Annotated in this window: 59 protein-coding genes, 1 tRNA gene and 1 other RNA gene (1 of these 61 running past the window's edge); 26 read left to right on the top strand and 35 right to left on the bottom strand. The window is 65.4% G+C overall.

The annotated features are described in order from the left end of the window. The 14 genes from WDA27_09205 to WDA27_09140 all read left to right on the top strand — a co-directional run. On the top strand, positions 1-403 hold the 3' portion of the coding sequence (locus WDA27_09205; protein ID MFA5891111.1) for a hemolysin III family protein. 266 nt of this gene lie to the left of the window's left edge; 403 of the gene's 669 nt are visible here — the last part of the coding sequence; its start codon lies beyond the left edge, outside the window; it ends in the stop codon at positions 401-403. Positions 404-473: 70 nt separating this feature from the next. After that, the gene (locus tag WDA27_09200) at positions 474-1364 is read left to right on the top strand and encodes a YCF48-related protein (GenBank protein MFA5891110.1); all 891 of its coding nucleotides are present in this window, start codon (positions 474-476) and stop codon (positions 1362-1364) included. Then, positions 1337-2617: an MFS transporter gene (locus WDA27_09195; protein ID MFA5891109.1), complete on the top strand. Its 1281-nt coding sequence runs from the start codon at positions 1337-1339 to the stop codon at positions 2615-2617. The genes WDA27_09200 and WDA27_09195 overlap by 28 nt, the downstream gene beginning before the upstream one ends. Before the next feature lie 78 nt (positions 2618-2695). Further along, positions 2696-4060, top strand: a complete 1365-nt coding sequence (locus WDA27_09190; GenBank protein MFA5891108.1) for a thiolase domain-containing protein — start codon at positions 2696-2698, stop codon at positions 4058-4060. Between the two features lie 2 nt (positions 4061-4062). Continuing rightward, positions 4063-4611, top strand: coding sequence for an OB-fold domain-containing protein (locus tag WDA27_09185; protein ID MFA5891107.1), 549 nt, complete (start codon positions 4063-4065; stop codon positions 4609-4611). Positions 4612-4784: 173 nt separating this feature from the next. Beyond that, positions 4785-5519: a class I SAM-dependent methyltransferase gene (locus WDA27_09180; protein ID MFA5891106.1), complete on the top strand. Its 735-nt coding sequence runs from the start codon at positions 4785-4787 to the stop codon at positions 5517-5519. Positions 5520-5603: 84 nt separating this feature from the next. Continuing rightward, positions 5604-6668, top strand: a complete 1065-nt coding sequence (locus tag WDA27_09175) for a mechanosensitive ion channel family protein (GenBank protein MFA5891105.1) — start codon at positions 5604-5606, stop codon at positions 6666-6668. Positions 6669-6772: 104 nt separating this feature from the next. Further along, complete coding sequence (locus WDA27_09170; GenBank protein MFA5891104.1) at positions 6773-7906, top strand: 4Fe-4S dicluster domain-containing protein; 1134 nt, start codon at positions 6773-6775, stop codon at positions 7904-7906. After that, positions 7903-8367 (top strand): cyclic nucleotide-binding domain-containing protein, encoded by a 465-nt coding sequence (locus WDA27_09165; GenBank protein MFA5891103.1) that lies wholly within the window; start codon positions 7903-7905, stop codon positions 8365-8367. The genes WDA27_09170 and WDA27_09165 overlap by 4 nt, the downstream gene beginning before the upstream one ends. Positions 8368-8371: 4 nt before the next feature. After that, positions 8372-9208 (top strand): FAD/NAD(P)-binding protein, encoded by an 837-nt coding sequence (locus tag WDA27_09160; protein MFA5891102.1) that lies wholly within the window; start codon positions 8372-8374, stop codon positions 9206-9208. After that, the gene (locus WDA27_09155) at positions 9205-9993 is read left to right on the top strand and encodes an oxidoreductase (protein MFA5891101.1); all 789 of its coding nucleotides are present in this window, start codon (positions 9205-9207) and stop codon (positions 9991-9993) included. The genes WDA27_09160 and WDA27_09155 overlap by 4 nt, the downstream gene beginning before the upstream one ends. Beyond that, complete coding sequence (locus WDA27_09150) at positions 9971-11278, top strand: Ni/Fe hydrogenase subunit alpha (protein MFA5891100.1); 1308 nt, start codon at positions 9971-9973, stop codon at positions 11276-11278. Before WDA27_09155 ends, WDA27_09150 begins: the two co-directional genes overlap by 23 nt. After that, positions 11275-11736, top strand: a complete 462-nt coding sequence (locus tag WDA27_09145; GenBank protein ID MFA5891099.1) for a hydrogenase maturation protease — start codon at positions 11275-11277, stop codon at positions 11734-11736. The genes WDA27_09150 and WDA27_09145 overlap by 4 nt, the downstream gene beginning before the upstream one ends. Continuing rightward, positions 11737-13758, top strand: coding sequence for an aminodeoxychorismate synthase component I (locus tag WDA27_09140; protein MFA5891098.1), 2022 nt, complete (start codon positions 11737-11739; stop codon positions 13756-13758). Here the strand turns inward: WDA27_09140 and WDA27_09135 are convergent. After that, complete coding sequence (locus WDA27_09135; GenBank protein MFA5891097.1) at positions 13755-14216, bottom strand: hypothetical protein; 462 nt, start codon at positions 14214-14216, stop codon at positions 13755-13757. The two genes, WDA27_09140 and WDA27_09135, sit on opposite strands and share 4 nt — an antisense overlap. A 131-nt stretch (positions 14217-14347) precedes the next feature. On the opposite strand from WDA27_09135, the gene WDA27_09130 reads away from it, so the two are divergent. Together WDA27_09130 and WDA27_09125 are read left to right on the top strand one after the other, a co-directional pair. Then, a complete protein-coding gene (locus tag WDA27_09130; GenBank protein ID MFA5891096.1) occupies positions 14348-15850 on the top strand; it encodes a TldD/PmbA family protein in 1503 nt (500 codons plus the stop codon). Then, complete coding sequence (locus WDA27_09125; GenBank protein MFA5891095.1) at positions 15847-17211, top strand: metallopeptidase TldD-related protein; 1365 nt, start codon at positions 15847-15849, stop codon at positions 17209-17211. The genes WDA27_09130 and WDA27_09125 overlap by 4 nt, the downstream gene beginning before the upstream one ends. On the opposite strand, the gene WDA27_09120 is transcribed toward WDA27_09125, so the two are convergent. The 7 genes from WDA27_09120 to WDA27_09090 form a co-directional block, all read right to left on the bottom strand. Next, a complete protein-coding gene (locus WDA27_09120) occupies positions 17208-17588 on the bottom strand; it encodes an arsenate reductase ArsC (protein ID MFA5891094.1) in 381 nt (126 codons plus the stop codon). The two genes, WDA27_09125 and WDA27_09120, sit on opposite strands and share 4 nt — an antisense overlap. Beyond that, a complete protein-coding gene (locus WDA27_09115; protein MFA5891093.1) occupies positions 17585-18634 on the bottom strand; it encodes a TIGR00730 family Rossman fold protein in 1050 nt (349 codons plus the stop codon). The genes WDA27_09120 and WDA27_09115 overlap by 4 nt, the downstream gene beginning before the upstream one ends. Before the next feature lie 43 nt (positions 18635-18677). Continuing rightward, complete coding sequence (locus WDA27_09110; GenBank protein ID MFA5891092.1) at positions 18678-19148, bottom strand: hypothetical protein; 471 nt, start codon at positions 19146-19148, stop codon at positions 18678-18680. Positions 19149-19171: 23 nt separating this feature from the next. Further along, positions 19172-19396, bottom strand: a complete 225-nt coding sequence (locus WDA27_09105; protein MFA5891091.1) for a hypothetical protein — start codon at positions 19394-19396, stop codon at positions 19172-19174. Between the two features lie 23 nt (positions 19397-19419). Further along, on the bottom strand, positions 19420-19752 hold the full coding sequence (locus WDA27_09100) for a hypothetical protein (GenBank protein MFA5891090.1): 333 nt from the start codon (positions 19750-19752) through the stop codon (positions 19420-19422). Between the two features lie 78 nt (positions 19753-19830). Further along, positions 19831-20238, bottom strand: a complete 408-nt coding sequence (locus WDA27_09095; protein MFA5891089.1) for a PIN domain-containing protein — start codon at positions 20236-20238, stop codon at positions 19831-19833. After that, positions 20235-20435 carry a type II toxin-antitoxin system VapB family antitoxin gene (locus tag WDA27_09090; GenBank protein ID MFA5891088.1) on the bottom strand — a complete coding sequence of 67 codons (201 nt, stop codon included), beginning with the start codon at positions 20433-20435 and terminating at the stop codon, positions 20235-20237. Before WDA27_09090 ends, WDA27_09095 begins: the two co-directional genes overlap by 4 nt. Before the next feature lie 93 nt (positions 20436-20528). Between WDA27_09090 and WDA27_09085 the strand changes: the two genes are divergently transcribed. Next, positions 20529-21248 (top strand): HAD hydrolase-like protein, encoded by a 720-nt coding sequence (locus WDA27_09085; protein ID MFA5891087.1) that lies wholly within the window; start codon positions 20529-20531, stop codon positions 21246-21248. After that, a complete protein-coding gene (locus WDA27_09080) occupies positions 21248-21874 on the top strand; it encodes an HAD-IA family hydrolase (protein ID MFA5891086.1) in 627 nt (208 codons plus the stop codon). Before WDA27_09085 ends, WDA27_09080 begins: the two co-directional genes overlap by 1 nt. An 18-nt stretch (positions 21875-21892) precedes the next feature. On the opposite strand, the gene phoU is transcribed toward WDA27_09080, so the two are convergent. From phoU to WDA27_09055, 5 genes are all read right to left on the bottom strand, one after another. Beyond that, entirely contained in the window at positions 21893-22591 is a 699-nt protein-coding gene (phoU, locus tag WDA27_09075; protein ID MFA5891085.1) for a phosphate signaling complex protein PhoU, read from the bottom strand. Beyond that, entirely contained in the window at positions 22588-23415 is an 828-nt protein-coding gene (gene pstB / locus WDA27_09070; GenBank protein MFA5891084.1) for a phosphate ABC transporter ATP-binding protein PstB, read from the bottom strand. Before pstB ends, phoU begins: the two co-directional genes overlap by 4 nt. A gap of 7 nt (positions 23416-23422) precedes the next feature. Further along, positions 23423-24301 (bottom strand): phosphate ABC transporter permease PstA, encoded by an 879-nt coding sequence (pstA, locus tag WDA27_09065; GenBank protein ID MFA5891083.1) that lies wholly within the window; start codon positions 24299-24301, stop codon positions 23423-23425. After that, positions 24298-25158, bottom strand: coding sequence for a phosphate ABC transporter permease subunit PstC (gene pstC / locus WDA27_09060; protein ID MFA5891082.1), 861 nt, complete (start codon positions 25156-25158; stop codon positions 24298-24300). The genes pstA and pstC overlap by 4 nt, the downstream gene beginning before the upstream one ends. Before the next feature lie 78 nt (positions 25159-25236). Then, entirely contained in the window at positions 25237-26193 is a 957-nt protein-coding gene (locus tag WDA27_09055; protein ID MFA5891081.1) for a PstS family phosphate ABC transporter substrate-binding protein, read from the bottom strand. A gap of 116 nt (positions 26194-26309) precedes the next feature. On the opposite strand from WDA27_09055, the gene WDA27_09050 reads away from it, so the two are divergent. The 3 genes from WDA27_09050 (at position 26310) to typA (ending at position 30581) form a co-directional block, all read left to right on the top strand. Continuing rightward, positions 26310-27014: a response regulator transcription factor gene (locus tag WDA27_09050; protein MFA5891080.1), complete on the top strand. Its 705-nt coding sequence runs from the start codon at positions 26310-26312 to the stop codon at positions 27012-27014. After that, positions 27014-28678 carry an ATP-binding protein gene (locus WDA27_09045; protein ID MFA5891079.1) on the top strand — a complete coding sequence of 555 codons (1665 nt, stop codon included), beginning with the start codon at positions 27014-27016 and terminating at the stop codon, positions 28676-28678. Before WDA27_09050 ends, WDA27_09045 begins: the two co-directional genes overlap by 1 nt. Positions 28679-28796: 118 nt before the next feature. Then, a complete protein-coding gene (gene typA, locus WDA27_09040) occupies positions 28797-30581 on the top strand; it encodes a translational GTPase TypA (GenBank protein MFA5891078.1) in 1785 nt (594 codons plus the stop codon). Between the two features lie 39 nt (positions 30582-30620). On the opposite strand, the gene WDA27_09035 is transcribed toward typA, so the two are convergent. From WDA27_09035 to WDA27_09020, 4 genes are all read right to left on the bottom strand, one after another. Then, positions 30621-30968 carry a DUF86 domain-containing protein gene (locus WDA27_09035; GenBank protein MFA5891077.1) on the bottom strand — a complete coding sequence of 116 codons (348 nt, stop codon included), beginning with the start codon at positions 30966-30968 and terminating at the stop codon, positions 30621-30623. Further along, positions 30965-31207, bottom strand: a complete 243-nt coding sequence (locus WDA27_09030; protein MFA5891076.1) for a nucleotidyltransferase family protein — start codon at positions 31205-31207, stop codon at positions 30965-30967. The genes WDA27_09035 and WDA27_09030 overlap by 4 nt, the downstream gene beginning before the upstream one ends. A 165-nt stretch (positions 31208-31372) precedes the next feature. After that, positions 31373-31993, bottom strand: coding sequence for a hypothetical protein (locus WDA27_09025; GenBank protein MFA5891075.1), 621 nt, complete (start codon positions 31991-31993; stop codon positions 31373-31375). A gap of 420 nt (positions 31994-32413) precedes the next feature. Further along, on the bottom strand, positions 32414-34030 hold the full coding sequence (locus WDA27_09020; GenBank protein ID MFA5891074.1) for a CocE/NonD family hydrolase: 1617 nt from the start codon (positions 34028-34030) through the stop codon (positions 32414-32416). An 89-nt stretch (positions 34031-34119) separates the two neighbouring features. On the opposite strand from WDA27_09020, the gene WDA27_09015 reads away from it, so the two are divergent. Further along, complete coding sequence (locus tag WDA27_09015; protein ID MFA5891073.1) at positions 34120-35304, top strand: GNAT family N-acetyltransferase; 1185 nt, start codon at positions 34120-34122, stop codon at positions 35302-35304. A 9-nt stretch (positions 35305-35313) separates the two neighbouring features. Here the strand turns inward: WDA27_09015 and WDA27_09010 are convergent, their stop codons facing one another. The 3 genes from WDA27_09010 to WDA27_09000 are packed head-to-tail and all read right to left on the bottom strand — an operon-like array spanning position 35314 to position 38256. Then, on the bottom strand, positions 35314-36348 hold the full coding sequence (locus tag WDA27_09010; GenBank protein MFA5891072.1) for an aspartate-semialdehyde dehydrogenase: 1035 nt from the start codon (positions 36346-36348) through the stop codon (positions 35314-35316). 19 nt (positions 36349-36367) lie between these two features. After that, a complete protein-coding gene (locus WDA27_09005) occupies positions 36368-37612 on the bottom strand; it encodes an aspartate kinase (GenBank protein ID MFA5891071.1) in 1245 nt (414 codons plus the stop codon). Continuing rightward, complete coding sequence (locus WDA27_09000; GenBank protein MFA5891070.1) at positions 37609-38256, bottom strand: glycerol-3-phosphate acyltransferase; 648 nt, start codon at positions 38254-38256, stop codon at positions 37609-37611. The genes WDA27_09005 and WDA27_09000 overlap by 4 nt, the downstream gene beginning before the upstream one ends. 46 nt (positions 38257-38302) lie before the next feature. On the opposite strand from WDA27_09000, the gene WDA27_08995 reads away from it, so the two are divergent. Continuing rightward, positions 38303-39715 carry an MFS transporter gene (locus WDA27_08995; protein ID MFA5891069.1) on the top strand — a complete coding sequence of 471 codons (1413 nt, stop codon included), beginning with the start codon at positions 38303-38305 and terminating at the stop codon, positions 39713-39715. Here the strand turns inward: WDA27_08995 and WDA27_08990 are convergent. The 3 genes from WDA27_08990 to WDA27_08980 form a co-directional block, all read right to left on the bottom strand. Further along, complete coding sequence (locus tag WDA27_08990) at positions 39712-41346, bottom strand: long-chain fatty acid--CoA ligase (protein MFA5891068.1); 1635 nt, start codon at positions 41344-41346, stop codon at positions 39712-39714. The two genes, WDA27_08995 and WDA27_08990, sit on opposite strands and share 4 nt — an antisense overlap. Before the next feature lie 68 nt (positions 41347-41414). Next, entirely contained in the window at positions 41415-43691 is a 2277-nt protein-coding gene (locus tag WDA27_08985; protein ID MFA5891067.1) for a CehA/McbA family metallohydrolase, read from the bottom strand. An 89-nt stretch (positions 43692-43780) separates the two neighbouring features. After that, on the bottom strand, positions 43781-45649 hold the full coding sequence (locus WDA27_08980) for a DUF2207 domain-containing protein (GenBank protein MFA5891066.1): 1869 nt from the start codon (positions 45647-45649) through the stop codon (positions 43781-43783). 110 nt (positions 45650-45759) lie between these two features. On the opposite strand from WDA27_08980, the gene WDA27_08975 reads away from it, so the two are divergent. Together WDA27_08975 and WDA27_08970 are read left to right on the top strand one after the other, a co-directional pair. Next, entirely contained in the window at positions 45760-46389 is a 630-nt protein-coding gene (locus WDA27_08975) for a MarR family transcriptional regulator (protein ID MFA5891065.1), read from the top strand. Next, positions 46382-46801 carry a hypothetical protein gene (locus WDA27_08970; protein MFA5891064.1) on the top strand — a complete coding sequence of 140 codons (420 nt, stop codon included), beginning with the start codon at positions 46382-46384 and terminating at the stop codon, positions 46799-46801. The genes WDA27_08975 and WDA27_08970 overlap by 8 nt, the downstream gene beginning before the upstream one ends. A gap of 8 nt (positions 46802-46809) precedes the next feature. Here WDA27_08970 and WDA27_08965 read toward each other — a convergent pair whose 3' ends face one another. Both WDA27_08965 and WDA27_08960 read right to left on the bottom strand, forming a co-directional pair. Next, the gene (locus tag WDA27_08965) at positions 46810-47433 is read right to left on the bottom strand and encodes a DUF402 domain-containing protein (GenBank protein MFA5891063.1); all 624 of its coding nucleotides are present in this window, start codon (positions 47431-47433) and stop codon (positions 46810-46812) included. 18 nt (positions 47434-47451) lie between these two features. Next, the gene (locus tag WDA27_08960; protein MFA5891062.1) at positions 47452-48543 is read right to left on the bottom strand and encodes a hypothetical protein; all 1092 of its coding nucleotides are present in this window, start codon (positions 48541-48543) and stop codon (positions 47452-47454) included. A 162-nt stretch (positions 48544-48705) separates the two neighbouring features. On the opposite strand from WDA27_08960, the gene WDA27_08955 reads away from it, so the two are divergent. Then, positions 48706-49110, top strand: a complete 405-nt coding sequence (locus WDA27_08955; GenBank protein ID MFA5891061.1) for a hypothetical protein — start codon at positions 48706-48708, stop codon at positions 49108-49110. Between the two features lie 12 nt (positions 49111-49122). Here the strand turns inward: WDA27_08955 and recR are convergent, their stop codons facing one another. The 10 genes from recR to WDA27_08905 all read right to left on the bottom strand — a co-directional run bounded on the left by recR (position 49123) and on the right by WDA27_08905 (position 57329). Then, a complete protein-coding gene (recR, locus tag WDA27_08950; protein MFA5891060.1) occupies positions 49123-49716 on the bottom strand; it encodes a recombination mediator RecR in 594 nt (197 codons plus the stop codon). A 2-nt stretch (positions 49717-49718) separates the two neighbouring features. Next, on the bottom strand, positions 49719-51416 hold the full coding sequence (dnaX, locus tag WDA27_08945; GenBank protein MFA5891059.1) for a DNA polymerase III subunit gamma/tau: 1698 nt from the start codon (positions 51414-51416) through the stop codon (positions 49719-49721). Between the two features lie 51 nt (positions 51417-51467). Next, positions 51468-51731: signal recognition particle sRNA large type (ffs, locus tag WDA27_08940), an RNA gene on the bottom strand. Positions 51732-51778: 47 nt separating this feature from the next. Beyond that, the gene (locus tag WDA27_08935; protein MFA5891058.1) at positions 51779-53047 is read right to left on the bottom strand and encodes an NlpC/P60 family protein; all 1269 of its coding nucleotides are present in this window, start codon (positions 53045-53047) and stop codon (positions 51779-51781) included. Positions 53048-53510: 463 nt separating this feature from the next. Further along, positions 53511-54215, bottom strand: coding sequence for a DUF3800 domain-containing protein (locus WDA27_08930; protein MFA5891057.1), 705 nt, complete (start codon positions 54213-54215; stop codon positions 53511-53513). 72 nt (positions 54216-54287) lie between these two features. Continuing rightward, complete coding sequence (locus WDA27_08925; protein MFA5891056.1) at positions 54288-54722, bottom strand: restriction endonuclease; 435 nt, start codon at positions 54720-54722, stop codon at positions 54288-54290. A gap of 264 nt (positions 54723-54986) precedes the next feature. Next, positions 54987-55078: transfer RNA gene (locus tag WDA27_08920), tRNA-Ser, on the bottom strand. Between the two features lie 56 nt (positions 55079-55134). Then, positions 55135-55944, bottom strand: coding sequence for a hypothetical protein (locus tag WDA27_08915; GenBank protein ID MFA5891055.1), 810 nt, complete (start codon positions 55942-55944; stop codon positions 55135-55137). Then, the gene (locus WDA27_08910) at positions 55941-56852 is read right to left on the bottom strand and encodes a hypothetical protein (protein ID MFA5891054.1); all 912 of its coding nucleotides are present in this window, start codon (positions 56850-56852) and stop codon (positions 55941-55943) included. The genes WDA27_08915 and WDA27_08910 overlap by 4 nt, the downstream gene beginning before the upstream one ends. A 15-nt stretch (positions 56853-56867) precedes the next feature. Beyond that, entirely contained in the window at positions 56868-57329 is a 462-nt protein-coding gene (locus tag WDA27_08905) for a hypothetical protein (protein MFA5891053.1), read from the bottom strand. Positions 57330-57671: the final 342 nt, after the last annotated feature.

The following is a 57671-nucleotide window of genomic DNA, read 5'->3' as shown; positions in this document are numbered from 1 at the left end:
CTTGATTGCAGGCACCTATACGCCTTTCAGCCTGATCGCACTGCGCGGCGGATGGCGTATCGGGATGATGACGGCGGCATGGGCGGGAGCAACCGTCGGAATAGTGTTGAAGCTGGTGAAGATCGACGGGCTGCGCGCGGTCGCAGGAACGATGTACATCGCCCTTGGCTGGGCCATCGTGCCGGCCATGCCGCAACTCATCCGCGAGCTGCAACCGGCGGCCATTGGCCTGCTGGCGACCGGCGGCGTGCTGTACACGGTCGGGGCCATCATGTTCTTCCGCAAACGTCCCGACCCCAGCCCGCGCGTCTTCGGCTACCACGAGATCTGGCATTCGATGACCCTGGGGGCCAGCGTGTGCCACTACACAGCCGTCCTAATGCTGGTCCGGGCCGCACGCTGAGGTCGGCAATCCGCCTCTGGCCCCAGACCGCGCATCGTGTTAGTTGTTGCTGAACTGCGAAAGGAGATCCATGGCACGTAGCAGGTTCCTCGCTCTGACTCTGCTCGTCGGGTTCGCGCTCGCCGCATGCTCCTCCAACTCCGACGGGGATCCCTCACGTATCGGCTTGAAGGCGCGCGTGTTCGAGCACATCCACGGTCTCGGCGTTGCAGCCGATGGAACGCTGTACGTCGGAACCCACAATGGGCTCGTGAAGAGCGCCGGGGATTCCGACTGGGTGTACGCAAGCAGCGATCGCAACGACTACATGAGCTTCACGATCGAGCCGCAGTCGGGAATGATGTATCGCAGCGGCCACCCACCGACGGGTGGGTCACTCGGCTTCCAGCACTCCGAGGACGGAAACGTGTGGCACAAGATCTCGGACGTGCTCTCACCGCCCGTGGACTGGCACACAATGGGCATCGATTACGCGGAGCCACAAACGCTGTATGGGTGGGACTCGAGCGATCGTGGCCTGTTCGTCACGACCGACGGGGGCAAGAACTGGGAGTTGCTCGGTCTCAAGGTCTTGGGCCAGCCGGTGCTGTCGGTGAGCGGAACGGCCAAGGCCGGCGTCGTCCTGGTTGGAACACCCGCAGGACTCGCGCGCTCGGAGGACCGAGGCGAGTCTTGGGAGGCGGTCATCGAGTCGCTGACGCCGGGGTGGGTCTCCGCCGTCGCGGCCGATCCGAAGAACGCGGACCACCTCATGGTCTTCGGCGAAACCGGTATGCAGGTCTCTGATGACGGCGGGCTGACATGGGCCACCGCGACGAAAGGGCTCCCGGCGGGCGCACAGATGGGTGCAATCGCCATCAGCCCGGCCGACTCGAAGATCGCCTACGCCGCCGGTGAGTCCTCTATCTATAAGACGACCGATGGCGGGGACACGTGGGAGCTGATCCGGTCCGGAGGCTAACCGGAAGGCGCGCGGCGACAGGAGGCGTCCGGGAAATCCTCGCCGACCGCCCCGTACGCGTCGTCATCTTCACCGTCTTCGTAGTGATGGTGGGATTCGGAATCATCGTTCCGGTTCTGCCGCTTTTCGCGCGATCCTTCGGCGTCGGCTACGGCGCCGCCGGGATCATGGTCTCGGCGTTCTCGTTTTCTCGCCTCGCCGCGGACTTCGCTGCCGGGGTGATCGTGGACCGCCGCGGAGAACGAAAGTCCGCTGCCGGCGGTCTGGTCTTCGTTGCCCTGTTCGCGTTCGCCACTTCGCGCGCGCCGAACTTCCCTGTGGCCGTCGCGTTGTGGGGCATCGGGGGTGCCGGGTCCGCGATCGTGTTCGCCGCCTTGTACAGCTACATGCTCAAGGTTGTGCCCAAGCACCGCATGGCGCGCACGCTCGGGATCTTCTACGGCGCATTCAACGTGGGAGTCGTGGCCGGAAGCCCACTGGGCGGAGTAATCGCGCACCGATTCGGACTCGCAAGTCCGCTGTTCGTCTATGCGGTGCTGCTCGTCATAGCAGCCGTGATGTTCATGCGGTTGGTGCCCGATCCTGCGGGGCGCGCGCCGGACGAGAGCGCAACCCCGTCCGCCATCCTTGGCACCCGAGCGACAATCGCGCGCTTGTTACACACTCCCGGCTTCATCACTACGATCGTTGCGAACCTGGCTTACTTGTGGGCAATAGCGGCGGTGTACGACACGCTCGTTCCGCTGTTCGGTCGCGACGTGCTGGGCATGTCGACGCTCGGAATCGGCGGAGTGTTCGCCGTCGCCCTCGCGACAGAGTTCTTTGTGCTGTACCCGGCCGGAGCCGTCGCCGATCACCGCGGTCGCAAGACGGTGATGGTCCCCGCGCTCGCCGCGCTCGCGATCATGACCGTCGCCATCGGCTGGGCGCCCACGCCGATGGTCTTCGTGGGATTGATGGCGCTGCTGGGTATCACTTCCGGTGCGGCCGGCCTTCCCCCGGCTGCGATGCTCTCAGACGTCGTTCCGGAGTCGTCGACGGGAACGGCCGTCGGGGTGTTCCGTTTCTGCGGGGACCTCGGCATGACACTCGGACCACTGGTCGCCGGGTTCGCCGCCAACGCCGTCGGATTCAAGGGAGCGTTCGCACTCGTCGCGATCCCCTCGGTCGTGGCGCTCGCACTCGTCGCCGGAACGCGGGAAACCCTGCGATCGAACGAGTCCACCGAAGGCACGGCATCGCCGAGGGACTGATTCGCGAGAGGCGGCGATCCGCGCCCTGCTTGTAGAATCCCGGCCTGCTTCATTTCGACAACCAGGGGAGGCCTACCGATGCGCCCTGTCTACGCCCTATCGGGTGGAGTATCGAAGTTCGCCAAAGCCAGGCCCGACAAGACGTTCCAGGCGGTCGTGAAAGAGGCCTACGACGCCGCGATCGACGACATCAGCTTGGACTTCGCGACGTTCACATCCATCGTGGACGGCTCTGTCGCTTCGTACTTCTCCGACCACTTCAGCCGCCAGTTGATGGCGGGAATCATGGTTCAGGACTACCTCGGCTTGGTGCCCAAGCCCGGCCACCGCGTTGAAGGCGGCGGCGCAACGGGTGGGTTGAGCTTCCAGGAGGGCTGGAAGTCAGTGGCCTCCGGCCACATGGACGTGTGCGTCGTCTACGGCTTCGAAACAATGAGCCACGTCGAGACGTGGAAAGGCAACGAGTTCATCGCGCTCGCATCCGACGTCTCGTTCGACTACCCCGTCGGCGGCTTCTACTCCGGCTACTACGCAATGATGGTCACGCGCCACATGAAGGAGTTCGGCACGACCGTCGAGCAAATGGCTTCGGTGTCCGTGAAGAACCACCTCAACGCGTACCACAACCCGTACGCGCAGAAGCGGAACCGCTACACGATCGAGGACGTTCGTTCGGCTCCGATGGTTGCGTGGCCACTGACCCGCCTTGACATCTGCGTGATGTCCGACGGCGCCGCGGCAACGATCCTTGCGTCCGAGGAAGGCATGCGCAAGCTCGAGGCTGCAGGAGCCGACATCACCCGGCCGCTGGCGCGCGTCGCCGGTATCGGTCGCGGCACCGACGCGATGCGCATGTCGGACCGGCCGCACGTCGACTACGACGTATTCATGCGCGACTACGCCACCGATCAGGAGCGCGCTTCGGACGAGACGCGCGCTTACTACAAGGGGCTGTGGGAACACGGAACGCGGTACCCCGGCATCCACTCGTTCCGCGCGGGGCGTACAGCGGGGAACATGGCGTACAAGCACGCGGGCATCTCCGACCCGATCAACGAACTCGACTTCGTCGAGCTGCACGACGCCTACACCTCCAGCGAAATCCAGACTTACGAGGACCTCGGTCTGTGTCGCTACGGCGAAGGCGGGCCTTTCGCGGCGTCGGGCAAGGCCTTCATGCCGGGCATCGACTACGGCTTGAAGCTTGCCGACGATCCGGTGTGTCCGGTGAACCCGTCGGGCGGCCTCATCGCGTGCGGACACCCCGTCGGCGCGACCGGACTGATGCAGGCGGTGTTCGCCTTGTGGCAGTTGCAGGGATCGATCGGAACGCACTTTGGTGACCCGACGCTGCAAATCGCGGACGCCAAGCGCGGAGCGATCCACTCCCACGCGGGAACCGGCACGTACGTCACCGTGAGCATTCTGGAGCGAGAGGACTAGCCATGGCCAAGATACCCGACCAGCGCGAGGAGTCCCTGGGCGGATTCATCGTTCACGGGGTTCCATTCCCCGTGGAGACCGACCCCGATGCGCTCGCGTTCCTGAAGCGCATGTCGCCGATCCAGATCGAGCAGGAATACAAGATCACGTATCTGCACTCCTACGGTCAGGACAGCCCGTGGTTCGCCGCGGCGTCGAACCGCAAGCTTCTGGCAACCCAGGAGCCCGACAGCGGTTACACGTATGCGACTCCCCGCGGCAACGACATGTACTCAGGCGCCGAGACTAAGTGGATCGACATCACCGACCGCCCGGCGCGCGTGCACGCCTTCACGGTCTGCCACTTCGGCTCGGAGGAGTTCCTGCCCGAGACGCCGTACATGCTCGCTCTCATCGAGTTCGACGACGTCAACACCTTGTTCCTGACGCGCCTCATCGGCTTGGATCCCGCTGAGGCGACCCTGGACTGGATCGGCATGGAAGTCCGGCCTCGCTTCCAGCGCAACAGCAAGCTGAAGCCGACCGACGTGTATTTCGTCCCAAAGAACTGACCGGTCGCATTCGTCAAGAACCCCCCGGATTCCGGGGGGTTCTTCGATTTCGGCCCCTAATCATCCTCGTCCACCGGCCGCATCAACGCCTGCATCAACGAAAACCGGGATCACGCTATCCCACTGCGAGCGAGTTCTCGCGGTGGGTGGCTCCGGATGTCAGACTGGGGACTATGGACCTGTTGATGTATTCCGAACTCGCGGAATGGTGGCCGCTGCTGAGCGCGCCCGAGGACTACGAAGCCGAGGCCGCCGAGTTTGCCGACGCCATCGAAGCCGCCGCGCGCGCGCCCGTTCACGAGGTCCTCGAACTCGGCAGCGGAGGCGGAAACAACGCATCGCACATGAAGCGGCGCTTCGCCCTGACCCTGGTGGATCTGTCCCCCGCCATGCTCGCGGTAAGCCGCGCGCTGAATCCCGAGTGCGTCCACGTCGAAGGCGACATGCGCGCGATCCGGCTCGGGCGCACCTTTGACGCGGTGTTCGTTCACGACGCCATCGCGTACATGACGACCGAGGACGACCTCGCCGCCGTGTTCGCTACCGCGGCGGCGCACCTCACCGCGAACGGCGTTGCGGTGTTTACCCCCGACCACACCTCCGAGTCGTTCTTGCCGCGCGCCGACTCCGGCGGTCGCGACGGCGATGGTCGCGCAATGCGGTACCTCGAATGGTCGCAAGCGCCGGTCGCCGGACAGACGTGGTTTGTCACGTCCTTCGCGTACCTGCTGAAGGAAGGCGAAGGGCCGGCGCGCGCATTGTTCGAAGAGCACCGGTTGGGGCTGTTCCCGCGCGCCACGTGGCTCGACCTGCTCGATGCCGCAGGCTTTGACGCGCGCGCCGTCGCGCGGCGAACGGGGTTCGAGGGGGTATTCGCCCCGGAGTTCTTCGTCGGCATCCGCCGCTGAGCGCAAGAGGCGCGCGCCGGCCGGGTAGGCTGGACTCCTGAGATGGAACCGGGCCGAATACCGCCCGACCGGAGGAGATAACGGGTGACCGAACTCAGCGTCAATAGCGCAGCCCTCGCTGTCGGATTCCTGGTCGGCAGCATCGTTCTCGGGTGGATCGTGTACCGCATCGTCGCGGCGCGCGTTCGCCACTCGGAAACCGCAACCAGTTGGGGCGGCAACAGCATCATCGTGTCGGCAGTCCACGATGTCGTGCTCACGTGGTTCACCGTCGCCGGAGCGTACGCCGCCGTTCAGGCTCTTCCGCTGCAGTCGAACGTCGCGCACATCGCCGAGCGCATTCTGCTGATCATCGTGATCATCTCGGCAACGCTGGTCGCCGGCCGTTTGGCAGGCGACGCGGTGAAGTTGTATTCGCTGAAGACCGCGGGAGTCATCAGATCCAGCTCGATCTTCGTCAACATCACACGCGTCGTGGTCTTCGTCGTCGGCGCGCTGATCTTGCTGCAGACCCTCGGCATTTCGATCGCGCCGATTCTGACCGCTTTGGGCGTCGGAGGTCTGGCGATCGCGCTCGCTCTACAGGACACTTTCGCCAACCTATTCGCGGGGTTGCACATCATCGCGTCGAAGAAGGTTGCGCCCGGCGACTTCGTCCGGCTCGACTCCGGCGATCAGGGATACGTCCTGGACATCAATTGGCGCAACACGACGCTGCGCCAATTGCCGAACAACGTCGTCATCGTGCCGAACCTGCGCCTGTCTACGGCGATCGTCACGAACTTCTACCAACCCGAACGCCAGACGTCGGCGACACTCGACATCGGGGTCGCCTACGACAGTGACCTCGCCTCCGTGGAGCGCGTCACGATCGATGTCGCGCGCGAGGTCATGCGCGAAGTTCCCGGGGGGGTACCGCAGTTCGATCCGTTCATCCGCTACCACACGTTCGGCGACCACAGCATCAGATTCACAGTCGTCCTGCGCTCGATCGAGTCCTCCAGCGAAGACGCCATCAAGCACGAGTTCGTGAAGCGGTTGCACGAGCGCTACAAGCGAGAAGGCATCGAGATCCCGATCCCGGTCCAAACGGTGCACCTGCGCGACGCCGGCGCGCGCCCGAATCATCCCGTTTCGCCCGGCGAATAACCGGCGCGCCGGTCCTCAACGGGCACGGACGGGACCTTCGACCCTATACGGGGGCTGCGGAGGCGCTAAGGCTGTTGCCGCACACGACCCCAGGGGGGAGATCGGTGACGGAATTCGGCCACCCCGCCGTCCTCGAGCGCGCGGGCTTGGATGCGCTGATCGCCGCGCTGCGCGCGGCTGAATACGTCGTCGTCGGTCCGGTTGTTCGCGACTCCGCCGTGGTCTACGACGAGATCACGTCGGCAGCCGACCTTCCCCAGGGATGGACCGACGAGCAGAACGGCGGCACCTACCGACTTCGCCGGCGCGATGACGGCGCGCTGTTTGGATACGCCGTCGGACCACACTCGTGGAAGCGCTTCCTGTACCCGCCGCACAGCGTGCTGTGGACGGCCGAACGCGACGCCGAGGGGTTCACGATGCGCCCGCCGCCGGAACAAGAAACCCCCGCGTACGCATTCCTCGGCGTTCGGGCATGCGAACTCCGCGCAATCGAAATCCAAGATCGAGTCTTCCTGGGAAACGGCTACGCCGACCCCGCGTACGCCGCGCGCCGCGCGCGCGCATTCATCGTCGCCGTGAACTGCTCGTCTCCTGCCGGCACGTGTTTTTGCGTTTCGATGGAAACCGGACCACGGGCTGAAACAGGCTTCGACTTGGCGCTCACCGAAATCACCGCCGGAGATACGACACGGTTTCTCGTCGAGACCGGGAGCGAGCGCGGCGCGCAGACGCTGGCGTCGGTACCACACGAGACCGCTACGGCCGATGACTCGCGCGCGTCGGACGCCGTCATCGAGCGCGCGTCAAACGCAATGGGGCGCGAGTTGGACACCTTCGACATCCGAGACCTCCTACAGCGAAACGCGGAGTCCAAGACCTGGGACCGGGTCGCGCAGCGGTGTCTGGCGTGCACTAACTGCACCATGGTCTGCCCGACGTGCTTCTGCGGAACGGTCGAGGACGCCACCGATCTGACCGGCAACACCGCGCAGCGCGCGCGGCGCTGGGACTCCTGCTTCACCATGGACTTCTCGCGGCTGCACGGCGGCAGCGTTCGCAGCAGCATCGCCGCGCGCTATCGCCAGTGGATGACCCACAAGCTCTCAACGTGGATCGACCAGTTCGGAAGTTCGGGCTGCGTGGGTTGTGGCCGGTGCATCACTTGGTGCCCGGTCGGCATCGACATCACCGAGGAAGTCCGGGCGATTCGGGATACAGAGGGGAGCAAGAAATGAAGACCCAAACACTCGACAAGTACTTAGCCACACATGAGTTCTTCCAGGGCTTCGACCAGCCGACGCTGGAGTTCATCGCAGGTTGCGCCCAGACTGCGCACTTCGAACCCGGCGAGTACCTGGCGCGCGAGGGCCAGCCCGCAGACCGCTTCTACGTGATCCGCCTCGGCACCGTTGCGCTTGAAGTATTCGCACCGGAGCGCGGGGCCTTGATCCTGGACACACTCGACGAGCACGACGTGCTCGGCGTCTCGTGGATATTCCCCCCGTACCGCTGGCAATTCGACGCGCGCGCCGTTGACCTCGTGCGGGCAATCGCGCTGGACGGCGCCTGCCTGCGCGCCAAGTGCGACGAAGACCCGCATCTGGGGTACGAGTTCATGAAACGCTTCGCCGGCATCATGGCCCGGCGAATGCAGTCGGCACGGCTCCGCTTGCTCGACCTGTATGGGAATGAATGACGCGATGACGGCCCCGCAGGCGGACCCGATGCGGCCCCGCCCCTATCGAGTCGCGCGCGCGCGCCGTGAGGTTCGCGACGTCATGACGCTCGCGATCGAACCGCTCGACGGGAACGGGACGCAGTTTGCCGCGGGGCAGTTCAACATGCTGTACGCATTCGGAATCGGTGAGATCCCGGTCTCGATCAGCGGTGACCCGACGCGCGCCGGTCCTCTGCTGCACACCATCCAGGGGGTCGGCGCGGTCTCGCGCGCGCTGTGCGCGGCAAAGCCCGGCGACGTGATCGGGGTTCGCGGGCCCTTCGGGACGACGTGGGACACCGACCGCGCCGCCGGGGCCGATGTGCTGGTGATCGCCGGAGGCATCGGGCTCGCACCACTACGTCCGGTGATCTACCAATTGCTGGCCCGGCGCGAACGCTATGGGCGCATCTCGGTTTTGGTCGGATCCAGATCTCCCAAGACCCTGCTGTTCGAGCACGACCTGCAAGCCTGGCGCAGCCGCCTGGATCTGGATCTAGAGGTCACCGTAGACCACGCCGATACCGCATGGCGCGGGAACGTCGGAGTAGTCACCGGACTGCTCGCGCGCGCGCCTTTCGATCCTTTGAACACCGTAGCTTTCGTGTGTGGTCCCGAAGTCATGATTCGCGCGACGGCCTCCGAATTGGTAGACCGCGATATCTCGCCCGAGTCCATCCGAGTCTCCCTCGAACGCAACATGAAATGCGCGATCGGACACTGCGGCCACTGCCAACTCGGCGGAGTGTTCGTTTGCGCGGACGGGCCGGTCTTTTCCTATGACGCGGTCGAGCACCTGATGAGCGTCAGGAGCCTGTGATGAGTCCCCGTCCTAAGCTCGCCGTGTGGAAGTTCGCTTCGTGCGACGGCTGCCAGCTCACGTTGCTCGACTGCGAAGACGAGCTGCTCGCCGTCGCCGGGCAAGTGGACATCGCCTACTTCCTCGAGGCGTCGCGCGCGATCGTGAAGGGCCCCTACGACGTGTCGCTCGTCGAAGGATCAATCACCACCGCCGAGGACGCCGAGCGAATCCGTCGCGTCCGGGCATCGTCGCGCTTTCTGATCACGATCGGCGCGTGCGCTACGGCCGGCGGGATCCAAGCTCTGCGCAACTTCGCCGATGTCGAGGAATTCACATCGGCCGTGTACGCGCGCCCCGACTACATCCAGACGCTCGAGACCTCGACGCCGATCGCCGACCACGTACCCGTGGACTTCGAATTGCGCGGGTGCCCGATCGACAAGGGCCAACTGCTGGAGGTCCTCACCGCGCACCTTCACGGACGCAAACCCGTAATTCCAAACCACAGCGTGTGCCTGGACTGCAAGCGCCGCGGAACCGTATGCGTGATGGTCGCCTCCGGTACGCCGTGCCTGGGCCCGGTCACGCACACCGGCTGTGGCGCACTTTGCCCCGCATACGCGCGGGGTTGCTACGCGTGCTTCGGCCCGTCAGAGTCGGCTAACACCGTGTCACTCGCCGCGCGCCTGGGAATGCTCGGCGCGCGCCCGGGCGACCTGACCCGTATGTTCCGCACGTTCAACGCCGGAGCCGAGCCGTTCCGGAAGGAGAGCACGGCGCATGACGCACAAAGCGCCCGGTAGCCGCACGCTACGCACTGATGCCCTGGCGCGCGTCGAGGGCGAAGGAGCGATGGTCGTTCACGTTCGCAAGGGACGCGTAACCGACGTGCAGCTTCGCATCTACGAACCGCCACGGTTTTTCGAGGCATTCCTGCGGGGACGGCGCTACACCGAACCACCGGACATCACCGCGCGCATCTGCGGCATCTGCCCCGTCGCCTACCAAATGAGTTCGTGCCAAGCAATCGAGGACGCACTGGGGATCACGGTGGACGGGCCGCTGCGCGAACTGCGCCGCCTGCTGTACTGCGGCGAATGGATCGAAAGCCACGCGCTGCACATCTACTTGCTGCACGCGCCCGACTTCCTCGGCTACCAAAGCGCCATCGAGATGGCGGCAGACCACCGCGAGATCGTCGAACGCGGACTTCGGTTGAAGAAGGTCGGCAACGAGATCCTCGAAGTCGTAGGTGGGCGCGCGATTCACCCCATCAACGTTCGCGTCGGCGGCTTCTACCGCGCGCCGACCCGCAGCGACTTCACGAAACTGGCGGAGAGTCTTCGCTGGGCGCGGGACGCGTCGCTCGAGACCGTACGTATGGTTGCCGGCTTCGACTTCCCCGACTTCGAGCAGGACTACGAATTCGTTGCGCTGCGGCATCCGACCGAGTACGCGATCCTCGACGGCCGCATCGTCTCGAACAAAGGGATCGACATCGCGGTGCGTGACTTCGACGACACCTTCACCGAGTTGCACGTCCCGCACTCGACCGCCCTGCACTCGCGCGTGCGCGACCGCGGCTTCTACTTCGTAGGTCCGCTCGCTCGCTACAGCCTGAACTCTGCGCAACTCGCCCCGGTCGCGCGCGAAGCGGCAGCTGAAGCCGGACTCGGACCCGAGTGCCGCAATCCGTTCCAAAGCATCATCGTGCGCGCCGTGGAGACCCTGCACGCATGCGACGAAGCGCTTCGGATAATCGAGAACTACGAAGTTCCCGACCGGCCTTTCGTGGACGCGCAGGCGCGCGCCGGAGTCGGCCACGGCTGCACCGAAGCGCCACGCGGAATCCTGTACCACCGCTACGAGATCGATGCCGAGGGTCTCATCAAGACCGCGCGCATCGTCCCTCCGACATCTCAGAACCAGGCGCAGATCGAGGATGACTTGCTGCGCTTCGTCGAGCCGCGCATCGAGATGCCCGCCGAGGAACTGACCCTGCGATGCGAGCAGGCGATCCGCAACTACGACCCTTGCATCTCGTGTGCGACACACTTCCTGGACCTGCGGATCGAACGAGAGCCGTGAACGTCGTCATCATCGGAGTCGGCAACACCTTTCGCCGCGACGACGCCGCGGGCCTGGAGGTTGCACGACTCGTAGGTCAAGCACAGATCGATGGCGTCACCACGCACGCGCACGAGGGAACCCCCGATGAGCTGATAGAGCTATGGGAGGGAGCCGGTTTGGCGATCGTCGTTGACGCCGTGCGCGGCACGGGCGTTCCCGGAAGCACTCATCGCATAGAAGTCGGTAACGAGCGGATCCCCGACCGCGCGCGCCGGGACAGCTCCCATGCACTCGGGATCGGCGACGCGGTTGAGTTGGCGCGCGCGCTGAGACGACTCCCAGAACGCCTGGTAATCGTTGGAATCGAGGCCGAAGAGGTCGGCGCGGGTATCGGGATGACACCTGCAGTCGCCGCAGCCGTCACCGAACTCGCCCGGGGCCTCGTCGCCGAATGCCGGGAGGCCGCGGACGTCTAAGTGGCCGCGCGCGCGCCGGTGTGGAATCGTGGCGGCGTGCGCGCGCGCCTGATCGTTCAGCCGATCCCCTCGCGCGCGGCGCCCGAAGAAGCGGCGCTGCGCGTCGCAGAGGACTCTTTTCCCTTCGCCCTGATCGGGGCGTGGGCCGGCGGCGGCGCGCTCATCGGTTCAGAGCCGATCGCCATCGCCGACGGCGATCCCTTCGAGGCCCTCGCGTCCACCCCAATCCAAACCCCCACGGAAGGTGACGGCGTCGGGGGCGGGTGGTTCGGCTACCTCGGCTACGGACTCGGCGCGCGCCTGGAGAAGCTGCCGCCCTCGCCGCCGCGCCCGACGCCGCTGCCCGAGTTCCATCTGGCGTTCTACGACCACCTGCTCCGGCTTCACGACGGCGAGTGGCGGTTCGAGGCGTTGTGGACACCGGAGCGCGACGAGGCACTGCGCGCGCGCTACGAACTGCTGTGCGCGCGCATGGACGCGACTCCTTCCGAACTCGCGGGGTTCTCGTTCGAACCCTTTCGAGTGATTCCAGAACGCGCGGCGCACGAGGACGCTGTGGCCCGATGCCTGGAGCACATCGCCGAGGGCGAGATCTTCCAAGCCAACGTCTGCGCGCGCTTGGAAGCGCGGTTCCAGGGATCGGCGGCCGCGATGTTCGCGAGCGCAGTGACGTCGTTGCAGCCGCCGTACGCAGCCTTCTTGTCGGGCCCCTGGGGTGCGGTGGCGAGCATGTCTCCCGAGTTGTTCTTGCGTCGCGAGGGACGGCACGTGCGGACCGCGCCGATCAAGGGGACTTCTGCGCGCGATACCGACCCGGCGCGCGCGCGCGCCCAACGAGACGACCTCATCGCATCCGCAAAGAACCGGGCCGAAAACGTCATGATCGTGGATCTAATGCGCAACGACCTCGGGCGTGTGTGTCGCCCCGGAAGTGTGCGCGTTCCCGATCTCGCGCGCGCCGAGGAGCATCCCGGCGTCTGGCACTTGGTCTCGGACGTGGTCGGGGAACTGCGCTCTGAGGTGACGGACGCCGATCTGTTGCGTGCCTGCTTCCCGCCGGGATCCGTCACCGGAGCACCCAAGATCCGCGCGATGGAGTTGATCACCGCGCTGGAGGCGACCGCGCGCGAGGTCTACACCGGCGCGATCGGCTACGTGAGTCCCATCGCCGGGTTGGAGATGAACGTTGCCATCCGCACCTTCGAGTTCTCGGGCGAACGCGCGTGGCTGGGGGTCGGCGGCGGGATCGTCGCGGACTCGGACCCTGCATCTGAGTTCGAGGAGTGTCTGACGAAAGCCACCCCGTTGCTGCGCGCGGCGGGCGCCGTGCTGGAAACAAAGCCCGACCCTGCCCTTGGCATCTTCGAGACCCTGCTGGTGGTCGACGGTGTCGCCCTGGAGTTGGACGAACACCTGACGAGACTTGCCGGCAGCCTGCGCGCGCTTTACGGCATGGATGTGCCGCCAGAGGTGCGCGCGCGCGTGATTGACCGGGCCACGCAAACCCTTGGGCGCGCGCGCCTGCGCCTGGACGTGCTGCCCCGCGGCGAGTTCGAAATCGCGACCGGACCTGCGCCGGATCCGGGCAGCGCGCGCTTGTTCCTGCTGCCGGTCCGCGGCGGCCTCGGGGAACACAAGTGGCGCGACCGAACCTTGCTGAAACCCTTGCCGGATGGCTCGGAACCGCTGATAGCCGACGGGGGCGAACTGCTTGAGGCCGCGCGCGCGAACCTGTTCATCGTCGAGGACGACCGCGTCGTCACCCCGCCCGCCGACGGTCGGATCCTGCCCGGCATCACGCGCGCGGCGGTCATGCGCCTGGCCGCGGATGAAGGGATCCCCGTCAGGGAAGAGGCCGTCTCGAGCGCGCGCGCCGCGCGCGCGAGCGAGGTCTTCGTCACGGGGTCCCTGCGCGGAATCGAACCCGTAACGTCCTGCAGCCCCATCGGAACATGGCCCGAAGGGCCGGTCACGCGAAGCCTGGCGCGCGCCCTGTGGCGCGCGCGGGGGGTCGCCCCCTAGCCCTGACCCCCGACGTCACCCCAGTACGCCTCGTAAAGGACGTCCGCGCCACGCTGACGGTGACGAGCGAGTTTGCCGAGAGTCCCCAAGAGCTGCTCCCGAAAATCATCGATCTTCGCCGGGTCGGACGAGACCAACTCGGCCAGTTGGTCGGCGATGATCTTGCGCATCTCAACGTGGTCGGTGATCAAGCGGTCGAGCTTGACTGCGAGGCGAGGCTCGCGATCGCGGATCTCCTCGAACAATCCCTCTGCGCTCTCGGTGACGCGGATGTGGTCGTCCCATGCCTTCGCGACGTCATGCAACCGATCGGAAACGCCTCGGAACCACTCCTGCTCACGGCCGAAAGCCGCGGCGGAGATCGCGTCTTCGAGCGCGGACAACGCGATCCGCAACTGCTCACGATGCAACTTCGCCGATTGAACGGCTGGAGTGGATTCGTTCTCGCTTCTCACCATGTTCAACCTCGCCGACTCGTGGATATGCGACCCCGACACCGCCAGTGTTTCACGAACCCGGACGCCGCGCCACCGGAATGCTTCTGCCTACACATCTCGCAATGCATTGCGTAAGATGGCTCCGCACTCCGATGACTCCTCCCCTGCTGGATCCGGACTTCGCCGCGCTCCCCTACGAATCCCTGGGAGACGCGGCGCTTTTGCGTGCCTCCGAACTCGAAGCAACTTACGCCGACTTCCGGTTCGAACGTCACAAACTCCAACACATCGCCGCGCGCGATCGTGAACTCGAAAACGTCACCAACGCCGACATCGTCGGTTATGGGATCCGTGTCGTCCACGGCGGCGCGTGGGGTTTCGCCTCCGGAGTCGACCAGTCCGCAGACGCCGTGACCGCGACGGCCACCCGGGCAGTCGAGGTCGCACGGGCGCTGGCCGAACTGAACTCGGAACCCGTCGAGTTGGCCGCGGAACCCGCCCACGTAGCGACCTGGATCTCGGAGTACGAAATCGACCCGCTCCAGGTTCCCGACGAGGAAAAGATCGGGTTTCTGCTCGAGATGAACGAACGTCTGCTGGCATCGGGGAAAGTCCAGCACGCAAGCGGGCGCCTTTCCCAGGTGATGGAGAACAAATACTTCTCGTCGCTCACAGGGGCGCGCATCACCCAGCAGCGCGTCAGGCTCGAGTCCGAAGTCGAGGCGACTCGTATCGCTCCCGACGGCGAGTTCGACACGATGCGGACCGTCGCCCCCCCGGCCGGGCGCGGATGGGAGCACTGCGCGCGCGTCTACGACTACGCGACCGACGTCGAGGCGATTCCGGATCTGCTGGAGGAGAAGATGCGCGCGCGCTCGGTCGAGCCGGGACGCTACGACCTCATCATTGACCCCACAAACCTGTGGCTGACCATCCACGAGTCGATCGGCCACTCGACCGAGCTGGACCGAGTGCTCGGGTACGAAGCCAACTACGCAGGCACATCCTTCGCAACCCTGGACAAGCTGCATTCTCTGCAGTTCGGCTCGCCCGTCATGCGCGTCACCGGAGACCGTGTCGCCGAGCACGGCTTGTCCACCGTCGGCTACGACGACGAGGGAGTCGAGGCCCAGGAATGGGACATCGTTCGCGACGGGGTCTTGGTCGGGTACCAACTCAATCGCCAGATGGCCCGCAAACTCGGGTTCGGGCGCTCCAACGGTTGCGCCTTCGCCGACTCACCCGCACAAGTTCCCTTGCAACGCATGCCCAACGTGTCGCTTCGTCCGGCCGCGCGCGACTTCACGCTGCAGGAACTGATAGGCGGAGTCGAGCGCGGCATCTACATCGTCGGCGATCGCTCTTGGTCGATCGACATGCAGCGGTACAACTTCCAGTTCACCGGGCAGCGTTTCTTCGAGATCCGGGGCGGACGGCTCGCCGGTCAGTTGCGCGACGTCGCCTACCAAGCGACGACGACCGAGTTCTGGAACGCACTCGAAGCCGTCGGAGGTCCATCTACGTATGTGCTCAGCGGTGCGTTTAACTGCGGCAAGGGACAGCCGGGCCAAGTCGCACCGGTCAGCCACGGGTGCCCCGCAGCGCTGTTCCGCGGAATCAACGTGCTGAACACCTCGGGCGAGGCAGGCCGATGACGCGAATGCACGAGGTCGTCGAGCGCGTGCTCGCACTGTCGCGCGCCGACGACTGCATTGTGATTGCGACCCACTCGTCTTCGGCAAACTTGCGGTGGGCAAACAACACATCTACGACCAACGGCGCCGGAGTCACACACTCACTCGTCGTGATCTCGATCATCGGGCGTCGCGTCGGGACCGCCGCGCGCACCTTCTTCCCCGACGATCTCCTCGAGGACGTCGTGCGCGAATCCGAGGCCGCGTGCACCGCCGCACCGGAAGCGCATGATTACTTCTCGCTGGTTGACGCGCCTTCGCCTGGGGAGTGGACCGACCCGGCGCCGGAAGCCGGAATCGAAGTCCTGGCCGGCGCAGTGCCGGGCCTGGCTGCGGTCTTCGCGCGCGCCGACAGCGAAGACCGCCGGACCTTTGGATTCGCCGAGCACGACATGTCCACGATATGGGTCGCTGCGTCCAACGGGATGCGGCGTCGCTACACCGAGCGTCGCGGCAAGATCGAAATGACCGCCAAGAGCGCCGACCTCGAACGCTCCGCTTGGACGGGACACGCGACCACCGCGTTCGACAACGTGGATGCAAACGCGATGTACGAACGACTGCGAAAGCGCCTCGAATGGTCGGCGCGCGCGCAGAGTCTCCCGGCCGGGCGGTACGAAGTCCTGCTCGAGCCCTCGGGAGCGGCCGACATCGCGCTGGAGGCGTACTTCTACTCCGGCGCGCGCGACGCCGACGAAGGCCGCTCGGTCTACGCGAAGCCCGGCGGTGGGAATCGCATCGGCGAACGCCTCTACCCCACGAACGTCGGCTACTACTCGGACCCCGCGGAGCCGGGACTCGAAACCCTGCCCTTCGTCGTCGCCATGGCTTCACGGGATTCGCAATCGCTGTTCGACAACGGCCTTGCGATATCGCGAACAGACTGGGCGAAGGACGGAGTTCTTCACGCACTGCCTTCCACGCGCTCGTGGGCCGCGCGCGCGGGAGCAGCCGAGGTGCGCCCCTTTGTCTCCAACCTCGTTATGACGGGCGACGGACCCGACCTCGACGACATGATCGCGCGCACTCGCAGCGGGTTGCTCGTGACGTGCCTGTGGTACATCCGCGTCGTCGATCCTCAAACGCTGCTTCTGACCGGCCTTACGCGCGACGGAGTGTTCCTGATCGAAGACGGCGAGGTTCGCGCGGCCGTCAACAACTTCCGCTTCAACATGAGTCCGCTGGACACGCTCGCTCAGACGACCGAGGTCGGCAGGTCGCAGTTCGCGTTGCCGCGCGAGAACGACGAGTTCTTGCTCACAAAAGCACCGCCGCTTCGCATCGCCGACTTCAACATGAGTTCGGTGAGCGAAGCGACCTAAGAGCGAAGCGCCGCGACGCGCGCGCGGATCTCGTCTCGGATCGCGCGGACCTCTTCGGGCGGGCGACCCTTGGGATCGGCAAGTCCCCAGTCCCGGACGTCGCGCAACCGAATCGCCGGACACGCCTCGTCGTCCACCGCGCACCCCATCGTGATCACGTGGTCCGCCCACCCGACCATCTCGTCGGTCAGCAACTCCCCGCGGTGTCCCGACACGTCGATGCCGACTTCACCCATCGCTTCGACGACCTCAGGATGCGGAACGGGCTGCGGGACGGTTCCAGCGCTTCGCGCGTCGAGTCCCACGGCGCGCGCGAATGCTTCCGCCATGACGCTGCGTCCGCCGTTGTGGACGCACACAAACAGAACCTTGATCACAGCTCGATCTCTGCGTTCAAGCGGTCCACGATCCGTCGCAGGGGCCCGATGCGCGCGCGGTCCGGCCGCAGCGCAAGGCGCGGCAGATCCGGAACGTCTCCATCGCGACGCTCGGCATCCGACACCTCGACGCGCACAACGGGCGACTCCAGGAAGTCGCCGAACTCCTCGTTCAGCGACGCGATCATCGCATCGCTGGGAGCCGCATTCAGTCGCAGCACCAGGTCGCGGCCGATCCAGCGCTCAGAGTGATACACGCGGTAAAACTGCTCGATTTCCGAGATGGCGTCGGTGACCGAGTCCGTAATCCGGAACAAGTCGAAGTCACTTTCCTCGATGAACATGTTCGCGAGCAGCTCCTCGCGCATGAACGCCTCGACACGCTGCCAGTAGGTACCGCCTGGAACGTCCACCATCACGATCGGGTGCAAGTCGCTCTTGCCCGTCTGAATCAAAGTGAGCAGTTCGAACGTCTCGTCGAGGGTGCCGAACCCCCCGGGGAACAACACAAAAGCGTCCGACTCCTTGATGAACATCAACTTGCGAGTGAAGAAGAACTTGAAGTTAATGAGCTTGGGGTTGTCGGCGATCACCGGGTTGGGCTTCGCCTCCCACGGCAAGATGATGTTGACCCCGATGGAGTGCTCCGCCGAGGCGCCTTCATGTCCGGCCTCCATGACGCCGGGACCCGCGCCCGTGACCACCATCCAACCGCGCGCCGCCATCTCGTGCGCAAACTCTTTGGCCGCTTCGTACTCGGGATGACCCTTGGGCGTACGCGCCGAGCCGAAGATCGTGACCTTGCGCCGAGCGCGCAGCGGAGCGAAAACGTTGAACGCGTGTCGCATCTCCTTCAGCGCCGTGTTGGCGATCTTGCGGTCAAGGCGCGAGACATTGTCGTGGGAAAGCTGCAACAGCGTCGCGACGGCTTCCAGCGCAATGCGCTGATCTACCGGATCGAGCCCCTCCACAAAACGGATGAGACGATCATCCAGATCGGGATCACCGGTCGGACGAGGCGGGCGGCGCGGTCGTTGAATAGACACAGGTTCAGGATACCGTGCGGCCGATGCTCAAGGTGGCGCGCCGTCAGGCCGCCGGCGTAGACGACAGCACCGGCGGTCGGAAGTACGCGAGCAGGGCGGCGGTTGCCGCAACCGTGTAGACGAACAGCCACACCGTTCCCACATTGTCGTAGCCGATGTCGCGGCCGGGGACTGCCGAAGAAGCGAGCGGAAAGGTCACATAGAAAGCAACCAGAAAGCCGGCGGGCGGAATGCCCGCAACGAGGAACGGGGCCCGGCGCGCGGCCGCGAGGACTACCGCGGTGAGCGCCGCAAGCGTGACCGGCCCGGCGATCCGAGCGGCTCCCAGGTCACCCGCACCAGCCGACTCGGCAAAGCGCAAGATCTCGAGGTGGTGCAAGCCCCAGGGAAGAAGCACCGGCAGCGCGAAAAGCGTCAACCCCCGATGGGGCCGGAACAGAAGCCTCCCGAAACTGCCCGCCGCCGCGCCTACGACGAAGGATCCAACCACCGCCACGACTGCGAAACCGCGCATTCCGACGACTCCCCCGGCCGGCGCTACACAGCAAACTCCGTGCGAATAACAGTGTAGGACGTCGGGCGACCCCAGCCGCAACCGGAGCGGAGTTGGGGTCGATGCGGAAGCACCGCCGCCGCCCATTCAAGACCGATGAGGAACGCTGCGAAAGCCATCCAGGTGACGAACGGGAATGAGTACACGAGTAAGACGGTGCCGCAGACGGCCAACCCGGCGCCCAAGATCAGTGTGCTTGCCTTTCTCATCCACCGATCCCCGCAACATCCGACTACGTGCCGGGGAGCACGGTGCCTTCAGGCAGTTCGAACTCCTTCAACACGATCGCGTCGGGGTGGATCCATCCGAAGTCCTCGCCCTCCCGCGAGACGACGAACTGAAGCTTGATGTACGTGTCAGGAGAAAACCGGCCAAGCGCGGCAAGCGAAACCCGGTACGCGGAGCCGAATGGACCCCTCACCTCCCCTTCCAGCGTCGGCCCGAATTCCTCCCGATAGCTCTGAAGAGTTCGCCCTCCGGGCCGATCCCCGGGGAGGAAGTGATCGAACCTCTCGGTGTAGTCGCGCGCGGTAGGTTGAGCGGTGATCCTGACCTTGCGTGCCACGCGGCCTCCTCCCGAACAACTCCCGTACCGCATGGATACACCAACTCTCTCCCAAATCTCCGCCGGTAGGCGAGGCCGTCACCCGGACGGCGAATGCAGCTTGACGCGCAGGGCGCGCGCGAACCTTGGGAAGTCCTTATCCACGGTGAAGATCGGAGCCTCGCGACGCAAGGCCACAGCGCACAGCAGGAAGTCGGTGTTCGAGCCCTGCAGGCCGCGCCCCCGGCATGTGTTGAAACACCGCGCAGCTTCCTCGTAGTCCTCCTCATCGAGCCGGACGTCGGGGAAGGCCCGGAGCAGTTCGCACACCGCCCGGAACTGAGCGGGCCGGCGAATCCCCGAAAGCAGCTCCTGACGCACGGCGCCCAGCATCAGCACGCGCCCGTCACGAATCAGGTTTACCAACTCGGACTCGTGCGGCGTCCCTCGCGGCTCGTCACGACGCAGCGCGAGCGACCATACGCAGGTATCAACGAGGACGTTCACGCCCGCCGGCGTTGCGCCTTGTAGTCGTACGTGGGATCGACGTCGATCTTGCCGAACACTTCCACGACCTGCTGCTGCTTGCGCCGTGCGATGTACTCCTGCAGTGCCTCGGTCACAGTCGCCTTCTTCGTCCTGTGCCCGCCCACGCGCAGGGCCTCAGTCAACAGCTCGTCGTCGAGTGCGAGGTTGGTGGCCATGTGTGGGATTCTACACAGACTGGGTTCGGCGCTCAAGGGTCGCGTCACGCCTGTCTTGCAATCAGCCGACCCGACGGTGTAGTTGGAACTCGCATGAGCCCACTCGGACACTCCACTTGGACCCAATCAACCGGCCGTCGCCCGCCGAACCTTCTGCTCTTCGACCTTGACGGAACTTTGAGCGATCCGCTGGAGGGGATCTCTCGCTGCCTCAACTTCGCCCTGACCAACCACGGATACCCGCCTCGGACGCCGTCCGACTTGACGCAATACATCGGGCCGCCGCTCGACAGGGCGTTCTCCGCCCTCGTCGGTACAACCGACACTCGGGAGATCGGGAGTCTGGTGGCGAAGTACCGAGAGCGATACGCCGAAGTCGGGTTCTCGGAAAACGTTCTGTACCCGGGCATCCCACAGATGCTCGCGCACCTCAGCGAAGCCGGCGTCCCCATGGCCGTCTGCACCTCCAAACGCGCGGATTTCGCCGATAAGATCCTTCAGATGTTCAGCCTCTTGGATCACTTCCGCTTCGTCGACGGCGGCGACACCGGAATCGAGAAATGGCAGCAGATCGCGGCATTGCGCGACAAGGGCATGGTCGGCTCGGCCTCTCTCATGATCGGCGACCGAGCCGTCGACGTAGCGGCCGCGCGCCGCAACGGCATGGAAGCGGGCGGAGTTCTTTGGGGGTACGGCTCGCGGACGGAACTGGAGTCCGAGGCACCACGCTATCTATTCCACAGTCCGGCCGAGATCGTCTCCATGATCGGCGCGGAGATCGCATCGGCGGACGAGGCCGGAAGGCCATCGTGATGCGAGCGGTACTGCTGGACGTGGATGGGGTGTTACTGAACTCCGCCGAAGCGTTTCGCACCGTCTGGCAGACCTGGGCGACGCGACATGCCCTTGATTTCGATCCGGTCTGGGCGGCCACTCACGGCCGGCGACCGATCGACACAATCGAAGAGGTCGCCGGCCACCTGAATAGCGGAGAAGAGTACGCGCAACTCCAGATGCTCGTGGACGACCCCGGGCTCAGATTCCCGCCCATGGAAGGAGCAGAAGAACTTCTTGCGGCCTTGCCCCGCGACCGGTGGGCCCTCGTAACCTCCAGCCATGCGGGAAAGGTGCGCGCGCGCTTCGCAAGGGTGGGACTTCCGGTTCCAAAGGTGGTGGTGGACGGGACCAGCGTGACGCGAGGAAAGCCTGCTCCCGACTGCTACCTACTCGCCGCCGAACTCCTCGGAACCGACCCGGCGGCGTGCCTGGTTGTCGAAGACGCACCGGCCGGCGTGGAAGCCGCGCTTGCGGCGGGCGCTCGCGTCGTCGGGATCACTGCGACGCATCCGGCGAGCGCACTGAGCAACGCCCACACGCTCGTGGGTTGCCTGCAAGAGGTTCGGCCGTTGGTAGAACACTGGCTGACAGACCAGGCTTAGCTTCGGCGGGGTCTCGCGCTACTCGATGCCGCGGATGCCGATTTCGGGGTGAGACGCGTCGCCGAACTCGCGGAATTCGCCCGTCGCCAGAAACGCGACTTGTTCGGCGATGTCCACGGCGTGGTCGCCGGTGCGCTCGATCTGGCGGGAGACCATGCTCATACGAATCCCCCACTCGAGTAGCCGTCGGTCGTCGGCGCCGCGCAGCACTTCATCGAGCATGCCGCGGTTCAAGCGGTCGATGGGCTCGTCCATTCGCGGAAGGCTGTAGGCGAGTTCCAGATCCCGCCGAGCGAATGCGTCCATTGCCGCCTCGACCATGCGGATCGCAATCCCGCCCATCTCTTCCAGGTGCGCGACGACGGTTGGGCTGCGCGGGAGTCCGGTGACGAGTTTGGCCAACTTCGCGATGTTGACACCCATGTCCCCGACTCGCTCAAGGTGGATGTTCACGTGAAGGAGCACGGTGAGCAGACGCAAGTCCGAGGCGACCGGGGTCTGTAAGGCAAACAGGTTGAGGATGCGCTGCTCGGTTCGCAGGTAATACTCGTCGACGACATCGTCGGCAGCGATCGTCAGATCGCACAGGCCGGCGTCGTCGGCGACGAGCGCGCGCATCGCCTTGCTCAGCAGGTCGCGCGCGGCCGCCCCCATCGACTGCACGTGTGCTTCGGTGAGACGCAGTTCCTCGTGGAAGTGGTGGCGAACGTCGGTCATCCGAACCTCCCGGTGATGTACGCCTCGGTCCGGGGATCGCCCGGGTTCGTGAAGATCTTCTCGGTGCGGTCGTATTCCACCAGAACTCCCGTGCGCGTGCCGCGTTCCTCGTCGACTTCGGCGGTCAGAAACGCAGTCATGTCGCTCACGCGCGCCGCTTGCTGCATGTTGTGAGTAACGATGACGATTGAGTAGTCGCTCTGCAACTCACGCATGAGATCCTCGATGCGCGCGGTGGCGATGGGGTCGAGCGCCGAGCACGGCTCGTCCATCAAGATCACGTCGGGCTCAACTGCGATGGCGCGCGCGATGCACAGCCGCTGCTGCTGCCCGCCCGAGAGCGCAAGCGCGCTCTTGCGCAAGTTCTGCTTGACCTCGTCCCAAAGCGCCACTCTCCGCAACGCCGTCTCGACGCGGTCGTCCAGGTCACCGGTGATGCCGTGCACCCGCAGTCCGAACGCGATGTTCTCGTGAATCGACTTCGGGAACGGGTTCGGCTTCTGAAACACCATCCCAATGCGACGGCGCACTTCGACGGGATCGACCCCGGGTTCATACAGGTTCCAACCGTGGTAGGTGACCGACCCTTGCACCTTGGCCGACGGGATCAGATCGTTCATGCGGTTGAAGCACCTCAGCAAAGTGCTCTTGCCGCAACCGCTCGGCCCGATGATCGCGGTGATTCGCGCGGATTGAATGTCGATGGAGACATCCTGGACCGCGCGCGCGGTGCCGTAGGACACCGTCAGATCGTGCGTCTGCAGCACGACGGCTCCGGCGACCGTGTTGCTTTGGCGCGCGCTTTGGACCTTCACAGTTGCCATGAACACATCACTTCCTCTGGGCTCGGTTTCGGATCGCAATCGCGATCGCGTTCATGCCGAGCAACACTGCGAGCAAGACCACGATGCCGGCGGCGGCGGTTAGACGGAAATCCGCCTGCGGCCGCGACGTCCAGTTGAAGATCTGGATCGGTAGCGCCGTGAATCGCGAGAACAACGAATTGGGTCTGAACGATACGTACGTCAGCGCGCCCATCGTGACCAGCGGAGCCGCTTCGCCGAGCGCGCGCGAAACTGCGAGGATGATCCCGGTCATGACGCCGGGCAATGCAACGGGCAGAACGTGCCTGGAGACCGTCTGCCATTTCGTCGCTCCGAGCGCCAGCGCCGCTTCGCGAATCGACGTGGGAACCGCGCGAATCGCTTCGCGCGAAGCGATAACGATGACCGGCAAGACCAGCAGCCCGAGCGTCAGTCCGCCGGCAAGCACCGAACGGCCCATCCCGAGCGCGCGCACGAAGATCGCCAAGCCGAGCAACCCATAGATGATCGAAGGAACTCCCGCGAGGTTCGCGATGTTCACCTCAACGAGGCGGTTGATGCGACTCTCGCGATCCGCGAACTCCTCCAAGTACAGCGCCGCGCCGATTCCCACCGGAACCGCGAACACCGCGCAGACCGCAATGATCCAAAGGCTCCCGAGGATTGCCGGAGCGGCACCCGCCCGCCTCGCGAACCGCGACGGCAAGCCGGTGAGGAACTCCCACGACAGGCGGGGAATGCCGTCGATCCCTACGGTCACCAGCAGAGCGCCCAGAGTCAAAAGCGCGAGTCCCAGCGAAGCGAGCATGAATGCGCGGAAAGTTCGCTCGCGGCGCGCGCGGCGCGCGGCGTCGGGTCCGGCCGACAGCCCGGCCTCGGGCTTCATCGCCCACGCTCCTTCAGGCGGCGCGCAACCCGATACGTCATGACGTTCAACCCAAGCGTGATCACGAACAGCGTGGACCCGAGCGCGAAGATCGTGCGGTACACGACGCTGCCCGCCGGAGTGTCCCCGAGGCTGACCGCAACGATGTACGCGGTCATCGTCTGGGCGGCGTGCAGCGGGTTGAAGCTCAGCAGTGGCTGGTTCCCGGCGGCGATGGTGACGATCATCGTCTCACCGATCGCGCGCGCCAGCGCAAGAATCACCGCGGCCGTGATCCCCGAGGTTGCCGCAGGAAGCACGACTTTGGTGGCGACCTCCCGACGCGAGGCGCCGATCCCATAGCCGGCTTCCCGCAAGTCCTGCGGCACTGCCCGCATCGCGTCTTCCGACAAGGACGCCACGGTCGGCACCAGCATGATCCCCACGACCAATCCGGCCGAGAGCACGTTGAACGTCTCGACGCCGGGGATGACCGCCTTCAGCACAACGCCCGTGACGAAGTTCAACGCAAAGAACCCGAGGACGACCGTTGGGATGCCTGCGAGGATCTCCAAGATCGGCTTGAGGACGCGGCGCGCGCGCGGGCGCGCGTACTCGCTCAAATAGACGGCGATCGCGAGGCCGACCGGAACGGCTACCACGATCCCAATCAGCGCGACCATCAAGGTTCCGGTGAGAAGGGGTAGCGCACCGAATCGATCGCCGGCGGCCTCGAATGTCGGCGCCCACGTTGTGCCGGTGAAGAACTTCCACGGTGACACTTCGCGGAAGAACGCGACGGTTTCGCCGGCGAGGGAGGCAATGATCCCGGCGGTGGTCGCAACGGTCACGGCCGCGCACGCGCGCAACGCCCACACGATTAGAGGTTCGAGCCGGCGCCGGCGTCCCGCAAATGGGGAGACGCCGGCGCCGGCTTCCAGCTTGGTATCGATGGCCTAGGCCGCCTTCTCGAACTTGGCGCGCTGCGCCACGATCTGCGCTTCGGAAAGGGCCGTGTAGCCGATATCGGGCAGCAAGCCGTTCACCGAGTTCAGCGCGAACTCCACGAACGCCTTCACCTCTGGTCGCGCGATGGAAGACTTCTTGACGTAGATGAACAGCGGGCGCGACAGCGGCGAGTAGGTGCCGTCACGCACGGTCGCATCACTCGGCGTCACACAACCCGACCCCGAATCCACGCCGACGATGTTCAACTTGTCGCGGTTCTCCGAGAAGTACGCGTAGCCGAAGTAGCCGAGGCTGCCCTTGTCGCCGGCAACCCCCGTCACCAAGACGTTGTCGTCCTCGGAGGCCGAGTAGTCCGTGCGCGAAGACTTCTCCACCCCGACGATCGCTTTGGTGAAGTAGTCGAAGGTGCCCGAGGCGGTCCCTGGCCCATAGAGCTTCAGCTTTTGATCGGGGAAGGCGGAGCGAATCTGTTTCCAGTTCGTGATCTTCGAGTTCGGCTCCCAGATCTTCTTCAGTTCGCTCACCGTCAGACACTTTGCCCACGTGTTGTCATTGTTCACGACTACCGACAGGCCGTCGCGCGCAATCTCAAGATCCACGAACTCGATGCCCTTGGCCTTGCACGCGGCCTTCTCCTCATCCGAGATAGGGCGCGAGGCGTCCGAGATGTCGGTCTCACCGTTGCAGAACTTCTTGAAGCCGCCGCCCGTGCCCGACTCACCGACGGTGATGTCCACGCCGGGGTGCTCACGCTTGAACTCCTCCGCGAACGCCTCGGCGATCAGAAAGACTGTGGAGGATCCGTCTGCCAGAATCGTTCCGGTCAGGCCGTTGCCTCCGCTTCCTGATCCGCCGCAGGCCACCGACCCCGCGGCCACCACAGCCAAAGCCGCCACAAAAGCAATCCGTCGCAACAAGAGCAGTCTCCTTACGAGATCTTTCATCGAGTCCATTGTGGTCAAGCGTAGGAACCCGCGCGGGTGCCGGGGTGGAACGAGTGTGAACTGTTTGTGAACTCCAAACCGAGTCCCCTTCGCGGACGCATATACTTTCCGCTGACGTGGCAAAGGTGCTGGTAGTCGAAGACGACCCGACGATGGCCGAAATGGTCGCGTACAACTTGCGCCGCCAAGGCTTGGAAGTAGAGACCACCGCGGACGGACTCGACGGGCTACGCCGGGCGCGCGCCACCGAGGTCGCCCTGCTCATCCTGGATCTCATGCTCCCGTCCATGGACGGACTAACCGTGGCCGAGGAACTGCGGCGCGCGCGCCCCGAGGTCCCCATCTTGATGCTCACGGCGCGCGCCGAGGAATCGACGAAGTTGGCCGGCTTCGCCGCCGGGATCGACGACTACCTCACCAAGCCTTTCTCGATGGAGGAGTTGGTGGCGCGCGTCAAGGCGTTGTTGCGGCGCGCGCGCGCCGAATCGGTTCGCGGGGAAGTTCCTGCCGAAATGGTGTTCGGAGACATGCGGCTCGTCCCGGCCGACCTGCAATGCTCGGTCGCCGGCGTCGAGGTCGAGTTGCGGCCGAAGGAGTTCGCTTTGCTCGCAACACTGGCCGCGGAGCCGGGTCGCTTGCTCACCCGCCAAGATCTCGCGCGGCGCGTTTGGGAGTACGACTACCTCGGCTCGACACGCACGATCGACACACACGTGAAGAACGTGCGGCGCAAAGTCGAAGAGCACTCCGGCTACACCTACATCGACACAGTGCGCGGCGCGGGCTACCGCTTCCGCGTTCGCCCGAAGGGTGCCTCCTGATGCGCCGCACGTTTCTTGGACGACTGCTCGCCACGCACACCGTCGTCGCTGTCGCGGCGGTTGCGCTCTTGGGCGTGACGCTTGACCGCGTGTTCGAGCAGCGCGCGGTCAATGATCTGCGCGCGCGCCTGATCGCGGAAGCCCGCACCGTCGAAGCCGTGATCGCGCGCGACGGAGCCGACCAGACGTACCTGCCGGCGCTCGGGCGTGCGTCGGGCACGCGCTTCACCGTGATCCGCTCGGACGGATCGGTCTTGGCAGACTCCGAGCGCGACCCGGCATCGATGGCCAATCACTCCGATCGCCCCGAAGTGCGCGACGCGATCGCAGGCCGAACCGGCACCGCACAGCGTGCATCCTCGACGCTCGGCCGGCCGTTCTTGTACGTCGCCTTGCCGGCGCGCGCCGGGATCATCGTGCGCGCCGCGCTTCCCGCCGACCGCGTCGCTGGTCAGCGCGCAGCGGTGCGCCGAGCAATGATCGGCGCATCCCTCGCCGCCGCGCTACTCGCGGCCCTCTTCTCGATGCTCATCGCGCGCACAGTCGCGCGCCCGCTGCGCGACATTGCCGGCGAAGTCACTCGCGTCGCCCACGGCGACTTCACTCCAATCGAGCCCGGCGGACCCGCCGAGACGCGCGAACTTGTGCGCGCCGTCAACCGCATGGCAGCCGATCTCGCCGCACGCATCGATGAAATCGGCCGGGAGACTTCCCTTCGCGAGCAGATCCTGTCGGCAATGGATGAGGCAGTAATCCTGTCGGACGGAACCGAGGTCGTCTATGCGAACCCCGCGGCGCGGTCGCTGTTCTCGATGAGGGACGGCGGGGCCCTTCCCCCGGGGATCCCCGTGCCCGAGGGCGACGAGATGATTGCGCGCGAGATCACTCTGCACCACCCCACAACGCGAGAAGTCCGCGTCACCTCGCTCCCGCTGCCCGGGCACCGATTGCTGGCGGTTGCGCACGACGTCACCGAGGCCCGCCGCACGGACCGCGTTCGCCGGGACTTCGTGGCCGACGCTTCCCACGAGATGAAGACTCCTGTCGCGGCAATCCTCGCCACCGCCGAGACGCTGGAAACAGCCATCACCGACGATCCCGAGGCAGCACACCGCTTCGCCGCAACCCTGGCGCGCGAGGCGCGCCGACTGACGGCGCTGGTTGGCGATTTGTTGGATTTGGCCCGCCTTGAACGACCGACCGAGCACGACCAAGACGTCGATTTGTCGGCGCTCGCGCGGAACGCGGCCGACGAGGCGCGCGCGCGCTGCGAGGAACGCGGGCTGTCATTCGAGGCCGAAATCGCCGAAGGGGCGCGCGCGCGCGGAAGTTCGGATGATTTCGCACTAATGATCCGAAATCTCCTGGACAATGCGGTCCGCTACACACCGACAAATGGAACCGTAGCGTTGCATCTGGCCACCCGAGAAGACGCGACGACGATCGAGGTGCGCGACACAGGAATCGGGATCCCGAGCAAGGACCTCCCCAGGATCTTCGAGCGCTTCTACCGGGTAGACGCGGCGCGATCCCGGGAAACCGGCGGCACGGGACTCGGACTCTCTATCGTCCGCCACGTCGCCGAAAGCCACGGTGGCTCGGTGCGCGCCCACAGTGAACTCGGGGTCGGCTCAATCTTCATCATCACCCTCCCGCGCGCCTGAGAACCCCCGAAAGCGCGCGGGGCGCGCGCCCGGTAACATAAGAGCCCGGTCCCCGACCCCCTTTTTTCTCACTCCTATGCCCAACTCTCGTTCCCCAGAACAGCAACGCCACCGCAACGTGGCGCTGATCGCGCACGTCGACCACGGCAAGACCACGCTCGTGGACGCAATGCTGCGCCAGACCGGCGTAGTCAAGGAGTCGTCCGAAGACCGGATCATGGACTCCAACGACCTCGAGCGCGAGAAGGGGATCACGATCCTCGCAAAGGCCGCCTCGATCGTTTGGCGCGGGATCACGATCAACCTCGTGGACACACCCGGCCACTCCGACTTCGGCGGCGAGGTCGAGCGCGCGCTGACGATGGTGGACGGCGTACTGCTGTTGGTGGACGCGAGCGAAGGCCCGCTCCCGCAGACGCGCTACGTTCTGCGCAAGGCGATGGCGCAACACCTGCCGAGCATCGTGGTGCTGAACAAGGTGGACCGCAAGGACGCGCGCACGAGCGAAGTTCTCGACGAAATCTACGAGTTGTACTTCTCTCTGGACGCCGAAGACCACCACATCGACTTCCCGATCATCTCGGCGGTCGCGCGCGAAGGTCGCGCGATTCCCGGAGTCGGAATGCCGGACGAGAACGCCAACCTCGCGCCGCTGCTTGACGCGATCGTCGAAACGATTCCACCCTCGGGCGGCGACATCAGCGCGCCGCTGCAAGCACTGGTCACGAACCTCGACGCAAGCGACTACCTCGGACGCCTAGCGATCGGGCGCGTGATTCAAGGGCGCATGCGCGCCGAGAAGCCCGTCGTGGTTATCGGCGCCGACGGCACCGGGCGCCCGGCGAAGTTCACTTCGCTGCAGAAGTTCTCAGGCCTGGGTCGCGAGAACACCGGCCACATCGACGCAGGCGACCTGTTCATCATCGCCGGATTCCCCGAGATCACCATCGGTGACACGGTCGCCTCGCCGGACGATCCCATCGCGCTCCCGCGCCTCGAGGTGGACGAGCCGGTGCTGACGATGACCTTTGGGCCGAGCACCTCGCCGCTTTGCGGCGAAGGTAAGTACCTCACCAGCCGCCACATCGAAGACCGCTTGATGCGCGAAGCGCTCGGCAACGTCTCGATTCGTGTCGGCAGAACAGACAGCGCCGACGTGCTGGAAGTCGCCGGGCGAGGTGAACTGCAACTCGCCGTGTTGATCGAAACCATGCGCCGCGAGGGCTACGAATTCCAGGTTTCAAGGCCGGAAGTCGTCACCAAATCGGTGGGCGGATCCAGGCACGAACCGCGCGAGCGCCTCACCGTGGACGTGCCCTCCGAACACGTCGGCACCGTCACGCAGATCGTCGCACCGCGCAAGGGTGAGATCACCGAGATCCGTCCCGGCGACACCGGTCGGTCGGTCGTGGTATTCGAAGCGCCGGCGCGCGGACTGCTCGGCTTCCGCACGCTGCTTTTGACCATGACCCAAGGCACTGCCGTCGTTCACACCGAAGCCGCCGGATGGATGCCCTGGGCTGGAGACCTTCCCCACCGCAAGGGCGGTGCGGCCGTCGCCGACCGCACCGGTGCGGCCACCGGCTACGCGATGGACAACCTGCAGGAGCGCGTCGCGTTCTTCGTTAGTCCCGGTGACGACGTGTATGAGGGAATGGTCGTCGGCGAAAACGCGCGCGCCGAAGACATGGTCGTGAACCCCACCAAAGAAAAGCAGAAGAGCAACATGCGCACGCACTCGCACGACGAGGCGATCAAGCTGGAGCCGCCGCGCGAGCTGACCGTCGAGAGCGCGATCGAGTTCATCGCCGGCGACGAGCTGGTCGAAGTCACACCGTCGAGACTGCGTATCCGCAAACGGATCCTGGACCGCCGCGCGCGCGAGCGCGCGACCGTCGCCTAGCGCGCGCCAGCCTCTAGACCCGCGGTCTCGGACCGCCGTCTACCCGGGGGTTTCGTTGCTTCGAAGCACGCGCAGCAGGGGAAGGAGCTGCGGGATATCCTCTCGGACTGTCTGCCACACGATGGATCGATCGACGCCGAAATACTCATGGATGAGCTTGTCCCGCATGCCGGCCATCTCACGCCACGGGATCGCAGGATACGCATCTCGCACCTCGCCCGGGATGTTCTTGACCGCTTCGCCCATGACCTCGATTGCGCGGACGACCGCGTAGACGGTCTTCTCGTCTTTCGAGAAACCCTTGTAAGTCATCGCTTCGGTGAACTCGATGGCCCGCTCGGCTGCCTCGACCAGGTCGTTCAGGTAGTCGCGGATCTCGCGGATCACGATGGCAGCAATTCCTGAAGAATGCGTTCCCCGATGCGGGGCTTCAAAGCGTCTCTCACGACGAGGTCCACCTTGACGCCGAGCAGGTCGGAGAGTTCGTTCTCCAGCTTGATGAATCGTATGAGGCCGATAGGGGCATTGAACTTCACGAGGAGGTCGAGGTCGCTGCCCTCGCGTTGGTTGCCACGGGCGTAGGATCCAAAGATGCCGAGCATAATGACGCCGTAGTCCCGCTCCAAGCGCGGCCCCTCAGCCCGGAGATGGCGTCGCAGGGTTTCGAGGTCAGGCATAGGTCAAGCGACGACTGGACATGACCCTCGCAGTCTACCCGGAAGAACGATGCGGTTAGGCACTCTCCGTTTCGAAACACTGGTCCGCGTTGCCGTGACCGGCGCTCCCGAGTTCTACAGCAGAACGTTGCTGATCGTCCCGACCCCTTCACGGAACCGGTACTCGTCCGACCAGCGCAGCATCAAACCGAGTTGCGGGTCGAACCAGTGCAGGCCGACCTTCGTCATCTCTTGACCGGCAGTGTTCTTTCCGCTGAACGTCGAGCGAACGACAAAGCAGGCCCTGTTCTTGCCGCGGAACATCACGTTCTCGCGCCGAAGGATCCGGACGGCTACCGGGCCATCGGGTTCCTTTGGACTCTGCTGGTAGCCGGGCGTGCCGTCCGCACGCGGGTCGGGCTTTTGGACAGTCCAGCGTTTGCCCACGACAAGCGGGCCTTGAAGAACCAGCGCCGGAACCTGGAGGCGGCACCAGTCACCGTTCCCGGCCTTAACTGCCGTCATGGCCCACGCCTCCGGCGTCCAGGAATACTCAACCAGCGTTGCGGAGGCACCGTGCTCTCCCTCCAAAGTGGACTGCCGTTGGGAATACCCGTTCCCACGACGATCCGCCTGGAGCACCCGGAGTGTGTACTCCCTTTGGCTGGGCTCCGCCGAGTTGTCCGGATCGGACGCTTTCAACGTCGCCGTCTCTTGAATGCGATATTCGCCAGCCACCGGAGGGCGCAGAGCCACAGGAACGCCCCTCGGCGTCTTGCTCACGCTCCTCGTGGATGCGACCGGGGCACCGACCGACGCACTGGACGACGCACTGGACGACGGAGTGCCACCCGGCAACGCCGCGGAAGGCGTTTGTGCCGTGCTCCTGGGCGCGCCCGCACTACCGCCGTCGCCACCCTGCGTCCGGTTCCCGCAGGCGGGAATGATCATGGCAACGACAACTGCGGCGCAGATTCCCCGCCTCACGCCTTCAACACTTCCTCTCCGCAGCCGCTGGCAGCATCGGCGGAAACGCTCGACTTCTGGGCGCGTTCCCATCTACGGTCACCGCCCGCACTTGCCCCGATCGTGTGCCACTACTCGCGCGGGGCGCAAATGATTTGCGCTGAGCGCGAGTCGCCGAGAGCACACACCCCGCCCCGGCGCCTTGACGGCTCACACCTCCGGGAGCATCAGCCGCGTGCCTGCGATGAGCGTCGTCTGCGACGGTTCGGATTCCGGTTTGAACACCGGGAAGTCCACAGCCGCAATCGTCAGCGCAATGCGATGGCCGGGCTCGAAACGATGCGAGTTCGGCCAGAGTTTGACGCTCGCGGTTCCCGACGCGGCAGGGGATTCCACCGAACTGCATCCTCGCCACACGAGTTGCGCGCCGGCATCGCTCAGATCCCACACTTTGGCGTCAAGCTGCATGGCGCGCGTCGCGGTGGTCGCGTAGCGAACGTCCACGATCGGCGCGCCCGTCACCTCGAAGCCGCCTTCGACCGGCGCGCTCGTGAACGTGACTGCGGCCGTTGAGTTCTGGTCCTCGGGGATCTGCGTCAGCACGTCGCCCATGCCGGGGATGTTCCCGGCGATCTCCTTGGTGATCGAGTCGTTCGCGACGTTGAGGCTCGCGAAGTCGTTCGCAATCGTCCCGACGGCGGTGTCGCCGGCTTCGGGTTCGGCCGCGAGTGCGGCGTCAGAGCGGGGGAAAAGCGCGCGCTCGGCACCGCCGGGAATCGGCCACTCGTCTGCGCTGTCGGCCACCCACGTTCCCGGCCGCCCTGCTTCGGTGCGGCGCCAGTAGTCCACCTTCGGACCGGTAGTGAACCCGTGATCGACGCCGCGCAGAAACTCGTCGAACCAATCCAGCATTGCGGTCTCACGCGCCGCGACCTCTGCGGGGAAGTCGCCGCCGACCGCGTGACCGCCGGAGGAGAACCAGTAGTGCACGGGAATGCCTTGCGCCTCGAGCACCGACAAGATGCGCTCGGGATGATCGCCCGGGAAGAGTTGGTCTTCCCACGCTTGGGTCCAGAAGACAGGCACGCGTCTCTCGACTAGCGCGCCGATGCCTTCGACCGGAGAGCGCGCGCGCAACTCGTCGGTGGTGGATGGCTGCACCGGCGGCGCGCCGACGTCTTCGGTGTCGGTGTAGAACTGAGCGCCCCAGCGCCCCGCGAGCGTGTCGTCAACGCGCGCGCCCGCGACCGTGTACGCGGCGGCGAAGATGCCGGTCGCGAAGGAGAACTTGAAGCAGTCGTTCGGGTTGAGAGCCTCGTTCAAGTCGGCAAATGTCTGGCCGGCTGCGACGGCCTTCACGCGCGCGTCACGCTCGGCCGGCAGCAAGGACCCGCCGCCGCCTTGCGAGTACCCCGACACTCCGACATTGTTCGTGTCGATCTTGGTGCCAAAGGTGCGCGCCACCCAATCGAGCACCTCGGAGAAGTCCTGGGTCGAGCGCTCACCAAAGAAGTCAAAGATGCCACCCGAATTGCCGTGCCCGCGCGCCGAGTACATCAGCAGCGCGAAGTCCCCGGTCTCGACGAACTTCATGCCGTAGCCGGTGTCGTATGGGTTGTCCTTGGTCGAGCCTCCCCCGTGCTGGCGCACGACGAGCGGCAGTTCCGCCCCCCAGGGGGTCCCCGATGGCAAGTACACAGTGGCTTCGAGTCTTACGCCGTCGCTCATGGGGACCATGGCGTCGGTGCGCGCGGGACCGTCGGCGCGCGCGGGGATCACGGCCAAGGAAGCCGCGACCAGGATGAGGAGAATCGGCAGGCGTCTCATGCGGACCCATTCGCCGCACATGCCCCGGTTCCTGCAAACGCGAAAAGACATCCTGGCCGGGGCCGGGACCATGTTAAGGTCCGGGCGCCATGAGTTCTCTGCGGATCCGTGCGGCCAAGCCGGCCGATCTCGACGCCGTCATCGGACTCAACACTCAGGCTTTTAACACCCCGCCGTCCTGGCAGCAGCGAATGCGCGAATGGTTCGACCCTGCGCACTGGCGCGTCGCCCAAGACGGCGCCTCGACGGTCGGCGTCTTGCGCGCGTTCCCACTGGGGCACTACTACGGCGGACGCGCTGTGCCGGCGACCGGCATCGCGTCGGTCGCGGTCGCACCCGAGGCGCGCGGACGCGGCGTCGCCACGGCACTGATGCGCGCGGCACTCGCCGAGAAGCGCGCTGAGGGCAGCCCGATCTCGTCGCTGTACCCGGCAACGGTTCCGGTCTATGCGCGCCTGGGCTACGGATTCGGAGGAGTGCGCACACGGTGGAAGGCGTCACTCGGCGATCTGCCGGCGCGCGCGAACTCATCGGCGGTTCTCGAGCCCTTCGACCCCTCGTCTCTGGACGAGTTGATGACCGCGTACGAGCACTTCGCAATCACGACCAACGGGTTGGTGGCGCGCGATCGCGAATGGTGGGAGCGCCGCGTGCTCACGGCGTTCGAAGGGCCGCAATACACCTACCTCACGCGCGAACACGGCGAGATCACCGGGTGGATGGTCTACGAGTTGACGCGCCCGAACGCCGGCGAGTGGCGATCCGTGCTCTCGTGCCGCGATCTGTTCTGGACCACTCCGAATGCGGCGCGCGCGCTCCTGGGTCTTGCGGCGATGCACCGCTCGACGTGCAGCGGCATCGAGTGGGTGGGGCCTCCGGTGGAATTGCTCGGCAACCTCACCGGCGAGGACTCCGTTGAGCCGGAGGGTTCGTTTCGCTGGATGGTCCGACTGCTCGATGTTCCCGCGGCGATCGAGGCGCGCGGCTACAACCCGCTCGCCGTCGCGCGCGTGACTCTTCGCGTCGAAGATCCACTATTTCCCGAGAACGAAGGACCGTGGGAGATCGTGGTCACCGACGGACGAGCGAAGGTCGCGCGCGCGTCCGAGGCCGAGGCAGTCGTGGATGCATCCGCTTGCGCGTCCATCTGGACGAGTCTTCAGAGCGCGCACAACGCTGTGCGCACGGGAGGACTGACTGCCACTCCCGAAGCGCTCGAAGCACTCGGACTGATCTTTGCCGGCCCGACGCCCTGGATCGCCGACTTCTATTGAGCCGGCGCGCTACGCGAGATTCTCTGCGATCAGCAACTCGACGATCTGAATTGCGTTGAGGGCCGCACCCTTGCGCAAATTGTCGCACGCGGAGAAGAAGCCCAATGCGTGCACGTTCTCAGGGTCGTTGCGGATTCGCCCTACGATCGCCTTATCGCGGCCTGCTGCCTGCAACGGCGTCGGGTAACTGAACGTCGAAGGGTCGTCGTGCACGATCACGCCTGCAGCGGCCTCCAGAATCGCGCGCGCCTCCGCCGCTTCGATCGGACGCTCGAACTCGACCCACGCGCTGATGCCGTGGCCGGCGATGGTCGGGACGCGCACCGTGGTCGCGAAGATCTCGATGCGCGCGTCCAGGATCTTCTGCGTCTCGGCCGACACGCGACGCTCCTCGCTGGTGCGGCCGAGATCGTCGAAACCGCCGACATGAGGAATCACGTTGAACGCGATCGGGTGCTTGAACGCGCGTCCCGGCGGCAGGTTCACTCTTCCGCGACGCACCGCGTCGCGATCAGGCGTCAACGCCTCGAGTTGGTCATACAGGTCCGCAACGCCGTCGACGCCGGCGCCCGACACCGACTGATAGCTGGAGCAGATGATGCGGCGCGCGGTCGCCGCGCGGTGAAGCGGGGCCAGCGGCATGATCATCGTCGTCATCGTGCAGTTCGGGTTCGACACGATCCCGGTGTGTGTGCGCGCCGCATCGGGGTTGATCTCGGGGATCACCAGCGGCACGTCGTCGTCCAGTCGAAAGGCCGCCGACTTGTCGACCGACACGAGTTTGTCGCGCAGACGCGGAACCCACTCAAGCGCGACTTCGTCGGGCGTGTCCCAGATAGCGATGTCGATCCCGTCGAACGCGGACTCGTCGATCACGGTGACGGGCAGGTCTTCACCGCGGAACGGCACCGTCTTACCGGCACTACGCGGGCTTGCGATCGGGCGTAATGAAGCGAGGGGCACATTGCGCTCCTCCATGATTCGGAGGAACTCACGGCCGACCGCTCCGGTCGCACCGACGACTGCGATGTTCTTGTCACTCATGATGCTCCCTTGAATCGAATCAGGATGGGTGTGTCTCGCGGATGACGGCTTCCTCAGACAGTCCGAACGCGTCGTGCAGCGCGCGCACCGAGCGCTCCACGTCGGCTTCGCGCACGACGCACGACACGCGAATCGTTGAGGTCGAGATCATCTCGATGTTGGCGCCGGCTGCTGACAATGTTTCGAACATCTCGGCAGCGACGCCGGGGTGACTCTTCATGCCGGCGCCGATCAGCGAGATCTTCGCCACCGACGTGTCGTACTCGACTCCCTCGGAACCCAGTTCCGAGGCGATCGGCTCCACCGTCGCCTTCACGCGCTCGATCTCGGTGCGCGGAACCGTGAAGGAAATGTCGGTGCGACCCTTGGTGGATACGTTCTGCACGATCATGTCCACGTTGATGCCGTCGTCGGCAATCGCGCGGAACAGGCGCGCGGCGATCCCCGGTCGGTCCAGAACTCCCAGCACGGTTACTTTCGCTTCCGAGGTGTCGTGCGTCACCCCGGAGATGATCGCCTTTTCCATACGCTCGTCTTCCTCTCTAACAAAAGTCCCGAGTTCGTCCGAGAAGCTCGACGCCACCCGAATGATCACGCCGTGGTTGCGCGCGTACTCCACCGACCGAGCCATCAGAACCTTCGCTCCGCACGCGGCCATCTCGAGCATTTCCTCGTAGCTCACCGCGTGTAGCAACTTCGCGTCGGGAACGACCCGCGGATCGGCGGTGTAGACGCCTTTGACGTCGGTGTAGATCTCGCATACGTCCGCATTCAGGGCCGCGGCGATCGCCACGGCGGTCGTGTCGGATCCGCCGCGCCCAAGCGTCGTGATGTCGGAAGTTTGCGACACGCCCTGAAACCCCGCAACGATCACGATCTTGCCTTGGTCGAGCGATTCCCGTAGACGGGTCGCCCGCACCTCGACGATCTTGGCACGGCCGTGCTCGGTGGTGGTGATGATGCCGGCCTGCGAACCCGTGAACGAGATCGCCTCGTGCCCGCACTCGTGAATAGCCATCGCCAGCAAAGCCATCGAGATCCGCTCGCCGGCCGTCAACAGCATGTCCATCTCGCGGCCCGGCGGCGTCGGCGAGATCTTCTCCGCGAGATCAATCAACTCATCGGTGGTGTGCCCCATTGCGCTAACGACAACACAGACGTCGTTGCCCGCATCGCGTGTCGCCACCACCCTGCGCGCCACATTCTTGATCTTCTCGGCATCGCCCACGGAGGTGCCGCCGAACTTCTGCACGATAAGACTCATCCAACCGACCCCCGACCACGTGGTAGATCAAACAACAACCGTCCAAGGATCGCCCGCCCGAGAGGAACCCCCTCGGCGCGATCCTCCTCCAACCCCTCCAGCCTGCGAATCGCGATGAGCGCCACAACGCCGAGTGTCATCAGCACCAGCTCAGCCGGATACCCAAAGGCCAGTGCGAACACCGGCAGAAGACCGAAACCCACGCTCGTGCCGAACCCGCCTCGCTTGGTTGTCGTTCCCACGACCGAAATGACACCGGCAGCCGTCATCGCCCAAGGAACCACCACGAGCGAAACACCGGCCGCCGTCGTCAGTCCCCGGCCGCCCGCGCGCCGCAAGAACGGTGCGAACGAGTGGCCCGACACCGCCGCGACTCCAACGAGCGCCACCATCGCAGGCGAAAGGTCCGCGCGCACGGCCAGCAAGGCCGGGGCGAACCCTTTGGCCATGTCCAGGATGATCGTCGCGATTCCCGACGCCTTCGACATCCGCTTGGCGACGAGAAAGTGAGCGTCCCCAGGCGAATCCTGACGTCGCATTGCCTCGATGACGTCCTTGCGTCCGGCGACGAACGCCGCGAGATAGGGCGATGGAATCGTGCCGGCCGCGAATGCGGCGGCGATCCAGCCGAGAGATCGGATCACCGATCCCCCTGGACTCGTACATCGCTGCGCCGATACAGTCCCATGCGTGCTCGACAGGTTCCGTGACAGAGAGGCCCGGCACCTTCCTGTGCCGGACGAGAACCCTATTCCATCACAATCGCCGGACCTGAGCGCGCGAGATTCCCTGCCCCGGCCTCCGGGGGTCTTGCCGGAAGGCGGGCTTTCGCTCCAGAAGTTCCGCGAGGTCTTCGCCCTGCCCGACTTCCGGCGGTTGTTCTGGGGGCAGGCGATTTCGGCGCTGGGCGACTGGGTCGGCACACTCGCGTTCATCGTGGCCGCGCGCGAGCTGGCTCCCAACCAACCCGCCGCGGTGGCCGCCGTCCTCATCCTGCGCCTGCTTCCATCGTTCCTGGCTACCCCGATCGGAGGAGTGCTGTCGGACCGCTGGGACCGAAAGCGCATCATGATCAACAGCGACCTCGCCCGTTTCGCCGTCATTGCAGCCGTGCCCCTCGTCCCCAACATCGGAGCCCTTTACGGGTTCGCATTCGCCTCCGAATGCCTTGCGCTGCTGTTCCTTCCGGCCCGCGACGCTTCCGTTCCCAACGTGGTTCGCGAGGATCAACTTGAAGCCGCCAACGCTTTGGTGATGGGATCGTCCTTCGCCGGCATCCCGCTGTCCGGCCCCGTCTTCGCCGGCTTGGCGTGGGCGGGAGGGCACTTCCCGTCATGGGCTTACGGGGACTACTTCTTCCAACGCTCCTACTCCTTCCCGTTCGTCTTCGACGCGGCTACGTTCCTGGTTTCCGCCGCCCTGCTCAGCCGCTTGCACCTGCCGAAGCACGCACAAGAGCCCGGCTCTCAGATCGAGCACTTCCGAGAAGCAATGGCCGAAGGCGCGCGCTACATCCGGCAAAGACCATTCCTGCGCCGGCTGGCATACGCGGTCACGATCGCGATGCTCGGCGGCGGCGTGCTGTTCGCACTCGGCATCGGGTACGTGCATCAGACCCTTGGAGGCAGCGACGTGGGCTTCGGGTGGCTGATGGGGCTGTTCGGGGCCGGCATGGTGATCGGCTTCGTCGTCTCGCAACTCAAACCACCCGGCGGCGTCATATGGATGGTGCGCATCTCGCTGTTCGTGATGGGAGGTGTGCTGATCTTCATGGCCGTGTTCCCGGTGCTGTGGATCGGCTACCTGCTCGCCGCAGTCTTCGGCACTGCGTTCAGCGTAAGCCTGATCGTTGCGATGAGCGCGGTGCAAGCGCGCACCGACGACGAGCACCGCGGACGCGTGATGGGCACCGTCCACATGCTGGTCCGAGGCGCGCTTTCCGTCGGCGCACTCGGCGCGGCGGGCATCGCGACCGCCGTGCCGGCACGAGGACTGTCGCTATTCGGGTTCCACCCCGACAAGAACCAGGTGGCACTGATCATCGCCGGTGGACTAATCGCCGGTGGAACCCTCGTCGTGCGCGGACACCCCGACGCGTCTTAGCGCTTGGCGCCTTCCAGCTCGACGACTTCCAGCTCCCCGCTCGCGTAGCGCGCGCGCAAGACCTTCTTGTCGAACTTGCCGACGCTGGTCTTGGGGATCTCTGCGATGAAGGTCCATCGCTCGGGCAGCCACCACCGCACGACCTGCCCCGACAAGAAGTCGCGCAGGCCTTCGGCGTCGGGCTTGGCACCCTCCTTCAGCACAACGCACGCCAGCGGCCGCTCGTCCCACTTGGGGTCGGGAACGCCGATCACGGCCGACTCGACGATGTCGGGATGACCCATCAAGGTGTTCTCGACCTCAACCGAGGAGATCCACTCGCCGCCGGACTTGATGACGTCCTTGGCGCGGTCGGTGATCTGGACGAAGCCCTTGGAGTTCACCGTGCCCACGTCGCCGGTTCGCAGCCACCCATCGTGGAACTTCTCCGCGGCGTCGACAAGGTAATACTCGCGCGTGATCCAAGGTCCGCGCACCTCGATCTCACCGATCGCCTCGCCGTCCCACGGCAGAACCGTTCCCTCGTCATCCACGATGCGCAGTTCAACACCGGCCACGATCCGTCCGGTCTTGGACCGCCACTCGAACTCCTGCTCGGGACTCACATCGTGCGGCGGAATGGCCAGCGCGGCAAGCGGCGATGTCTCGGTCATGCCCCAACCCTGAATGATGCGCACGCCGTGACGCTCCTGGAACCGCTCCATCAGCGCGCGCGGCACGGCCGCGCCGCCGCACACGACCAACTTCAGCGAGGAAAGATCCACGGGGTTCTGCTCGGAGTAACGCAGCACGTCGTTCCAGATAGTCGGCACCGCGGCGGCAAACGTCGGCCGCTCCTGTTCGATGAAGCGGCACAACGGCTCGGCCTGCAGGAACCGGGCCGGCATCGCGAAGCTCGAACCGACGAACCAGCCAACGTAGGGAGTTCCCCACGCGTTCGCGTGGAACATCGGCACGATCGGCAGAATGGTGTCGCTCTCGCCGACCCCGAGCGCGCCGCCGGCCATCGCGCCAAACGTGTGCAGCACGGTCGAGCGATGCGAGTAGGCGACGCCCTTGGGGTCGCCGGTCGTGCCGGTCGTGTAACACATGGCCGCAGCCGCGCGCTCGTCCACCTCCGGCCATTCGAATCCGGTCGTCTCGGCCGCGAGCAGATCCTCATAGCGCAGCACTTCTCCAAGCGCCGAAGCGTCACCGTTTCCCACGACGATGAAGTGCTCCACGGACTTGAGTTCCCCTGCGACGCGCGCCAGCAACGGCACGATCGAATCGTCCACGATGATTACGCGATCTTGCGCGTGGTTGATCACGTAGGAAAGCTGCTCGGGGAACAGCCGCAAGTTCAGCGTGTGCATCACGGCGCCCATGCACGGGATGGCGAAGTAGGCCTCGAGGTGCTCCTGGGTGTTCCAACAGAACGTGCCGACACGATCGCCCGGCTCGATCCCAAGGCGCGTAAGCGCGGCAGCAAGCTTCTCGGCGCGCGCGGCGACCTCGGCGAAGCTCGCCCGACGGCAGCCGTTCCCTTCGTACGTCACGCATTGGGAATCCGCGTAGACCCGACGCCCGTGATCGAAGATCATCCGGATCGTCAGCGGAAAGTCCTGCATCGTGCTCGGAGCGAAGCCCATGATTCCTCCTTCGTTTTGCTCGTGCGGGCGAAACATTACGCCTGCGGTGCCGATCCGCACACCCCGGACTACGACATGTAGATCGCGGAGGTGAGCGCCGCCACCAGAACACGATTGCGACAGTAGGTTGTGGAGCCCCCGAAGGTCGAATCGCAAGTGGCGCCGCGCTCGGCGGTGCCGTCGGGCAGCATCAGGATCGCGCGCACCCAGCCTGCGTCCGGCGGCGAGGTAAACGTCACCGCTCCGCCGGGAATGAGCGGCTCACCGGTGAGCAGCGGACCACCGTTCGCCCGGATGTCCACAACGCCGCCCGGCGGAAGCCCCTCGGCGCGCGCCCGCATCTTGACGCCGCGCGGCACCGTGTCGCCGATCATCGACTCGAACACGCCGTCACCGTCGGCGTCGGCCTCAAGGATCAGGCGCAACCGTCCGTAGGCCGGCGGCACCATCGAGATCGACGTGCGGCCTTCGCGGACCCCGGCCAGGATTCCGCGCGCGCTGCGTTCGCGCGTGAACACCCACGTTGTTGGGTTCCCGACGCCTTGGAACGCCGACAGCGTCAGCCAGTGCGAGTCGCTGCCGCCCGTCGCGCCGATGTGCGCGCCCCGGTTCAACCAGCACTCCCAGTAACGTCCGGCATCCTCGTTGGATGTCGCCGAAGGAAACGGCGGCTGGAACCACTGCGCGATGTTCCACACCTCGATGGTGTCCGGCTGCACGTCGTAGCCGTACTTCCAATGCAGCAGATCGGTGTCCTCACACGCGAACGGCTTCGCCTTGATGTTGTCGGCCGGATGATTCGCCTGGAACACGCCGCCTTCCGCGCGCAACGCATCGACCATCGACTGCACGGCGGGCGCATTCTCGTCACCGGCGTCGAACGTGTGCGTCGCCCCGAGCATCTGCGCGTGGCCGTGGATCGAGTTCTCGTACCCGGGAACTCCGATGACGCCGTGCGTGCCGAACCCCGGGTCTTGCGACGACTCAGGTCTCTGGTGGTCCGTAATCGCCAAGTAGTCGAGCCCTCGAATGGATGCCTCGATGAAGCGTTCCTCGACCGATCCGCCGAACGTGTAGAACTCTTCCATCCCGGTGTTGTCGTCGTCGGGGCCACACCACACGTCATGCGACGCACAAGTGTGCACATGCAAGTCCCCGGCCAGCCACTCGCCGGCCGTTCCGGCCGGCGTCGCCTCGATCCAAACCGGACTGGAAAACGCAACCGCGTTCCCCGCAGCGTCGCGCGCGCGCACGAAGTAGTACTTGTCGTCCGGTGTGGCCACAACCGGCGCGTCGATCGAACTCGTCCCGCCGACCACCACGTCGCCGCCGCTCGTGATCAGATCCAGCGTCAAATCCGATCGGTTGGTCGTCGCCTTGACCACAAGCGCTTGCCCCGGCGCGCGCTGGAGGCGGGATCCCATGATCGCGCCGTCCACCGAGAACGTCAGGCGGATGTCCCCGTCGCGGACCGCGTAGAACCTCCGCGCCTGCATCGCGGAACGTAGTTCCGCCTCGGAGCGCCCGGCGGACAAGATCACAGTCTTGGCCCACTTCGACGCGCCCCAGTCATCGTCGAACGTGTGCGCGTCCTCCGCGCCGATCGCGCCGACGTGCCAGCCCTTGTCCAACGCGCGCACGTACCAGTCGCCGTACTCGTCGTTGGTGTTGTACAGCTCGATGCCGACCATACGGTTGTCGGCCGCCGCGACGTAAGCGAATTCATTCCAGTTGCGGCCGGGATCCTGGTCGCCGACCTGCGGCAGCTTCTTGTCGTTGGGATGGTTGAATACCGCCAGCCCGTCGAGCCCGCCCTGTAGATACGCCGGCGTCGTAAACCAGTTCCAGAAAGACTCCATGGTGCCGGCGTAGCCGCCGTCGGTCTTGGCGTTTGCGAAGTTACGCGAGAAGAAGACGTTGATGTGACCGAAGCGGTCCGAAGTCCACTCAAACCCCCGCGCCGCGGTGAAGTTCTCATCCGTAACCTCGCGCGCGTACTGAAGCGTCGCGTCCCATTTGCGCAGCGCGCGCGCCGGATCGGGATCTCCCCCCGGGCACGTGACGATGCCCGGTCCAAGGCACTTATCGCTAAGCGTTACGGGAACGTCAAGGTTGTCGGAGTGGTCGGCGCTGAACATGAAGTCGATGCCGTGGTTCTTGCCCGAAGCGAAGTACGTACCCGGCGTCGCGCCCGGGTCGCCATCGGAATAACCGCTGTGCTCGTGCAGCGCCCCCACCAGAGGGAGGAACTCAGGATCACCCGCTGCGCGTGACGCGACCGGCTGCACGATCGCAACGGCGACCGCGAGCGAAGCAAGCAGGCTCTTGACGCGAGTGTGGCGCATACCCGGCCTCCCGGTAAGAATGAGATTGCTCCGAATTCGCCGCCGATGGCTGTTTTCCCTGCTTTGCGAATCGGGTCTTGCGGAGGGCTTCAGCTCGCCCCGCCGCCGCCGCCGCCTCCTCCGCCGCCGCCGCCACCGGAGAACCCGCCGCCGCCGCCGCTCCCACTGGAGGGCGCCGTCGCAAAGGCCGCCTGCGCGGAGGCCGTGAAAGAAGTGGTGAACGAACTCATCGATGTCGTGAAGCTGCGGGCGCCACCGTCGGATGACCACACATACCAGGGGAAGCCGCCCCCCTGCACCGCCTCCGGCGCATGCACCTGCAATGCGCGCGCCACCTCACCCGCCGCTCCAAGGGCAACCGCGTAGACGAGGTACTTCTCCCACATGACGACCGCGGTCGGGCGTGACTCGCGCAACCTGGAGAAGTCCTTGAGGAACCGCTCGAACGCCTTCCAGCCTTCATGCTGCGCCGCGCCGGTCGGCGTGCGTCGACGCAGAAGCGGCGTCATGGCAAGTTGCGCGGCCAGGACGATGAAGGCGAAGACGGGGCCGGGCGCGCGCGCGAGTACGTCTCCCTCGGTTCCGGCGACCTGCGCCAGGAGGCCGGCCATCGCAATCAGCCCGGCGGTAACCGCTGCGGCGACGCTGAGGCCGATCACCTTGCCGCGCGACTCGATCAGCTTGCGACGCGCGGCTTCCTTCTTTACCGCGGTCGCGAACGCGGCGAGCGTTGCGCGCATCTCCGACGGGTTCCGCTTCGCCCAGTCCTTGAGTTCGGCGTCGGTAATCCCGTCCGCACCCGAACCCGCGTCTCGCAGCAAGCCGAGCACCTGCTTCTCATGTGGGACCAAACGGTCATCCGGCGACTTCGCGAAAGCGAGCCGGTACTCGTACTTCGGCCGCTTGAACAGCAGGCCTCGCTCGTGGCGGACTTCGCCGATGCGTAAGTAGCCTCGTCGGGCAAGGTCGAGCACCGTTGCGACCATGTCGAGCGGCTCGACCTTCCCCCAGCGCATGAGATACCCCACGACCGCAGGAGGATCCTCGGTCGGCGGCTCCCGCAAGTACTGACCGACGCGCGGGATCTGCGGCTCCTTTCCGTAACGGAAGAACAACCACAGGAAGAACGCCAGCGAAACGAGTGCGGCGAGCGGGGCGAGGATGTTCCAGACTCGGGCCAGCAGGCGCGCGCGGTTCGCATCTGCTGCGAAGCCCTCCTCTTCGGCCAGGACGTCACGAAGGCGCGCGCCGGACGCGCGTGGCGCCTCGGGTACCAACGACGTCGGAAACGTCATGCGGGCCTCAAGAAACGTGCTCGCCGGCAAGTACCCGGTCGTCCACACTCCGCCGCGCACTAGGGCGCCGGACGGCAACTTCTGCACCGAGCCCTCAAGCGGTCCGTGTCCCCACACTCGGACGTCGGTCGCCGCAGCGTCGTCCGGCAGCAGGACCTCGATGCGCACGTCGGCCGTCGCGGCGTCCCAGCCGTCCCCAATGAACTTCCAATACAGCTCGGCCACGTCGTCGTATCTGCGCACGGCGCCGGATACGCGGTAGACAGCGGTAAACGCACGTTGCTCGTCGGCAGCGTCGTAGAACCACCGGATCTCGTCGGGATCTCCGTGCGTAAACAGCCACGTTTCGGAAACCTCACTGCCGACGGAGTCCACGCGGCGGTAAGGGCGGAACCCGGCGCCCGGCTCGCCCTCCCCCACTTCAACCGGCGTTACCACCCAGTCGCCGCGCGCGATCTGGATGAACGCTCGGTGGAACGTGCCGTCGAAGTCGAAGACGCGACTTTCGCTCACCGTGAAGGACCCGTCACGCTCGATCTGCACCCGCATGAACACGCGGGAGAACTCGAAGGACTTGGCGCGCGCGGCCGTCACCGGCCCGACGACGAGCGCGGCGGCAAGCACCAAGAACACGCCGCGTTTGATGGAACCCGTACGTCGCACGCCGCGATCGTACCCTTTCTCCCGCTCCGACCCCGAACGGCGACGCGTAGTACTGGTAAGCCTTCTTACCACATGGTAAGGTTTCTTGCGATCGGCGGCAAGGAGGGCCCATGCGACTTCACGCGCCTCTGAACGACCTGTTTCGCACGGGGAGTCACGTCCGAATCCTTCGGGCGCTCAACGACCTGCCCGCGGGACACGCAACCAGCGCGCGCGACCTCGCCCGGCGCGCGGGAATCTCTCACCCGACCGCATCCGCAGTCCTTGCTTCTCTCCTGGACCAAGGCTTGGTCAAGGTGCGCCGCACCCCGCGCGCGGACTTGTTCGAGTTCAACCGATCCCATGCGCTCGTGGAGCACATAACTCCCCTGTTGGACTGGGAGCAATCTGCGGATCGCGATCTCACCACGTTCCTGCGCACTCGTCTTTCGCGAACGAAGCACGGGGTTCGCGACGCCTTCATCTTTGGGAGCGCAGCCCGTGGGGACATGCAACCCTCAAGCGACATCGATCTCGCGGTTATCGCCGAGAAGGCCCGCGGAGAGGACGTGCGAGGGGTGCTCGACCAGATAGCCCCTCTCGTGCGCGCAAGGTTCGGCAACCAACTCAACGTCATCGTCGTTGAGGGTGAGCCCGATTCGCCACGCGGACGACGGCGAACTTCAGGGTCCCTTTGGGAACGCATATCTGCCGAAGGAGTCTCCATCTTCGAGCCCGAGAAGCGGCAAGCGCATGCCTAGAGGTCGAAAGATCACTGCCGTCGCCCGCAGCGAAGCGCATCTCTACTTAGGGAAGGCCGAGCAGTTCCTCGACGAGGGGCACGCAGCCGTGGCGGCAGCCAGGAACGACGCAGCGATGCTCAGTGCCGTCCACGCGGCGATCAGCGCGTCCGATGCGGCAACCGTCGCACTGTCGGGGCTCAGGTCGGCCGACTCCGATCACGTGCGCGCGGCCGACCTGCTCGAAGAAGTCGCCGCGGATTCCGAAGCGGTTCGTGTGCGCGCGCGCCAACTCCGCACGCTCCTGGCGAAGAAGAACGTCGTGGAATACGAATCCCGCCGCGCCTCGGCGAAGGAAGCCGCAGAGTCGGTCATTCGTGCATCCAAGTTGGTCGACTGGGCGCGCGAAGTCGTTGCGCGCGCGAAGGTCTGACTGCTCCCTTACGCCCTCGTCGAACGTTCCCAACCAACCGGCAGCGTCGGCATCGGCCACGAGGGATCGGGACGCCAGGACGGCCATCCGTCGTTGAACGGCGCGGCGCGATCATGCATGCGCACGAGAACCGCCTCACCCTCGGCTCGCACCGCGCGCGCCTCGCCGGCGGAAAGCAACCCATGCGAGACGAACTCCGTGAGGTCGTCCTCATCCTTCCAACGCCAGGTGGATAGGTCGGGTGCGGCGACCACGTCCAGCGCAAGGTCCATGTAGTCGAACCCGACCGACGTGCGCTCCAGCGGCTGCTGCAAGTTCACGTACCAGCCCAGCAATTCCGTCTCTGCGCTCCAGAACAAGTGCACCGCGTGCGCCGCGCCGGGCGCGGCCAAGATCAAGTTGTCGTTGCGATCCCACTCATCTTCGGCAAGGCGCCACTCTCGCACCGGAACGCGCATCGGCGAACCGTCGAGCGCGCACGGACGCCGCCATGGCGTGCCGCGCGGGAACCAGAACGCGTGCAAGTCCGAATCGTCACGCACGACGACCATCGGGCGCGCGGCCCACACCTTGCCGCGCCACACTTCCCGCATCGCGACCACGTCGCCGGGGGAGAACCGAACAGGATTCATCCCGGCGAAGGATAGTTCTCAGGCGGGCGGGTAGCTACCTGCGGGACACGTCGCGGGAGCGCCGAAGTCAACGTCAAGGCGGTTGAGCATCCAGCCTCCGAGGGGATGCTGGCCTTGGAACGTCAGCTTTCCGCCAGCTTGTGGGTTATGGCTGCCGCGCATCGGCAGGTGCCCGACCCCAAACGACTGGTCGCCGAGTTGCACTTCGATGAACACGTCGAAGAACGAGTCGGGCCCTCCGCCGCTGAGCTTTCCGAACGAACCGGTTCGCGGCGGCTCCTTGATGGAAAACGGAATCGTGCCTCCGCGTTCGTCGTGCAGGGTCCCGGTGAGCGACATTGCAACCAGTTCGGTATCGACGGTCTGCGATCCTTGCGGGGCCTTTCCGTAGATCAACTGCGCGGAACCCGGTCCATCGTTCTTGCCGGTCATCGACATCGTCGAGCCCGGCTGCGAGAGCATGAGCGATGCATTGGTCACCGCGACGCAGTCACGGGTCGTGAGCGGCAAGTGCTCGGCGTGGATCATCCAAAGCGTCGGAACGGTTGTTCCCTCCAACGCAAGCGGAACGCAGGTTCCGGGAGGCGGCAGGTAGGCGAACGCGTGCGGCGGCAGGCTGTATATCTTCGACGCCATGCGCACGGGATCGATGTTCGTGTACGTGGCGGGACCGATCTGCACATCCACGAATACGTCGAAGAAGGAGTCGGCCGGGAAGTCCTTGCCGGCATCCTGTTGGGTGACGCGGCCAAGCGTGCGCCTGTTGTCGTCCTGGCGAATTACGACCGGACCCAACGGACTCGTTCCGCTGAGTTCGAGTTCAACGATCTCTGTCTCGAAGGTCTCGTGGCCGTCGGGAGGAGTTTCCGGCGCGCCGCGTTGCACCGTCGTCGGTCCCTTCAGGGTCACCTTCTGGACCAGGGAGTTGTTCGCGTCCGGAGCAAGCGGGCAGCCCGGGACGGGAGTGAAGAACACCATCGCAGACGAGTCGAAGGAGTCACTGCCCGCTTCCGGATAAGCAAATGATGACTTTGGAACGGGCACGACGGCAAGAAGCGTCAAAACCCCCACCAGGATCTTCGAAGCACGGGCGCGCGGTTGCAGTGACATAGTCTCCCCCTCCATCGGGCGTCCCAAAGTTCTCCATAGGGATGGAGAATCCTCCTCTCCTGCGGGCCCAAGACGGGACGGGTCTTGCGACGTTGCGCGATCCGGCAGGAGACCACTGCGCAAGCGTCGAACCAGTTCCTTGGACCACTTGGAGGATTCGCCATGCGCCGCATCGTTCTCGTCACCGTCGCCCTCGCTGTGCTCGCGCCGGCCGCGAGCTTCGCCCGCCCAGCCAAGCAGGACGTTCCCGACGGCAAGGACTGCCGAGACTCCAAACAGGTGACGGTCGTCACCAACGCGGCAAGCTTCAGCTACACGGACTCAGCCGAGCAGATCCAACCGTCCACAGAGCCGGAGCGCCTGGCGGTCTGCGCCAACCAGGGCGGGACCACAATCTTCTACTTCGGCGGCGACATGCAGTCCGACACTGGGGGCAACGGGGCCGGCGGAACCTGCGGTGCGGTCATCGTTGCCGACCAGCCGGTCGTCTCAAGCGACAACGGCGAGGACTGGTCGAGCCGCGGCCCCGACGACCAGTGGGGCACCGGCGACGACCACGACTGCTGACCGGCGCGCCGATCAGAGTTCGCGGCGGCCTTCGAGCGCGCGCCCGAGCGTGACCTCGTCGGCATACTCCAAGTCCCCGCCGACGGGCAGGCCACTGGCGATCCGCGTGACGCGCACGGACAGCGGCTTGATGAGTCTGGCAAGGTAAAGCGCGGTCGCTTCCCCTTCGACGGTTGGGTTCGTGCACAAAATGACCTCGACCACTTCACCGTCGCCCAGGCGCTGCACTAACTCCCGCATGCGCAGGTCGTCGGGTCCGACCCCGTCCATCGGCGAGATGTGACCGCCGAGCACGTGGTAGCGGCCGCGAAACTCCTGCGTCCGCTCGACCGCGATGATGTCGCCCGGCTCCTCGACGACGCAAATCAGCGACGAATCGCGCTTGGGATCGCGGCAGAAGTTGCACTGCTTGCCTTCGCTGACGTTGAAGCACACGCTGCAGATCGTCACCTTCTCCTTCGCCGCGACAATCGCGCCTGCGAGCGCGCGCGCGTCCTCGGCCGGAGACTTCAGCAAGTGAAACGCCAGCCGCTGCGCGGACTTGCTCCCAATGCCGGGCAGCCGACGAAAAGCGTCGATCAGATCTTGGACGGGACCTTCGAACACCGCTACTCCTCGATGACCACGTCGCCAAACCCGGCGCGCACGATGTCGAGCGGATCACCGGCCGGTTCGGTCGAGCCGAAGTCGGGCTCATCGGGCTCCGCATCGGGAACCTTCGCAATGGCCTTGATCCGCGGATTCACTCCGAAGACACCGGCAACGGCGGCGGCAATGATGCGCGCATTGCGATCGGCTTCGAGTTCTTGGGCATGGAAGGGAAACGGCGTCTCGAGCAGCAGCACTTTCCCGTCGATCGAAACCGGCTTGGTCTCTGCGACGTAGGCATGTACCCGACGGCTCTGCTTGCGCACTTCTTCCAGCACGACCGCCCACGAACGCCGCAGCTTCTCGATATCGAGCAGACCTCCGGCCGAGGATTCCAAGTGCGGAGCAACCGGTGGCGGTTCCGGCGCTTTCACAGGTTCGGGAGCCGACTTCTTCACAGCCTTCTTGGCCGGCTGCGGTGCCTCCTCTGCGGGAGCAACCGCGGGAGTCGGTTGGGGATCCGACGCAGGTTTCGCAATAACGGGCGCATCGGCCGCGGATATCGCCGTGCCGCGCACATCCAGCAGGCGCTCCAAACGCTCAATGCGCGCGATTGCCGCAGCCGCGGAATCATCGACTTCGGGCATGGTCGCGCGCACGGCGGCGAGCTCCAGCGCCAGGCGCGGCGACACTTGCTGGCGCATCTCCGCCGAAGCATCGATGAACAATCGAAGCAGGTGCAGTAGTTTCGGCGCGGCGATCGTGTCAGCCTGCCCCGAAAGGCGCGCGCGCGTTTCCTCGGTCACGTCGATCAAGGACTCACAGTCCTCGACGTGCTTGGTCAGCAGCAGCGCGCGGAAGTGATCAACCAGTGCGCGCGCAAACACGCGCAGGTCTTGTCCGTCGTCGACCAAGCGCGCGATTGCATGCACGGCTGCCGCAGTGTCGCCTCCCGCAAGCGAGTCGATGAACTCGAATAGCGCGTCCCCGGCTGCGACCCCCAGTAGCCGCGACGCTTCGGCCACCGTGATCGATCCGCCGGAGGCAAGTTGGTCAAGCGTCGACAACGCGTCCCGGACGCCGCCCTCGGCCGCGCGCGCGATCAACTGCAGCGCGCCGGAGTCGGCGGTGAATCCCTCCGCAGCGCACACCTCCGCGAGGTGATCGGCAATCGTCGACGACGAGACGCGACGGAAGTCGAAGCGCTGGCAGCGCGACAGAATCGTCGGCAACACCTTGTGCGGCTCGGTGGTCGCGAACACGAAGATCACGTGCTCGGGTGGTTCCTCGACGGTCTTTAGGAACGCGTTCCACCCCTGGGTCGAGACCATGTGCGCCTCGTCCACGATGTAGATCTTGCGGCTGGCGATCGCCGGGGCGAGCATGGCGTTCTCACGCAGATCCCGCACATCGTCCACGCCACCGTGCGAAGCGGCGTCGATCTCGATCACGTCCAGCGATCGGCCATCGGTTATCGACACGCAGGTCTCACACACGTTGCAGGGCGTCGGTGTCGGCCCCTTCTCGCAGTTGAGCGCCTTGGCCAGGATTCGGGCGGTCGAGGTCTTGCCGGTACCACGCGAGCCCGAGAACAGAAACGCGTGAGCGACTCGGCCCTCGCGGATGCCGGCTTGCAGGGTCTCGGTGACGTGGCCCTGCCCGAGCACGTCCTCGAACGTCTGGGGCCGGTACCGGCGGTACAGGGCGATCGATGTCACCTGTGAATCCTCACTCCCGGGAAGTTCTCGTCGCCGGCAAACTTAGTGTGGCCGTGCACCCGCCCTTGTGCAGCGGCTGCACGCGCTGTTTGTGCGCATGGCTCCAGTTCGGCACTCCCACAACACCCGCCAGGCATCGCTTACGGCTGCTTCCTTCCGGACCTGACCGGGTTCACGAACTGACGCCGCGTGGGACCTAACCTTCATCGCCCGCGCTCCAAATGCTCACGTACAACCGAAGCCCGCAGGCGGGGATTCAGCCTCGCTAAAGCGGATTGCGAGTACAGGGCACCGCTGGCTCCCCGCCTAGCACGGCCACGGGGCTCAGTATAGAGAATCCGCCGCGAGGGCGAGAGCGGGGCTCAGGTCGGGACGATCCGCCGGCCCCAGACGAACGCGTCGCGCCACCATCCTTCGCCCATCCAGCCGATGCTCACTCCCCCACGACTGCCTGAGGAGTGGATGAACCAACCGTTGCCCAGATACACGCCCGCGTGCCCGACGCCCTGCCACGTGTGGTCGTTCGGGCCTTCCACGTCCCAGAACAAGATGTCGAGCGGCCGCAGGTGGGCGAGATCGATCTTGCGCGAGGTGGCATGCGCCATGTCGTAGGAGGTTCTCTGGGGCAACGACCAACCCGAGTAACCCCGACTCGAAGGCCCGGATCCCGACCTGAGGACCCACCAGACAAATCCCGAGCAATCGAATCCCTTCGAGGATGATCCGCCCCAGACGTACGGGTAGTTGGCGTATCGAAGCGCGAACTCGACCACCTGACGCCGAACGGAGTCCATCGACGTCACCTGAACCAATTCGTACGGTCGCAGCTCCCAAGGAAGGGTCTCCCCCACCAGGGTGCCCCCGCTGCGCCGAGCCTCGCGCAGCGCGTAAGCGCCGTCCGCGCGCGTGACGACGGTCCCCGGCACCAGTTCGCGACCCATCGCATTCGGGTAGTTGTAGTGAAAGCCAAGTTGCGCCGCGATCACACCGTAGGCGAGCGTCGAGGAATGGCGGAACCGATATCCGTCCGCAGTCGCGATGCCGGTGATCCCGCGGATTGCGTCGATCGGCCAGAGAGCGCGCACCAGAGTGCGGTCCATCTCGGTCTTGGTCACGAGCCCGCCGGGCCGGAAGTAGCCGCCGGGTGCGCTCATCCACCCCTGCAGGACCGCGCGGTTCGCGTAGCCGTATACCCAGTTCGTCTCGGGAACGTCGTGGAACTCGAGAGCCGGTTCGGGGGCGACCGTCGGCGTGGGAGTCGGCGAAGGCTCGGAAATCGGCGTGGGGTCAGGGGACGGGGCCGGCGACGGATCGACCGAAGGCTCCGGCGAAGGGCTTGGGTCGGGCGACGGAGACGGCGGCGGAGACGGCGGCGGGGCGGGTGGACGATAGAACGCACGCACGACCATGCGCGCGAGCAGGGCGCGCGTGAGTGCCCGGTCCGGACCAAACTCTCGTCCTCCGACCCGCATCCAGTCGTTGGACTCGGCAACGTAGCGAATCGCCGAGTCTGCCCAGTGCGACGACGAGACGTCTGAGTACTCCACCGCGGCGGCGCGCGCGGGAACGATCGCAAAGAGCCCCGCCGGGACGACAAATAGGGCGACCAGGACGCGCAACCTCTTCCCCATAAGGGAATGATCGACAGCGCACGCCAGGAGGCTTGAGCGACACGAGAGGATTTGGGTTGCGCGACCCAGATGCGCGCGGTCGAGAAATCACGCTTTCGCCACAGATGACCCGATGTCCCGAGACGCACTCCCTAATCCGGTCGCAATGTCCGGTCGCAAGGAAGAGCGGATTGGGTCGGCCGAATATCGAAGTTGGAGCGCGGGATGTGTCCGATGCCCTGCGTTCACGTGGCGGAGGTGGCGGGTCACTATTCGAACTCGCTCAGACAGCTGAGATCGTTATGGCTCAACTCCTGAAACCGACGCGAAAGGTCGACGCCCTGAGAGGGGATTCCACTCCCGAGGGCGGGATGAATGTAGACAAGCCTCGCGTTCGCTCCTGACTGCTTGACTGGGCTAGCTCCGGGAACGTACGCTCAGGGAGCGCGGGCGAGGGCCTCTGGCCTTTAGCCCGTTGCACTTTTTAGGGGCTCCCGGCGCGCCTCGGCGATCTCGAAGCCGGAGGACGCGGGTTTCTGAAGAGAGCGACGTTCAGCCTTGCGCTTCGGAAGCCACTCAGGAAGCTGGACGCTCCGAAGACCTGCCGAACATACTCGGCAAGCTCAGCCTTGGGCGTTGTGGAACTCGCCAGCCCGGCGCTCTGGCGGAACTCAAAGGCGACTGCCGCGGTGAGAAGGTCGACGATCTGTAGGCAGTCGGCCGCCCTGGAGTCGAGGCGGCAAACGCTAATGACTCCAAGTCGACGGAGACGTCGGTTAACCTGGGCCTTCACGTCGATTTCGAAGCTAACGTTGTGCGGTGTCGAGTAGTTGTCTGCGAGCACGGCGACGATCTCACCCGGGCTGATGTTTCCGATGATGAGTTGAGTCGCGAGCTTCTCATATGCCTTCCAGGGCGTACGGAATCGACTGATGGGGTCCGCTGCGTTTCGATCAGCGACGAAGCACGCGAGGGTGGCCGTTGGAGTCGCTGCAACCACATCCACGACTTGCTTGTAGAAGGGCAGGGCGGTGCGCGTTATCTTCACCCAGTGAATCTCGTTGTACCAGTGGTTCCGGTCCCGCAGCGTCTGAAGCGCTCGGAGGAGAACGCTGGGTTCGGGCACCTTCAAACATCCAACCCCGAAGAACCGGTCCCGAGCGATGGCTCCTGTCTCGTCCAAGAACATCATGGCGGTTGGCGTGGAGGCAGGCAGAGTCACGGTCCCCGTCGCGGTACTCTGCGGCACCTCGATCTCCCTCTAGTCGCCCGTCCGGGACTCAAACTCGCTCAGGCGGGACTTGTCCCAAACGATGACGCCCCGATCGTCTGCCAGTCGACCCGCGTCAGCCGTCAACCCAGCCGGCGCGGCAATCACCGCGCGGACAGACTGGCCGGGCGGAAGGACACCGAGCAACTCTCGAACGATCTCGACGCCGACCGGACGAGCATAGTCCTTGCACTGAACGAACAGGCGGTGCTCAACGCCGACTTCATCAACGCGCGACGCGATCACATCCACGCCACCATCCCGCGTTCTGGGCGTTCTCTTCACCGACCACCCGGCATCGAGAAGGATCTTCTCGCACCGATCCTCGAGTTCCAGGCCAGTCGGCCGAGGACGCGACGCTCGGCCGGGGGTCGACGGTGCTTGCAGACCGAACAAGCCGAAGATTTCATCCTGCGTCAGCTGCACGCCGAGATCGAGGGAAACGTCGTGAGCGCGAGTGCTGCTCGCATCGCGGTGCGCGCACGCGAACCCGCCAAGCGACGTCGAACAAGACCTCGTGTCATTCCGATACCCTCCTGTGCTCGAGCAGCCAGGCTCGCTCGAACGCCGACTCACCCGGTTTGTCAGGGTTTCTACTCGATCGCCGGAATCCCTGCGGGAGATACGAGGATTCCAGCCGACGCCGGGAGGGCAAGACGCGCAGGGCGTGTTCGATGCCCTGCGTTCATGTGGCGGAGGCGGAGGGATTTGAACCCTCGAGACGGTTACCCGTCAACCGGTACTCCAAACCGGCGCCATCGACCAAGCTAGGCGACGCCTCCGTCGCAGATAGTACCGGCCATGCAGGGAGGCGCGCACTCCGGCGACCAAGCCTCCGTCACGAAGGGTGACTCTTCAACAACGAAGTCTGCGTGCTCGAAAGAACCGTGCCGTCCTGCCGGCGCGCGCCCATGTGCCGGATTGACTTGACTTCGAGCCCGAGCGCCGGCGCGAACCAAATGGTCGCATCAAGATCACCAGACCCGTACGCGACCCGACGGGAGAACTTCCAGGCATCCCACGAAGCTCCGGACGCGTCCATCACCCGCTCGACGCCCAAGAACCTGACGTCCATCTGCCCCGAGCAATGGGTGTTCGCCCACGACGAGCGCACAAGAACATCCGTCAAAGGCAACTTCACCAGGACCGCGGCAGGCTCTACCGCGCAGACATCGGTCGTTCCCTCCGGGCCGGCCTCCATCGCAGTGAGCAGAACCCTTCCCCGATCCCATCGCTGTCGCTCAACGCTTCGGAAACTCCCCGTCCCCGTTCGAATCACAACCTCGGCACCGAACGATCGCGCGCGCACCTCGACGCTCTGGGTAATCGTGCCCTTTGCCGGCAAGGTTGCCGGAGATGGGCTCGTATCGGTCGAGGAGAACTCGTAGACATAGCGCCCGGGTTTCGGCGGACGTAGCCAAGATCCGGGTTCGGGAGTCGGCCCGTCTTCCCCGCGGGAGCGCGCATCCGAGCCCCCACCGATCCGGCCGGCCTGGAAACCGTTCTCGGCTTGCCTCGGCGTCCCCGGTCGGTCCCGTTCGAAGGGTCCATGCCGGATGACCACAAACCCCAACGAAACCAAGACGACTAACCCGACGACGAGCATCCGGCGCCACCGCGACCGCGCATCGCGCGCCCCCCGACTCATGCCACCGGAGCCGTGAGCAAGGTGAGTTTGATGCCCATGACCTTCTCCGCGCGCGCGACCGCGGGCCCGAGGCGGACTATCACTTCAGACCCGAGAGCGGACGGACCCCAATCGCCACCGACATTGATAGCCACCATCACACCCACGGCTCGCCCGTCATCGACAACCACGGGTGCGCCGGAATCACCTAGGAACCCGGGTCCCCACGCGAAAGCGACCTCATCCCGAAACGGAATCTGCCCGATCCACGTTCGCGCCGGTGTCCCGGCGGATACACCCAGGCCATGTCCGTACATCCGAAAGACAAGGGGGGCTGCCACCGATGCCGGCGCCGCCTTGTCTGTGTACGTGTATACCCCGGTCGGACCACCGAAGTGGCAAACGGCCGCCGAATAGGACACGCCCTGATCCAGGCGGATGAGGGCGAAGTCGCGCCCCTCGTATCCGTTCCCGCTGCGTGCGTAGGCGAACTCCCCGATCGGAAACTCCCCCCGCCTCGCGCCTGCGATCGCCGACCCGACTGGAGCGATGCCGAACTCGTCTTCTATGCCGGCGGCGAAGAGATCGGGCGTCCTGGCTCGGGGACCCGTCCCCGGCCGCCACAAGCGTTCACCCTCCTCCGCCAGGAGGCAGTGTCCTGCCGTCGCAATGTAGATATGCCGGTCGGCTCCCCGGAACAGGAAACTGAGGGTGCACTGCTCGGCGCCCGTGAGCACAAGACCCCCGGGCCGCACGCCGGGACACGGAGCATTCGCAAAGGGCAGCACTCCAAGGGCAGGTACAGGATCGTTCAGATGAGATACGCACCTAGGCGGTGTCGAGCCCGGCGCGCGCGCGGTCGCAGGCGCCCACGAAAGAGGGCAGAGCGCGAGCGCAAGGGCAAGCGCCAGGACTCGAAACCGCCACATCGAAGAGGCCCTGCCTCAGCAGGTGGGCCGGGTGCCCGCGACTGGGCAGACGTGGGGATTCGCCGACGGGACTACCTGCGGCTGACTCCCCGGCGCGACGCCAGCCCCAGGGGCAGAAGGCGGGTAGTAGGTCACGGAGATCTTCTCCGTGTCCACCACGACCGACGCCCCGCCGAGGTTGTACCAGTACGTCGCACTGTCGCTCTTCTTCAGCGTCACTACGGCGGAGTTCGAACCAAACGCGGCGCCGTAGCACATGTTCCCGTTGGGGTAGCAGAAAACTGCAGACTGGTTCGATGGAAGCGGGACAGACACCGGAATGTTGAAAGGCCCGTACAAGTTGCCGCCGCCGGATGTCGGCGGCACTCCCACACCACTGCAGGACGGAGGATTGCAGCTCTCCGTGTCCGCATTGGCGGCAGTGGCCATGATTGCCGATCCCAACACGAGCACACAGATAATCGCGAATCGTCGCATGCCTTGCTCCTTGTCGTTCGAGGGATGCTTTCGCCGAACTTGATTCGGCGCGACGTAGAGACATGCGCGTGAACGAGACACTGCTTCGATGAGGCTACGGGCGTCTTCACTCCGCGCGCACCTACGCGGGGAGGGTCTCGCCCCCCCCGCAGGGCAATTCCGGCGGCGAACACGCCGCGGCATCGACCGGCCGACCGCATCATGGTCCCCCGACCGCGCCCAAGGTTCCGGGCGCGCGAAGCAGTAACAGGATGTTGGTAGCTTTGCGTCGAAAGCCCCGAATGTCAAGATTCAAACATCGAGGGTGATCCAGCGCCGGGAAAAGAGAAACCCGCCCGGCTC

The organism is Actinomycetota bacterium (genome assembly GCA_041658565.1).
GTDB lineage: Bacteria > Actinomycetota > AC-67 > AC-67 > AC-67 > JBAZZY01.
This window is presented reverse-complemented; position numbering and strand designations above follow the sequence as displayed.

Coding starts and splice junctions, on each gene's coding strand:
- WDA27_09200 (MFA5891110.1), top strand. CDS start 474: ATGGCACGTAGCAGGTTCCTCGCTCTGACTCTGCTCGTCGGGTTCGCG.
- WDA27_09190 (MFA5891108.1), top strand. CDS start 2,696: ATGCGCCCTGTCTACGCCCTATCGGGTGGAGTATCGAAGTTCGCCAAA.
- WDA27_09185 (MFA5891107.1), top strand. CDS start 4,063: ATGGCCAAGATACCCGACCAGCGCGAGGAGTCCCTGGGCGGATTCATC.
- WDA27_09180 (MFA5891106.1), top strand. CDS start 4,785: ATGGACCTGTTGATGTATTCCGAACTCGCGGAATGGTGGCCGCTGCTG.
- WDA27_09165 (MFA5891103.1), top strand. CDS start 7,903: ATGAAGACCCAAACACTCGACAAGTACTTAGCCACACATGAGTTCTTC.
- WDA27_09160 (MFA5891102.1), top strand. CDS start 8,372: ATGACGGCCCCGCAGGCGGACCCGATGCGGCCCCGCCCCTATCGAGTC.
- WDA27_09150 (MFA5891100.1), top strand. CDS start 9,971: ATGACGCACAAAGCGCCCGGTAGCCGCACGCTACGCACTGATGCCCTG.
- WDA27_09135 (MFA5891097.1), bottom strand. CDS start 14,216: ATGGTGAGAAGCGAGAACGAATCCACTCCAGCCGTTCAATCGGCGAAG.
- WDA27_09130 (MFA5891096.1), top strand. CDS start 14,348: ATGACTCCTCCCCTGCTGGATCCGGACTTCGCCGCGCTCCCCTACGAA.
- WDA27_09125 (MFA5891095.1), top strand. CDS start 15,847: ATGACGCGAATGCACGAGGTCGTCGAGCGCGTGCTCGCACTGTCGCGC.
- WDA27_09110 (MFA5891092.1), bottom strand. CDS start 19,148: ATGCGCGGTTTCGCAGTCGTGGCGGTGGTTGGATCCTTCGTCGTAGGC.
- WDA27_09105 (MFA5891091.1), bottom strand. CDS start 19,396: ATGAGAAAGGCAAGCACACTGATCTTGGGCGCCGGGTTGGCCGTCTGC.
- WDA27_09090 (MFA5891088.1), bottom strand. CDS start 20,435: ATGGCCACCAACCTCGCACTCGACGACGAGCTGTTGACTGAGGCCCTG.
- WDA27_09085 (MFA5891087.1), top strand. CDS start 20,529: ATGAGCCCACTCGGACACTCCACTTGGACCCAATCAACCGGCCGTCGC.
- WDA27_09080 (MFA5891086.1), top strand. CDS start 21,248: ATGCGAGCGGTACTGCTGGACGTGGATGGGGTGTTACTGAACTCCGCC.
- phoU (MFA5891085.1), bottom strand. CDS start 22,591: ATGACCGACGTTCGCCACCACTTCCACGAGGAACTGCGTCTCACCGAA.
- pstB (MFA5891084.1), bottom strand. CDS start 23,415: ATGGCAACTGTGAAGGTCCAAAGCGCGCGCCAAAGCAACACGGTCGCC.
- pstA (MFA5891083.1), bottom strand. CDS start 24,301: ATGAAGCCCGAGGCCGGGCTGTCGGCCGGACCCGACGCCGCGCGCCGC.
- WDA27_09055 (MFA5891081.1), bottom strand. CDS start 26,193: ATGAAAGATCTCGTAAGGAGACTGCTCTTGTTGCGACGGATTGCTTTT.
- WDA27_09045 (MFA5891079.1), top strand. CDS start 27,014: ATGCGCCGCACGTTTCTTGGACGACTGCTCGCCACGCACACCGTCGTC.
- WDA27_09020 (MFA5891074.1), bottom strand. CDS start 34,030: ATGAGACGCCTGCCGATTCTCCTCATCCTGGTCGCGGCTTCCTTGGCC.
- WDA27_09015 (MFA5891073.1), top strand. CDS start 34,120: ATGAGTTCTCTGCGGATCCGTGCGGCCAAGCCGGCCGATCTCGACGCC.
- WDA27_09010 (MFA5891072.1), bottom strand. CDS start 36,348: ATGAGTGACAAGAACATCGCAGTCGTCGGTGCGACCGGAGCGGTCGGC.
- WDA27_09005 (MFA5891071.1), bottom strand. CDS start 37,612: ATGAGTCTTATCGTGCAGAAGTTCGGCGGCACCTCCGTGGGCGATGCC.
- WDA27_08990 (MFA5891068.1), bottom strand. CDS start 41,346: ATGGGCTTCGCTCCGAGCACGATGCAGGACTTTCCGCTGACGATCCGG.
- WDA27_08985 (MFA5891067.1), bottom strand. CDS start 43,691: ATGCGCCACACTCGCGTCAAGAGCCTGCTTGCTTCGCTCGCGGTCGCC.
- WDA27_08975 (MFA5891065.1), top strand. CDS start 45,760: ATGCGACTTCACGCGCCTCTGAACGACCTGTTTCGCACGGGGAGTCAC.
- WDA27_08970 (MFA5891064.1), top strand. CDS start 46,382: ATGCCTAGAGGTCGAAAGATCACTGCCGTCGCCCGCAGCGAAGCGCAT.
- WDA27_08965 (MFA5891063.1), bottom strand. CDS start 47,433: ATGAATCCTGTTCGGTTCTCCCCCGGCGACGTGGTCGCGATGCGGGAA.
- WDA27_08960 (MFA5891062.1), bottom strand. CDS start 48,543: ATGTCACTGCAACCGCGCGCCCGTGCTTCGAAGATCCTGGTGGGGGTT.
- WDA27_08955 (MFA5891061.1), top strand. CDS start 48,706: ATGCGCCGCATCGTTCTCGTCACCGTCGCCCTCGCTGTGCTCGCGCCG.
- WDA27_08935 (MFA5891058.1), bottom strand. CDS start 53,047: ATGGGGAAGAGGTTGCGCGTCCTGGTCGCCCTATTTGTCGTCCCGGCG.
- WDA27_08930 (MFA5891057.1), bottom strand. CDS start 54,215: ATGTTCTTGGACGAGACAGGAGCCATCGCTCGGGACCGGTTCTTCGGG.
- WDA27_08915 (MFA5891055.1), bottom strand. CDS start 55,944: ATGAGTCGGGGGGCGCGCGATGCGCGGTCGCGGTGGCGCCGGATGCTC.
- WDA27_08910 (MFA5891054.1), bottom strand. CDS start 56,852: ATGTGGCGGTTTCGAGTCCTGGCGCTTGCCCTTGCGCTCGCGCTCTGC.
- WDA27_08905 (MFA5891053.1), bottom strand. CDS start 57,329: ATGCGACGATTCGCGATTATCTGTGTGCTCGTGTTGGGATCGGCAATC.